51 protein-coding genes and 2 tRNA genes (2 of these 53 running past the window's edge) are annotated in these 56,717 nt (G+C 64.9%); 30 read left to right on the forward strand and 23 right to left on the reverse strand.

Going from position 1 to position 56,717, the window contains the following annotated elements; translation table 11 throughout:
* A protein-coding gene (gene argA / locus AC1Q5W_RS05680; protein WP_492643170.1) for an amino-acid N-acetyltransferase crosses the window boundary here: on the forward strand, positions 1 to 694 show its 3' portion. Its footprint begins 656 nt before the window's first position; the window shows 694 of its 1,350 coding nt (coding positions 657-1,350); its start codon lies off the left edge, out of view; it ends in the stop codon at positions 692 to 694.
* Between the two features lie 6 nt (positions 695 to 700).
* On the opposite strand, the gene AC1Q5W_RS05685 is transcribed toward argA, so the two are convergent.
* Positions 701 to 1,201 (reverse strand): disulfide bond formation protein B, encoded by a 501-nt coding sequence (locus tag AC1Q5W_RS05685; protein WP_492643171.1) that lies wholly within the window; start codon positions 1,199 to 1,201, stop codon positions 701 to 703.
* A 192-nt stretch (positions 1,202 to 1,393) separates the two neighbouring features.
* Here AC1Q5W_RS05685 and AC1Q5W_RS05690 point away from each other — a divergent pair, with 192 nt between their 5' ends.
* Positions 1,394 to 1,666, forward strand: a complete 273-nt coding sequence (locus AC1Q5W_RS05690; protein WP_492643172.1) for an oxidative damage protection protein — start codon at positions 1,394 to 1,396, stop codon at positions 1,664 to 1,666.
* A 19-nt stretch (positions 1,667 to 1,685) separates the two neighbouring features.
* Complete coding sequence (locus AC1Q5W_RS05695; RefSeq protein ID WP_492643173.1) at positions 1,686 to 3,443, forward strand: FAD-dependent oxidoreductase; 1,758 nt, start codon at positions 1,686 to 1,688, stop codon at positions 3,441 to 3,443.
* Here AC1Q5W_RS05695 and AC1Q5W_RS05700 read toward each other — a convergent pair.
* Both AC1Q5W_RS05700 and AC1Q5W_RS05705 read right to left on the reverse strand, forming a co-directional pair.
* The gene (locus AC1Q5W_RS05700) at positions 3,403 to 4,140 is read right to left on the reverse strand and encodes an ANTAR domain-containing protein (protein WP_492643174.1); all 738 of its coding nucleotides are present in this window, start codon (positions 4,138 to 4,140) and stop codon (positions 3,403 to 3,405) included. The genes AC1Q5W_RS05695 and AC1Q5W_RS05700 overlap by 41 nt on opposite strands.
* A gap of 15 nt (positions 4,141 to 4,155) precedes the next feature.
* On the reverse strand, positions 4,156 to 5,352 hold the full coding sequence (locus AC1Q5W_RS05705) for an ABC transporter substrate-binding protein (protein WP_492643175.1): 1,197 nt from the start codon (positions 5,350 to 5,352) through the stop codon (positions 4,156 to 4,158).
* 109 nt (positions 5,353 to 5,461) lie between these two features.
* Here AC1Q5W_RS05705 and AC1Q5W_RS05710 point away from each other — a divergent pair, with 109 nt between their 5' ends.
* A complete protein-coding gene (locus AC1Q5W_RS05710; RefSeq protein WP_492643176.1) occupies positions 5,462 to 6,412 on the forward strand; it encodes a ribokinase in 951 nt (316 codons plus the stop codon).
* Between the two features lie 14 nt (positions 6,413 to 6,426).
* Positions 6,427 to 7,422, forward strand: a complete 996-nt coding sequence (locus tag AC1Q5W_RS05715) for a nucleoside hydrolase (RefSeq protein WP_492643177.1) — start codon at positions 6,427 to 6,429, stop codon at positions 7,420 to 7,422.
* A gap of 18 nt (positions 7,423 to 7,440) precedes the next feature.
* Here AC1Q5W_RS05715 and AC1Q5W_RS05720 read toward each other — a convergent pair whose 3' ends face one another.
* Positions 7,441 to 8,130, reverse strand: coding sequence for a VIT1/CCC1 transporter family protein (locus tag AC1Q5W_RS05720; protein ID WP_492643178.1), 690 nt, complete (start codon positions 8,128 to 8,130; stop codon positions 7,441 to 7,443).
* 177 nt (positions 8,131 to 8,307) lie between these two features.
* Here AC1Q5W_RS05720 and AC1Q5W_RS05725 point away from each other — a divergent pair, with 177 nt between their 5' ends.
* The 14 genes from AC1Q5W_RS05725 (at position 8,308) to AC1Q5W_RS05790 (ending at position 19,767) form a co-directional block, all read left to right on the forward strand.
* On the forward strand, positions 8,308 to 9,099 hold the full coding sequence (locus AC1Q5W_RS05725; protein WP_492643179.1) for a sulfite exporter TauE/SafE family protein: 792 nt from the start codon (positions 8,308 to 8,310) through the stop codon (positions 9,097 to 9,099).
* A gap of 3 nt (positions 9,100 to 9,102) precedes the next feature.
* Positions 9,103 to 10,920: a nitrite/sulfite reductase gene (locus tag AC1Q5W_RS05730; protein WP_492643180.1), complete on the forward strand. Its 1,818-nt coding sequence runs from the start codon at positions 9,103 to 9,105 to the stop codon at positions 10,918 to 10,920.
* 22 nt (positions 10,921 to 10,942) lie between these two features.
* Positions 10,943 to 11,329 (forward strand): DUF934 domain-containing protein, encoded by a 387-nt coding sequence (locus AC1Q5W_RS05735; RefSeq protein WP_492643181.1) that lies wholly within the window; start codon positions 10,943 to 10,945, stop codon positions 11,327 to 11,329.
* Positions 11,326 to 12,114, forward strand: a complete 789-nt coding sequence (locus tag AC1Q5W_RS05740) for a phosphoadenylyl-sulfate reductase (RefSeq protein ID WP_492643182.1) — start codon at positions 11,326 to 11,328, stop codon at positions 12,112 to 12,114. The genes AC1Q5W_RS05735 and AC1Q5W_RS05740 overlap by 4 nt, the downstream gene beginning before the upstream one ends.
* Positions 12,111 to 13,043 (forward strand): sulfate adenylyltransferase subunit CysD, encoded by a 933-nt coding sequence (gene cysD / locus AC1Q5W_RS05745; protein WP_492643183.1) that lies wholly within the window; start codon positions 12,111 to 12,113, stop codon positions 13,041 to 13,043. Before AC1Q5W_RS05740 ends, cysD begins: the two co-directional genes overlap by 4 nt.
* Before the next feature lies 1 nt (position 13,044).
* Positions 13,045 to 14,379 (forward strand): sulfate adenylyltransferase subunit 1, encoded by a 1,335-nt coding sequence (locus AC1Q5W_RS05750; protein ID WP_492643184.1) that lies wholly within the window; start codon positions 13,045 to 13,047, stop codon positions 14,377 to 14,379.
* A gap of 114 nt (positions 14,380 to 14,493) precedes the next feature.
* Positions 14,494 to 14,823, forward strand: a complete 330-nt coding sequence (gene fdxA, locus AC1Q5W_RS05755) for a ferredoxin FdxA (RefSeq protein ID WP_492643185.1) — start codon at positions 14,494 to 14,496, stop codon at positions 14,821 to 14,823.
* A 10-nt stretch (positions 14,824 to 14,833) separates the two neighbouring features.
* Positions 14,834 to 15,931 (forward strand): NAD(P)/FAD-dependent oxidoreductase, encoded by a 1,098-nt coding sequence (locus AC1Q5W_RS05760; protein WP_492643186.1) that lies wholly within the window; start codon positions 14,834 to 14,836, stop codon positions 15,929 to 15,931.
* A 75-nt stretch (positions 15,932 to 16,006) separates the two neighbouring features.
* Positions 16,007 to 16,082, forward strand: a tRNA-Asn gene (locus tag AC1Q5W_RS05765).
* Positions 16,083 to 16,163: 81 nt separating this feature from the next.
* Positions 16,164 to 16,439 carry a DnaJ domain-containing protein gene (locus tag AC1Q5W_RS05770; protein WP_492643187.1) on the forward strand — a complete coding sequence of 92 codons (276 nt, stop codon included), beginning with the start codon at positions 16,164 to 16,166 and terminating at the stop codon, positions 16,437 to 16,439.
* Positions 16,440 to 16,450: 11 nt separating this feature from the next.
* Positions 16,451 to 17,020 carry a hypothetical protein gene (locus AC1Q5W_RS05775; protein ID WP_492643188.1) on the forward strand — a complete coding sequence of 190 codons (570 nt, stop codon included), beginning with the start codon at positions 16,451 to 16,453 and terminating at the stop codon, positions 17,018 to 17,020.
* 21 nt (positions 17,021 to 17,041) lie between these two features.
* Positions 17,042 to 17,803, forward strand: a complete 762-nt coding sequence (locus AC1Q5W_RS05780) for a hypothetical protein (RefSeq protein WP_492643189.1) — start codon at positions 17,042 to 17,044, stop codon at positions 17,801 to 17,803.
* A 33-nt stretch (positions 17,804 to 17,836) separates the two neighbouring features.
* Positions 17,837 to 19,078 (forward strand): hypothetical protein, encoded by a 1,242-nt coding sequence (locus AC1Q5W_RS05785; protein WP_492643190.1) that lies wholly within the window; start codon positions 17,837 to 17,839, stop codon positions 19,076 to 19,078.
* A 98-nt stretch (positions 19,079 to 19,176) separates the two neighbouring features.
* The gene (locus AC1Q5W_RS05790; protein WP_492643191.1) at positions 19,177 to 19,767 is read left to right on the forward strand and encodes a DsbC family protein; all 591 of its coding nucleotides are present in this window, start codon (positions 19,177 to 19,179) and stop codon (positions 19,765 to 19,767) included.
* 6 nt (positions 19,768 to 19,773) lie between these two features.
* On the opposite strand, the gene AC1Q5W_RS05795 is transcribed toward AC1Q5W_RS05790, so the two are convergent.
* Positions 19,774 to 20,082, reverse strand: coding sequence for an SHOCT domain-containing protein (locus AC1Q5W_RS05795; RefSeq protein WP_492643192.1), 309 nt, complete (start codon positions 20,080 to 20,082; stop codon positions 19,774 to 19,776).
* Between the two features lie 189 nt (positions 20,083 to 20,271).
* Here AC1Q5W_RS05795 and AC1Q5W_RS05800 point away from each other — a divergent pair, with 189 nt between their 5' ends.
* The gene (locus tag AC1Q5W_RS05800) at positions 20,272 to 21,834 is read left to right on the forward strand and encodes a methyl-accepting chemotaxis protein (RefSeq protein ID WP_492643193.1); all 1,563 of its coding nucleotides are present in this window, start codon (positions 20,272 to 20,274) and stop codon (positions 21,832 to 21,834) included.
* Here AC1Q5W_RS05800 and purL read toward each other — a convergent pair whose 3' ends face one another.
* The gene (gene purL, locus AC1Q5W_RS05805) at positions 21,835 to 25,860 is read right to left on the reverse strand and encodes a phosphoribosylformylglycinamidine synthase (protein WP_492643194.1); all 4,026 of its coding nucleotides are present in this window, start codon (positions 25,858 to 25,860) and stop codon (positions 21,835 to 21,837) included.
* Between the two features lie 175 nt (positions 25,861 to 26,035).
* On the opposite strand from purL, the gene map reads away from it, so the two are divergent.
* Positions 26,036 to 26,857 (forward strand): type I methionyl aminopeptidase, encoded by an 822-nt coding sequence (gene map, locus AC1Q5W_RS05810; RefSeq protein ID WP_492643195.1) that lies wholly within the window; start codon positions 26,036 to 26,038, stop codon positions 26,855 to 26,857.
* Between the two features lie 29 nt (positions 26,858 to 26,886).
* Positions 26,887 to 29,481, forward strand: a complete 2,595-nt coding sequence (locus AC1Q5W_RS05815) for a [protein-PII] uridylyltransferase (RefSeq protein ID WP_492643196.1) — start codon at positions 26,887 to 26,889, stop codon at positions 29,479 to 29,481.
* Positions 29,482 to 29,503: 22 nt separating this feature from the next.
* Here the strand turns inward: AC1Q5W_RS05815 and AC1Q5W_RS05820 are convergent, their stop codons facing one another.
* From AC1Q5W_RS05820 to smc, 5 genes are all read right to left on the reverse strand, one after another.
* On the reverse strand, positions 29,504 to 30,346 hold the full coding sequence (locus AC1Q5W_RS05820; RefSeq protein WP_492643197.1) for an HDOD domain-containing protein: 843 nt from the start codon (positions 30,344 to 30,346) through the stop codon (positions 29,504 to 29,506).
* A 105-nt stretch (positions 30,347 to 30,451) separates the two neighbouring features.
* A complete protein-coding gene (locus AC1Q5W_RS05825; protein WP_492643198.1) occupies positions 30,452 to 30,997 on the reverse strand; it encodes a peptide deformylase in 546 nt (181 codons plus the stop codon).
* A complete protein-coding gene (gene ligA, locus AC1Q5W_RS05830) occupies positions 30,997 to 33,078 on the reverse strand; it encodes an NAD-dependent DNA ligase LigA (RefSeq protein ID WP_492643199.1) in 2,082 nt (693 codons plus the stop codon). Before ligA ends, AC1Q5W_RS05825 begins: the two co-directional genes overlap by 1 nt.
* A 20-nt stretch (positions 33,079 to 33,098) precedes the next feature.
* A complete protein-coding gene (locus tag AC1Q5W_RS05835) occupies positions 33,099 to 34,139 on the reverse strand; it encodes a cell division protein ZipA C-terminal FtsZ-binding domain-containing protein (RefSeq protein ID WP_492643200.1) in 1,041 nt (346 codons plus the stop codon).
* Between the two features lie 7 nt (positions 34,140 to 34,146).
* On the reverse strand, positions 34,147 to 37,662 hold the full coding sequence (smc, locus tag AC1Q5W_RS05840) for a chromosome segregation protein SMC (protein WP_492643201.1): 3,516 nt from the start codon (positions 37,660 to 37,662) through the stop codon (positions 34,147 to 34,149).
* A 140-nt stretch (positions 37,663 to 37,802) separates the two neighbouring features.
* Between smc and dapC the strand changes: the two genes are divergently transcribed.
* Genes dapC through AC1Q5W_RS05875 form a run of 7 tightly spaced genes read left to right on the forward strand, consistent with a single transcriptional unit; the run spans position 37,803 to position 45,201 of the window.
* Positions 37,803 to 39,020, forward strand: coding sequence for a succinyldiaminopimelate transaminase (gene dapC / locus AC1Q5W_RS05845; RefSeq protein WP_492643202.1), 1,218 nt, complete (start codon positions 37,803 to 37,805; stop codon positions 39,018 to 39,020).
* A 22-nt stretch (positions 39,021 to 39,042) separates the two neighbouring features.
* The gene (gene dapD, locus AC1Q5W_RS05850; protein ID WP_492643203.1) at positions 39,043 to 39,867 is read left to right on the forward strand and encodes a 2,3,4,5-tetrahydropyridine-2,6-dicarboxylate N-succinyltransferase; all 825 of its coding nucleotides are present in this window, start codon (positions 39,043 to 39,045) and stop codon (positions 39,865 to 39,867) included.
* Between the two features lie 28 nt (positions 39,868 to 39,895).
* Entirely contained in the window at positions 39,896 to 41,059 is a 1,164-nt protein-coding gene (locus AC1Q5W_RS05855; RefSeq protein ID WP_492643204.1) for a PilT/PilU family type 4a pilus ATPase, read from the forward strand.
* Positions 41,059 to 42,252, forward strand: a complete 1,194-nt coding sequence (gene dapE / locus AC1Q5W_RS05860; RefSeq protein ID WP_492643205.1) for a succinyl-diaminopimelate desuccinylase — start codon at positions 41,059 to 41,061, stop codon at positions 42,250 to 42,252. Before AC1Q5W_RS05855 ends, dapE begins: the two co-directional genes overlap by 1 nt.
* Positions 42,249 to 43,136, forward strand: a complete 888-nt coding sequence (gene prmB / locus AC1Q5W_RS05865; protein ID WP_492643206.1) for a 50S ribosomal protein L3 N(5)-glutamine methyltransferase — start codon at positions 42,249 to 42,251, stop codon at positions 43,134 to 43,136. The genes dapE and prmB overlap by 4 nt, the downstream gene beginning before the upstream one ends.
* Positions 43,133 to 45,076, forward strand: a complete 1,944-nt coding sequence (locus AC1Q5W_RS05870) for an ABC-F family ATP-binding cassette domain-containing protein (protein ID WP_492643207.1) — start codon at positions 43,133 to 43,135, stop codon at positions 45,074 to 45,076. Before prmB ends, AC1Q5W_RS05870 begins: the two co-directional genes overlap by 4 nt.
* Positions 45,073 to 45,201, forward strand: coding sequence for a hypothetical protein (locus tag AC1Q5W_RS05875; protein ID WP_492643208.1), 129 nt, complete (start codon positions 45,073 to 45,075; stop codon positions 45,199 to 45,201). The genes AC1Q5W_RS05870 and AC1Q5W_RS05875 overlap by 4 nt, the downstream gene beginning before the upstream one ends.
* Position 45,202: 1 nt before the next feature.
* Here AC1Q5W_RS05875 and AC1Q5W_RS05880 read toward each other — a convergent pair whose 3' ends face one another.
* A complete protein-coding gene (locus AC1Q5W_RS05880) occupies positions 45,203 to 45,592 on the reverse strand; it encodes a nuclear transport factor 2 family protein (RefSeq protein WP_492643209.1) in 390 nt (129 codons plus the stop codon).
* Positions 45,593 to 45,756: 164 nt separating this feature from the next.
* Between AC1Q5W_RS05880 and AC1Q5W_RS05885 the strand changes: the two genes are divergently transcribed.
* Positions 45,757 to 46,392, forward strand: coding sequence for a hypothetical protein (locus AC1Q5W_RS05885; protein ID WP_492643210.1), 636 nt, complete (start codon positions 45,757 to 45,759; stop codon positions 46,390 to 46,392).
* A gap of 137 nt (positions 46,393 to 46,529) precedes the next feature.
* Here the strand turns inward: AC1Q5W_RS05885 and AC1Q5W_RS05890 are convergent.
* From AC1Q5W_RS05890 to AC1Q5W_RS05940, 11 genes are all read right to left on the reverse strand, one after another.
* Positions 46,530 to 46,606: transfer RNA gene (locus AC1Q5W_RS05890), tRNA-Pro, on the reverse strand.
* 39 nt (positions 46,607 to 46,645) lie between these two features.
* Positions 46,646 to 47,095: a MerR family transcriptional regulator gene (locus tag AC1Q5W_RS05895; protein ID WP_492643211.1), complete on the reverse strand. Its 450-nt coding sequence runs from the start codon at positions 47,093 to 47,095 to the stop codon at positions 46,646 to 46,648.
* A gap of 122 nt (positions 47,096 to 47,217) precedes the next feature.
* Positions 47,218 to 47,535, reverse strand: a complete 318-nt coding sequence (locus tag AC1Q5W_RS05900) for an integration host factor subunit alpha (RefSeq protein ID WP_492643212.1) — start codon at positions 47,533 to 47,535, stop codon at positions 47,218 to 47,220.
* 35 nt (positions 47,536 to 47,570) lie between these two features.
* On the reverse strand, positions 47,571 to 50,006 hold the full coding sequence (pheT, locus tag AC1Q5W_RS05905; RefSeq protein WP_492643213.1) for a phenylalanine--tRNA ligase subunit beta: 2,436 nt from the start codon (positions 50,004 to 50,006) through the stop codon (positions 47,571 to 47,573).
* Between the two features lie 70 nt (positions 50,007 to 50,076).
* Positions 50,077 to 51,129, reverse strand: coding sequence for a phenylalanine--tRNA ligase subunit alpha (pheS, locus tag AC1Q5W_RS05910; RefSeq protein WP_492643214.1), 1,053 nt, complete (start codon positions 51,127 to 51,129; stop codon positions 50,077 to 50,079).
* Positions 51,130 to 51,280: 151 nt separating this feature from the next.
* Entirely contained in the window at positions 51,281 to 51,640 is a 360-nt protein-coding gene (gene rplT, locus AC1Q5W_RS05915) for a 50S ribosomal protein L20 (RefSeq protein ID WP_296494992.1), read from the reverse strand.
* A gap of 25 nt (positions 51,641 to 51,665) precedes the next feature.
* Positions 51,666 to 51,869 carry a 50S ribosomal protein L35 gene (gene rpmI / locus AC1Q5W_RS05920; RefSeq protein ID WP_142814204.1) on the reverse strand — a complete coding sequence of 68 codons (204 nt, stop codon included), beginning with the start codon at positions 51,867 to 51,869 and terminating at the stop codon, positions 51,666 to 51,668.
* A gap of 166 nt (positions 51,870 to 52,035) precedes the next feature.
* Complete coding sequence (gene infC, locus AC1Q5W_RS05925) at positions 52,036 to 52,635, reverse strand: translation initiation factor IF-3 (protein WP_492646107.1); 600 nt, start codon at positions 52,633 to 52,635, stop codon at positions 52,036 to 52,038.
* A gap of 87 nt (positions 52,636 to 52,722) precedes the next feature.
* Entirely contained in the window at positions 52,723 to 54,636 is a 1,914-nt protein-coding gene (thrS, locus tag AC1Q5W_RS05930; protein WP_492643215.1) for a threonine--tRNA ligase, read from the reverse strand.
* Between the two features lie 96 nt (positions 54,637 to 54,732).
* Entirely contained in the window at positions 54,733 to 56,049 is a 1,317-nt protein-coding gene (aceA, locus tag AC1Q5W_RS05935; protein ID WP_492643216.1) for an isocitrate lyase, read from the reverse strand.
* A 347-nt stretch (positions 56,050 to 56,396) separates the two neighbouring features.
* Positions 56,397 to 56,717: the final stretch of an aldehyde dehydrogenase gene (locus AC1Q5W_RS05940; RefSeq protein WP_492643217.1), read on the reverse strand. Its footprint extends 1,149 nt past the window's final position; the window shows 321 of its 1,470 coding nt (coding positions 1,150-1,470); the start codon falls outside the window, past its right edge — the gene reads right to left on this strand; the stop codon is at positions 56,397 to 56,399.

Here is a 56,717-nt window from a genome sequence, read left to right on the forward strand (position 1 = left end):
GGAAGCAGCTTCGGACGACAACCCCATCGACACCGAGCTGCCGCTGGCCGCCGCCGAAAAGTTGCTGACCCAGCTGCCGGCAGCCAACCAGCCCACCGACACAGCGTTTTACCTGCAGCATTGCGTCAAGGCCTGCAAGAACGGCGTGGAACGCAGCCACATCATTCCCTTTTCCGTGGACGGCTCCATCCTGCTGGAGGTGTACGTGCACGACGGCATTGGCACCATGGTGGTGGACGAAAAGCTGGAGAGCCTGCGCGAGGCCTCGGTGGACGACGTGGGCGGCATCCTGCAGCTGATTGAGCCGTTCGAGAAAGACGGCACCCTGGTCAAGCGCAGCCGCACCGAAATCGAGCGCGACGTGGGCAACTACACCGTGATCGAGCACGACGGCGTGATCTTTGCCTGCGCGGCGCTCTACCCCTACCCGGAAGCCAAGACCGCCGAGATGGCGGCCCTGACGGTGTCACCCCAGGTACAGGGCCAGGGCGACGGCGAACGCGTTCTAAAGCGCATCGAGCAGCGTGCGCGCCAAGCCGGGCTGGACAGCATTTTTGTGCTGACCACCCGTACCGCGCACTGGTTCCTCAAGCGGGGTTTCGTACAGACCGACCCCGAGAAACTGCCGGAAGCCCGCCGGCGCCTCTACAACTGGGACCGCAAGAGCCAGGTGCTGTTCAAGAAACTGGGCTGAGCCCGCTCAAGCCTGGCGCGCACGGCGCCACACCAGCAGGGAACCCACCAGGGCCATGGCGCAGAACCACAGGAACGACCAGTTGGCGATGGAGCCGCCCAGGAAAGTCCAGTCCACCTGCGTGCAGTCGCCGCCGCCACGAAAGATCATGGGAATGGCGCGCTGCAGCGGAAAGGTCTCGATCATGCCGTACAGGTCGCGCCCGCAGGACACCACTTCCGGCGGGTACCACTGCAACCAGCTCTGGCGGGCTGCCACGTAGGCGCCGGCCACGGCCAGCACCACCAGCACGGCACTGCCGCCAATTTGCACGCCTTTTCGGCCGCTAGCAGCCGTCAATGCTGCGCAGATAGCTATCAAAACCATAGCGTAACGCTGCACGATGCACATCGGGCACGGCACCAGACCCACCACGTGCTGCAGATACAGGCCAAACGCCAGCAGGGCGACACAGGCCGCGCTCACCAACACCAGCACGCGCCGGGGCGCATGGTCCAACTGATCCATCACGAAGTTCAAAATAAGCATCCTTGTCAGCAATCGGCGCCGCACACCTGCGTGGCGCCCCATGGTCAGGGTCCATTTTGCCTGCGAAGTTCCCCCAGGAAACGCCCGGTTGCTCGGGATGGACACTGCAAACCGAATAAGATTCGGCATCCGGTGTTCACCGACACCTATTCTTTCACGCAGAGGTTATCCATGGCACGCACCGTCAACTGTATCAAGCTGGGCAAAGAGGCCGAAGGCCTGGACTTTCCCCCCTATCCCGGCGAACTGGGCAAACGCATCTGGCAAAACGTCAGCAAGGAAGCCTGGGCGGGCTGGCTCAAGCACCAGACCATGCTGGTCAATGAAAACCGCCTGAACCTGGCCGACGCCCGCGCCCGCCAGTACCTGGCGCGGCAGATGGAAAACCATTTCTTCGGCGACGGCGCCGACGCTGCCCAGGGCTACGTGCCACCGTCGGCCTGATTTTTTCGTCCGCCGCCCCGTGGCTGACCACCTGGCGACGCACAGCCTGGCGTCCTGCGGCCTGCCCGGCGCATGGGCCAGGCACCCGGCCTGGACCGTACTCGACACCGATTTCCAGGACGGCCGCCGCTTTCTGAGCACCTGGCTGGCGTGGCGGCACGACCCGCAACGCCCTCGCCTGCTGCATTACGTGGGCATCGCACCAGCCGCCACCGCGGCCCCTGCCGACGTGCACCCCGATGACGAATGGGGCACGCTGGCGCACGCCCTGGCAGCCCAGTGCACCGGACTGGGGCCCGGTTTTCACCGCATCCAGCTGGACGGCGGCCACGTGTCGCTGACGCTGTGCCACGGCGACACGCAGGCCATGCTGGGCGAGCAGGTGTTCCAGGCCGACACCGTGTGGGGCGGCACGCCGCAGGACAAATGGGCGGCCCAGTTGCTGGCCAGGCGCTGCAAGCGCGGCACCCGGTTCGCCTTGCACCCCACGGCACCGGCGGCGCCCACGGCGGCACACCGTGCCCCCCTGGCGGCGCTGCTGCAGGGCGCCGGCTTTCAAACCGATCCTCCGAGCCCTGACGCGGACGGCATGGCAGACGCCTTCACCGGCACGTTCGAACCGCGCTGGGACATCCCGAACCGCCGCACCCCCCGCGCCCACGCCGTGCAGCCCCCGACCCGCTGCGCCGTCATAGGCGCCGGCATGGCCGGCGCCAGCGTGGCCCAGGCACTGGCCCTGCGCGGCTGGCAGGTTACCGTGTTCGACCAGGATGCCGCACCCGCCAGCGGGGCATCGGGCGTACCCGTCGGCCTGGCGGTACCCCATGTCTCCGCCGACGACAACCCGCGCTCACGCCTCTCCCGCAGCGGCACCCGCCTGCTGCTGCAACACGCCCGGAACCTGCTGGTACGTGGACAGGACTGGGACCCCAGCGGCGTCCTGGAGCGCCGGAGAAACGCCGCCCCCCACTGGCACCCGCAAGCCGCCTGGATCAAGCCGGCCACGCTGGTGCAAGCCTGGCTGGCACAGCCTGGCATCACCTTCGTCGGCAATGCCAAGGTGGCTGGCCTGCACCGCGCCGACGACACCCTCTGGCTGCTGCAGGACCCACAGGGCCAGGAACTGGGCCGTTTTGCCGTGGTGGTGCTGGCCAACGCCCTGGGCTGCGCCGCCCTGCTGAAAAACGGGGCACCAGCCAACGCGCTGCCAGGCCCCGAACTGCAGGACAAACTGGCAACCTTGCAGGCAGTGCATGGCACCCTGAGCCATGGAACCTACGCCGAGGACATTCCCGGCCTGCCAGCCACGCCGGTCAACGGCCACGGCTGTTTCATCCCCCATGTTCCCGGCGCCAGGGGCGAGCAATGGGTGGCCGGCTCCACCTTTGAAACCGACGCCCTGGCCGCCGCGGATCTGTGGGCGCAGCACGCCGCCAACATGGCGCGTCTGCAGCACCTGTTGCCCGAAGGTGGCGCCGAACTGGCCGAAACGCTGGACCGCGGGCCAGTGGCGCAGTGGTCGGCCACCCGCTGCGTCACGCATGACCGGCTGCCCCTGGTCGGCCCCATCGACACGCCCACGGGCTCCGGGCTGTGGCTGTGCGTGGGCATGGGTTCGCGGGGCCTGAGCTTTACGGCCCTGTGTGCCGAACTGCTGGCGGCCCGCCTGGGCGCCGAGCCCCTGCCGGTGGAGCACAGCCTGTCGCGCAGCCTGGACGCCAACCGCGTGCGCCGCCTCAGACCTGCTGCAGCAAAGCCAGCACCTGCGGCGGATTGAACGGCACTTCCAGCAGCCCTTTGCATCCCAGCGCTTCGGCACGCTCCATGGCCTGCCAGGAGGGCGCTGCCGTGGCCACCACCACCGCATGGGGCGGCGCCAGCAGGTCGGCAAACGATTGCACCAGCGCCCACGGGTCGGCGTCGGCCAGTTCCAGGCTCACCACCACCAGGTCGTAACGGCGCTCCGCAAGGCAGTTGCCGGCGTGCACCGCGCTGTCGGCGTCGTCCACATCCGTCAGGCCCGCCAGGGCCAGGCGGGCGCGCAAATACAGCGCTTCCTCGCGGGCCAGCCCCACCAGCAGCGACGCCTTGATCCCGGGCGGAACGGTCGGGTCCACCGGGTCATCCAGTCCCAGGTCAATGTCCACTTCGGCCTGCGAGGCAAACAGGCTGTCGAGCGCCTGCAGCAGGGCGGGCCAGTCCACCGGTCGCGGAAAGGTCCGCCATGCCGCCTCCGACACCCGGCTCCCCACACAGAGGCGCTTGAGGTTGGTGTTGAAACCGGGGGATGCCTGGTCCAGCCCGGACTCGTATGAATCCACGTCGATCAGGGCCACCTGCGGTGGCGCCGCCTGCTCGGGGGTCCACAGCGCGTAGGCCGGGGTCTGGCCTGCCGAGAGCCGGAACAGGGTGTTGAGCGTGTGCCGCTCCACATCGCTGAACCCCACTACCTTGACCCACACCGTAGCCGTCATGCGTGTGCAGCCGCCTTACTGGTTGGCCGCCGCCGGGCGGTGGCTGCGCACATAGCTGTCTGCCGGCTGGTAGTTCCTGCCGTCGGCATAGCGCCACTGCACCATGGTGCCCTTCTGGCCGCGCAGATCCAGCTTGCCCACATAGGCACCCATGGTGGACTGCTGGTCCAGGGCGCGGAACTCCGCCGGACCGAACGGCGTGGTAAAGGTCAGGCCACGCATGGCGGTGACCAGCTTCTCGTTGTCGGTGCTTTTGGCCTTGCGGATGGCGGCAAAGATGGCCTGCATGGTGGCGTAGCCCACCACCGAGCCCACCTTGGGGTTTTCGTTGAACTTCTTGTAGTAGTTGGCGGCAAACGCGCTGTGCTCCTTGGTGTCAATCTGGTCCCAGGGGTAACCGGTCACGATCCAGCCCCGGGGGGTTTCGTCCTTGAGCACGTCCAGGTACTCGGGTTCGCCCGAGAGCATGGACACCACCGGCGTTTTGGGGAACACATTGCGCTGGTTGCCTTCACGCACCAACTTGGCCAGATCGGCGCCAAAGGTCACGTTGAAAATGGCATCGGGGTGCGCCTGCATCACCGCCTGCAGGGTGGTGCCTGCGTCCAGCTTGCCCTGGGCCGGCCACTGCTCGGCCACGAACTCCACGTCGGGGCGGCGCGCCTTGAGCAAGGCCTTGAAGCTGGCGACCGCACTTTGCCCGTACTCGTAGTTGGGCGCGATGGTGGCCCAGCGCTTGGCCGGCAGCTTGGCGGCCTCTTCCACCAGCATGGCCGCCTGCATGTAGGTACTGGGGCGCAGGCGGAAGGTGTAGCGGTTGCCCTTCTCCCACACCATGGCGTCGGTCAGCGGCTCGCTGGCCACGAACAGGCGTTTGTTCTTGAGCGCGTGGTCGGCCAGCGCCAGGCCCACATTGGACAGAAAGCCCCCCGCCAGCACGTCCACCTGCTCCTTGGACGTGAGCTCGATGGCGTGGCGCAGGGCCTCTTCAGGCTTGCCAGCGTCGTCCCGCGCCACCACCTGCACCGGGCGGCCGAGCAGCCCGCCAGCGGCGTTGATTTCGTCCACCGCCAGCTGCCAGCCCTGGCGGTAGGGCGTGGTGAACTGCGGCATGCTGGAATAGCTGTTGATTTCACCAATCTTGATTGGCTTGCCCTGGGCAAACACCCCGGCGGACAACACCGCCACCAACGCGGTCAACACATGTTTCATACATTCTCCCGAGTCTTTGACTCTAGCAGCGAATCGCACCGTGGCGCACGCAAGACACCGCTGTTTTACGCGACACAATAGACCCCCAGACCCGCGGATGGAGAATTTCATGATACTTGTGGCCGGCTCAGCCAACCTGGACTTCGTGGTCCGGGCGGCGCACATCCCCAGCCCGGGCGAAACGGTGCTGGGTCGCGACTTCAAGACCTACCCGGGCGGCAAGGGCGCCAACCAGGCGGTGGCCGCCGCGCGCGCTGGCGGCGTGCCCACGCACATGCTGCTGGCCCTGGGTGCCGACGCCCACGCCGAGCCACTGGAGGCCTCGCTGCGCGAGGCCCTGGTGAAACTGCACCTGGTGCGGGTGCCCGATCAGGCCACGGGCTGCGCCTTCATCTGCGTGTCCGACGACGCCGAAAACGCCATCACCGTGGCCCCCGGCGCCAACCTGAGCCTGCAGCCCCGGCACCTGCCGCCACTGGTGGGTTTCAGCCACCTGATGCTGCAGCTGGAGACCCCGCTGGCCACCGTCACGGCCTACGCCCAGGCCGCCCGCCGCCAGGGCGTGACCGTGGTGCTCAACCCCGCCCCGGCGCAGGCCCTGCCGGCGCCGCTGCTGGAAGCGGTCGACATCCTGATCGTCAACGAAGGCGAACTGGCCGCCCTGGCCGGCCACCAGGGCAGCATTGCGCAATGCCTGGAACGCATCCACGTTCCCACCGTGGTGGTGACCCTGGGCCACCACGGCTGCTGTGCGCGCAGCCACGGGGTGTTTTTCCTGCAGGAAGCGTTTGACGTGACGCCGGTCGACACCACCGGCGCCGGCGACACCTTCTGCGGCAGCCTGGTTGCAGCCCTGCACCTGGGCGCAGACGTTCCGCTGGCCCTGCGCATGGCCAGCGCCGCCGGCGCCCTGGCCTGCACGCGCCCGGGCGCGCAATCCAGCATTCCGCAGGCGGCCGAAGTGACCACCTTCCTGGCGCAACAACCCCCACCCAACCCCGCCCGGCTCACCGCGTTGCGCTACCTGTGTGGGCTGACCGGGCCCGCCAGCCCCCGCTGACCGATATCTTGCCCATGCACACCATCGCACCCCGCAAAGTCATTTTTGATACCGACCCCGGCGTGGACGACGCCATGGCGCTGTATTTCGCGCTGGCCCACCCCGGCATCGAAGTGGTGGGCATCACCACCACCTTTGGCAACGTCTCGGTGGAGCAGGCCGCGGCCAACGCGCTGTACCTGACGGCCATCGCCAACCGGTCCGTACCGGTAACGCAGGGCGTCAGCACCCCCTGGTGCAAGCCGGGGGAGGCGCCACCCGACTACATCCACGGCGCCGACGGCCTGGGCAACCTGCCCTCCCGCGTCGCCACGACCAACCGGCTGGACCCGCGGGCTTCGGCCCAGTTCATCGTGGACATGGCGCGGGCGCAGCCCGGCGCCATCACGCTGGTGGCCGTGGGCCCGCTGGGCAACCTGAGCCTGGCACTCAAACTGGAGCCTGCCCTGCCGCGCCTGCTGCGCGAAGTCATCCTCATGGGTGGCACCATCACCGAGCCGGGCAACGTGTCGCCGGTGGCCGAATCCAACATCTGGAACGACCCGCACGCCGCCGAGCAGGTGTTTGGCGCCGGCTGGCCACTCACCATGGTGGGGCTGGACGTGACCCACCGGGTGGTGACACCGCTCACCCTGTTCCGGCGCATTGCCGAACACCACCGCCACCCGGCAACCGACACCCTGCACCATGCCGTGGGCTTCTATTCCCGCTTCTACAGTGCGCAGCACCCCCGCCTGGCGGCCGACCCCGGTTGCTTTGCCCACGATGTGCTGGCCTTCATCTACCTGGTGAGCCCCGCGCTCTTCACGCGGGAGCGCGGCTGCATCCGCGTGGCCACCGACGGGCTGGCCCAGGGGCAGACCATGCTCAAGCGGCTGGCGCACCTGAACTACCCGCAGCCCGGCTGGGAGGCCCACCGGCCACTGGCCGACGTGTGCATGCAGGTGGACGCCGCCGGCTGTCTGGCGCTGTTTGAACAGACGCTGATGGCGGACTGGCTGACGCGGTAATCGATCGGGGCAGGCGCCTCAGGCAGCCACCCCGAACAGCGCGCCCACCCCGGCCGTCAGCGCCATGGCCATGGCGCCCCAGAAGCAGACCCGCACCGCTGCCGCGGTGACACCGGCGCCGCCCGCGCGGGCCCCAACCGCCCCCAGCAAGGCCAGAAACACCAGCGAACTGCCCGCCACACCCCACATGAGCGCCGCCACCGGCAACAGCCAGACAACCAGCAAAGGCAGGACGGCACCCAGGGCGAACATGGCCGCCGAAGCCAGCGCGGCCTGCACCGGCCGCGCGGCCAGGGCTTCGGTAATGCCCAGTTCGTCGCGCCCGTGGGCGCCCAGGGCGTCGTGCTGCATCAGCTGGGTAGCCACCTGCGTGGCCAACGCCACGTCCAGCCCCCGCTGCACGTAGATGTCCCGCAACTCGGCGTGCTCATGCACGGGATCGGCGGCCAGTTCCTTGCGCTCGCGCTCCAGGTCGGCGTGCTCGGTATCCGCCTGGGAGCTGACCGACACGTACTCGCCCGCCGCCATGGACATGGCCCCGGCCACCAGCCCGGCAACGCCCGCCACCAGAATGCCCGGGCGACCGGTGCCGGAAGCGGCCACGCCCAGAATCAGGCTGGCCGTGGACACAATGCCGTCGTTGGCGCCCAGCACCGCCGCGCGCAGCCAGCCAATGCGGTGGGTCTTGTGTCGTTCGGTATGTCGCATGGTGTGGGTTCTCCGGGTGCGCAGGCAGGACAAAGGGTTCTGTGGCCCCCAGCGTACCCGAAAGCACGCTGCCCGACCCGGTCCTGCACCGTGCTCACCTCCTATATTCACCCAAAGAATATCAACATAGCGAAAATGTAGTTTTCAATCTAAAGCATGCCCTCTACAGTCGGGGCCATGCATGAATTGGCATTTGTTTTTGCGGGGTTTTTTGTGGGCCTGGTGGTCGGCCTCACCGGCGTGGGTGGTGGCTCGCTGATGACGCCCATCCTGATTTTCTTCTTCGGCGTCAAGCCGCACCTGGCCGTGGGTACCGACCTGCTGTTTGCCGCCTTCACCAAAATGGGCGGCACGCTCAAGCTGGCCCGTGCCCGGGTCATCGACTGGCCGGTGGTGCTCAACCTTTCCGCCGGCAGCATTCCGGCCGCGCTGATCACGCTCTACATCCTGCACGTGGTGGGTCCGGCCAGCGCCGCCATGCAAACCGTCATGACCAACACCCTGGGTGGCGCCCTGCTGCTCACGGCTGCCGCCACGCTGTACAAGGTGGTGCGGGGCAAGGCCGCGCCGATCAAACTGGCCCACGGGCAGGAAGCCGTCGCCGCCCGTCCGCGCCACTGGGGCCTGCCCCTGCTGTTCGGGGCGGTCATTGGCACGCTGGTGACGCTGACCTCCGTGGGCGCGGGCGCCATTGGCGTCACGGTGCTGATGATTCTGTACCCCCTGTTGCCCCTACCGCGCATCGTGGCTGCCGACATCGCCTACGCCGTGCCGCTGACCCTGGTGGCCGGCGCCGGGCACGCCTCGCTGGGTTCGGTGGACTGGACCATGCTGCTGAGCCTGCTGGCGGGCTCGCTGCCCGGCATCTGGGTGGGCTCGCACCTGATGGGCAAGACCCCCGAACGCGTCATCCGCTCCCTGCTCTCCTTCCTGCTGGCCTATGCCGGACTCAAGCTTATAGCCCTGTAAACCATGTACCAATACACCGACTTTGACCGCCAGTTCGTAAAAAACCGCGCCGCCCAGTACCGCGACCAGCTCGAGCGCAACCTGGCCGGCACGCTGGGTGACGCCGAGTTCCGCCCGCTGCGCCTGCAAAACGGCTGGTACATCCAGCGTTATGCGCCCATGCTGCGGGTGTCCGTTCCGTACGGCGAGCTGTCGAGCCCACAACTGCGCGTGCTGGCCAAAATCGCCCGCGAGTACGACCAGCCCGCCGCCGAGCTGTTCGAACAGGCACAGCACACCCAGGACCAACTGGGCGCCCTCAAGGCACCCCGCCTCAAGCACGGCTACGGGCACTTCACTACCCGCCTCAACGTGCAGTACAACTGGATTCCATTGACCAAGTCGGCCGACGTGATGGACCTGCTCGCCAGCGCCAACATGCACGGCATCCAGACCAGCGGCAACTGCATCCGCAACATTGCCAGCGACGCACTGGCCGGCATTGCCGTGGACGAAGTGGCCGACCCGCGTCCGTTCTGCGAAATCATCCGTCAGTGGGGCACCCTGCACCCCGAATTTGCCTTCCTGCCACGCAAGTTCAAGATTTCCGTGACCGGCGGCGCAGAAGACCGCGCCGCCATTGCCTGGTACGACGTGGGCCTGCAGCTGGTGCGCTCGGCACAGGGCGAGCTGGGCTTTCGGGTGCGCGTGGGCGGCGGCATGGGTCGCACACCGCTCATCAGCACCGTGGTGCGCGAGTTCCTGCCCTGGAACCAGATCCTGAACTACCTGGAGGCGGTGATTCGCGTCTACAACGGCTACGGCCGGCGCGACAACGTCTGGAAAGCCCGCATCAAGATCCTGGTGAAGGCCGAAGGCCAGCGCTACATCGACCAGGTGGAAGCCGAATACCAGCAGATCCTGGAGCTCGACGGCGCGCCGCACACCATCACCCAGGCCGAGTTCGACCGCGTCAACGCCTGCTTCGTGCCTCCGGTGCTGAACGCCCCGGCCGCCGCGGTGGAACCCATCTCCGCCGCCGAGGAGCCCGAATACGCCCGCTGGCTGGTGCGCAACGTGACGGCGCACCGCAACCCCGCCCTGCGCGCCGTGACCCTGTCATTCAAACGCCTGGGCTATGCGCCTGGCGATGCCACCGACGACCAGTTGGACGCCGCCGCCGACCTGGCCGACCGCTTTTCCGCCAGCGAAGCCCGCGTGACGCACGAGCAGAACCTGCTGCTGCCCTGGGTGCGTGCCGAACAGCTACCCGCCCTGTGGCGCGCGGCCAAAGCACTGGGCCTGGCCCGCGCCAACATCGGCCTGCTGACGGACATGATTTCCTGCCCCGGCGGCGACTTCTGCTCGCTGGCCAACGCACGGTCCATCCCGATTGCCGCCGCCATCACCGAGCGCTACCAGGACATGGACGAGCTGTTTGACCTGGGCGACATCGACCTGCACATCAGCGGCTGCATCAACTCCTGCGGCCACCACCACAGCGGCCACATCGGCATCCTGGGCGTGGACAAGGACGGCCGCGAGTGGTACCAGGTGTCGCTGGGCGGCTCCGACGGCACCAATCTGAGCGGCCCGGCCACGCCCGGCAAGGTGGTGGGCCCCTCGTTTGGCGCCGCCGAAATTCCGGGGGTGGTGGAGGCAATCCTGAACACCTACCGGGCCCAGCGCATCGGCCAGGAATACTTCATCGACACCCTCAAGCGGGTCGGCCACGAGCCCTTCAAGGCCGCGGCCAATGCCGCGCGCGTTCCCGACCTGCCGCCAGGCGAAGACGTGCTGCACAACCCGCCCGGCTATGCCCGCGATACCCAGGAAGCCTGAGCCCCCTCACGGAACTTTTACTATGAAATTGATAGCTACTTCCGCACATTCCACGGTGGCTGACAGCCCAAAAGTCATTGCTTTGGCGAACGATGCCGACCCCCGCGCGCTGGCGCTCGACGGCGTGGAGCGCATCGACCTGAACTTTCCCAAGTTCACCGATGGCCGCGCCTACAGCCAGGCCTTCCTGCTGCGCCGCCGCCTGGGCTTCAAGGGTGAACTGCGCGCCACCGGCGACGTGCTCATCGACCAGCTGGTGCACATGCAGCGCACCGGCTTTGATGCCGCCGTGCTGCGCGAAGACCAGAACCTGGCCTATGCGCAGGCGCAGTTCGAGCGCTTCAGCCGCTTCTACCAGGGCGACGCCGTGACGGTGCCGCCCGCCTTTGCCCAGACGGAGGTCGCATGAGCGCCATTGACCTGCACGCCCGCCCCTCCAGCGACTACGTGATCAAACTGGCGGAAGCCCGTGCCGTCCTGTCCCAGGCGGCAGCACAGTTCGTTGCCCCGGCCGAAGGTGGCGCGTCCGAAGTCACCCAGGCCTCCAGCCTGGGAGCGGAAGACGTGGTCATCAGCCACCTCATCAACAGCATGGAACTGGACATCGGCATCTTCGTGCTGGAAACCGGCCGCCTGCACCAGGAGACGCTGACCCTGCTGGAGCAGTTCAAGGCCAGTTCGCGCGCGCCCGTTACGGTGTACCACCCCGTGCAGGAGTCGGTGGTGCAATTCGTTGCCCGCGAAGGCAAGGACGCCATGTACAAGAGCATCGCCCTGCGCAAGGAGTGCTGCGGCATCCGCAAGATGGAACCCCTGGCGCGTGCGCTGGCGGGCAAGAAGGCCTGGATCACCGGCTTGCGCCGCGAACAGAGCGGCGCCCGCGCCGAGGTGCCGCTGGTCGACACCTCGGAGGCCCGCACCAAGCTCAACCCGCTGGCCAACTGGACCTGGGGCGACGTGTGGCACTACATCCGCGAAAACCAGGTGGCCTACAACCCGCTGCACGACGCCTTCTTTCCCAGCATCGGCTGCGAGCCCTGCACCCGCGCCATCAGCCTGGGTGAGGACTTCCGCTCCGGCCGCTGGTGGTGGGAAGACGAAACCGCCAAGGAATGCGGCCTGCACGTCAAGGCCGCCGACGCCACGGACACCGCCACTGTATCTTCTCTGCTCCCGAATCGAGCCTCCGCATGAACGCCATGACCGAACCTACCCATTTCGAACGCCTCTCCAACCAGCACCTGGATGCGCTGGAAGAGGAAACCATCTTCATCCTGCGCGAAGTCGCCGCCGCCTTCGAGCGCCCGGCCCTGCTGTTCTCCGGCGGCAAGGACTCGCTGGTCATGCTGAAATGCGCCGAAAAAGCCTTTGGCGCCGGCCGCATTCCCTACCCGCTATTGATGATCGACACCGGCCACAACTTCCATGAGGTGACTGATTTCCGCGATTTGCGCGCCAAGGAACTGGGCGCCGAGCTCATAGTGCGCAGCGTGGAAGACTCCATGAAGCGCGGTACCGTGCGCCTGGCGCACCCGGGCGAGAGCCGCAACGTGCACCAGTCGGTCACGCTGCTGGAGGCCATCGAGGAATTCCGCTTTGACGCCTTGATCGGCGGCGCCCGCCGCGACGAGGAAAAGGCCCGCGCCAAGGAACGCATCTTCTCCCACCGCGACAGCTTCGGTCAATGGCAGCCCAAGGCCCAGCGCCCCGAGCTGTGGACGCTGTTCAACACCCGCCTGCAGCCCGGCGAGCACTTCCGCGTCTTCCCCATTTCCAACTGGACCGAGCTGGACGTGTGGCAGTACATCGAACGCGAGCACATTGCCCTGCCCTCGCTCTACTACACGCACAAGCGCGACGTGGTGGAACGCAAGGGCCTGCTGGTGCCGGTGACCGACCTGACACCCGCCAAGCCCGGCGAAACCATCGAGAGCCGCGACGTGCGCTTTCGCACCGTGGGCGACATCACCTGCACCTGCCCGGTGGAGAGCACGGCCGCCAGCGCGGCCGACATCGTGATTGAGACGCTGGCCGCCGACGTATCCGAGCGTGGCGCCACACGCATGGACGACAAAACCTCCGAAGCTTCCATGGAGAAGCGCAAGAAAGACGGGTATTTCTAACATGACAACCGCTACAACTTTCATAGCTACGCACGCACATTCCACGGCGCCTGGCAGCCAAATTGATACCCAATCGGCGCTGCGCTTCATCACCTGCGGCAGCGTGGACGACGGCAAGAGCACGCTGATTGGCCGCCTGCTGGTGGACAGCCGCTCGGTGCTGCAGGACCAGCTGGCCAACGTCTCCAAGAGCGGCGAGGCCGACCTGGCGCTGTTCACCGACGGCCTCTCGGCCGAACGCGAGCAGGGCATCACCATCGACGTGGCCTACCGCTACTTCGCCACCCCCGCGCGCAAGTTCATCATCGGCGACGCGCCCGGCCACGTGCAGTACACCCGCAACATGGTCACTGCGGCCAGCAGTGCCCACGCCGCCGTGGTGCTGGTGGACGCCACCAAGCTCAAATGGCAGGAAGCTGGTCCGCTGGAACTGCTGGCGCAAACCCGCCGCCACGCGCTGCTGGTGAACCTGCTGCGCGTTCCCGGCATCGTGTTTGCCGTCAACAAGCTCGACGCCCTGGGCGACGACGCGGCAGCGGCCTTTGCCAAGATCCGCGAAGCCCTGCTGGCCTTTGCCGGCCACGCCGGCATTGCGGTCACCGCCATCGTGCCGATCTCGGCGCTCAAGGGCAACAACGTGGTGCAGGCCACCCCCGACTGGTGCGGCTACACCGGCCCGAGCCTGCTCGCCCTGCTCGAGCAGCTGCCCGTGACGGCCGCCGAGACCGATGTGCCCTTTGCCTTCCCGGTGCAGTGGGTGGAAAAGTTCTCCTCCTCGTCCGACACCTCGCAGGGCCGTCGCGTGTTCTGGGGCCGCGTGGCCACGGGCAGCGTGCAGCCGGGGCAGACCATCTCCATCCTGCCCAGCGGCCAGACCGCCACCGTGGCGCAGGTGCTCAACCACATCCGCGTGCCGGGTACCGTGGGTGCCGGACACAGCGCCGGCATCGTGCTGGACCGGGAGGTGGACGTCTCGCGCGGCGACTGGCTGCTGGCCTCCAACGACGCGCCCAGCCACTTCGACACCACGCGTGAAATCAAGGCCACGGTCGCCTGGATGGACGACGAACCCCTGGTGGCCGGACGCGTCTACTGGGCACTGCACGGCCACCGCTGGATCAAGGCCAAGGTCAAGCGCATCGTGCACAGCCTGGACATCAACACGCTGGAAGAGCACGATGCCACCCAGATCGAGCCCAACGCCATTGGCCATATCGAGCTGGCCCTGCAGGAACCCATTGCCGCGCTGCCGTACAGCCGCTCGCGGGTCTTGGGTTCGCTGATCCTGGTGGACACGGCCAGCCACAAGACCTCCGGGGCGCTGTTGCTGAACTGATAAAGGGCCGCCCAGGCCCCCAATTCCCTACCCCACGCATCTATATTGGAAGGCGTGGGGCCAAATGCCAATAAAATCAAGGGTGAATTTCCCTATATCGCCCAAGAAACCAAAATGACCCATACCGTCACCGAAGCCTGTATCAAGTGCAAGTACACCGATTGCGTCGACGTCTGCCCCGTGGACTGCTTCCGCGAAGGCCCCAATTTCCTGACCATCGACCCGGACGAGTGCATTGACTGCGCGGTGTGCATTCCCGAATGCCCGGTCAACGCCATCTACGCCGAGGAAGATGTGCCCGCCGACCAGCAGCACATGACGGCCCTCAACGCCGAACTGGCCAAGTTGCCCGGCTGGAAGAGCATCACCAAGCGCAAGGCCGAACTGCCTGAAGCCGAAGAGTGGAAAGACAAGACCGGCAAGCTGCAGTACCTGATCCGCTGAGTCGCGCTAGATGCCGCACGCCCACCCTGCTGCGCAGGTGCATGAAGGCGCCATCGAGACCGATGCCGTCATCGTGGGCGCGGGGCCCATCGGGCTGTTCCAGGTCTTTGAACTCGGCCTGCTGGAAGTCAGGGCCCATGTCATCGACGCGCTGGACCACCCCGGTGGCCAGTGTGTGGAGCTGTACGCTGACAAGCCCATCTACGACATTCCTGCCGTGCCGGTGTGCACCGGACGGGAGCTGACCGAGCGGCTGCTTCAGCAGATTGCCCCCTTTGGCGCCACCTTCCATTACGGGCAGATGGTTTCCACCGTCGAAAAACAGGCCGATGGCCGTTTCTTCGTGGCAACCAACACGGGCACCCGCTTTCTCACCAAGACCCTGTTCATCGCCGCCGGTGTGGGCGCCTTTTTGCCGCGCACCCTCCAGGTGGCGGGACTGGAGGCCTTCGAAGGCCGCCAGCTGGCCTACCGGGTCCGCGACCCGGCCGAATACGCGGACAAAAACCTGGTGATCGTTGGCGACGGCGATGACGCCATCGACTGGGCCCTGCGCTTGTGCACCGCCCATGCCGACGGCCACCCGCACAAGGCCCGCAGCGTCATCCTCATCCACCGGCGCGACAGCTTCACGGCCAACCCCGCCCGGGTGCGCACGATGCGGGCGCTGTGCGAAACCCTGGACATGCAGTTCATGGCCGGCCAGATCACGGATTTTGAAGCCAGCCAGGGCCGCCTCACGGCCCTCAAGGTCACCGGCGCCGACGGCATTACCCGCCAGGTGCCGCTGGACGCGCTACTGGTGCTCCTGGGCCTGTCACCCAAGCTGGGGCCCATTGCCCAGTGGGGGCTGGACATTGCGCGCAAGCAACTCGTGGTGGATACCGAAAAGTTCTCCACCAGCGAGCCCGGCATTTTTGCCGTGGGCGACATCAACGCGTACCCCGGCAAGAAGAAGCTGATCGTCAGTGGTTTTCACGAATGCACGCTGGCGGCCTACGGCGCCATGCCCTTCATTTTTCCCGAGAAGAACGTGCTGCTGCAGTACACCACCACCAGCCCCAAACTGCACAGGGTACTGGGTGTGGCGCCGACCGTTCTGGATTGAAGGTGCAAACTTTTTCAAAAATCCGCGTCCGATGTCAAAAATCCCAAATTTCGACGCTATAATTTGAGGCTTCATTCCTCAATAGCTCAGTTGGTAGAGCGCCGGACTGTTAATCCGTAGGTCCCTGGTTCGAGCCCAGGTTGAGGAGCCAAACAAAGCCGCAAGGCTGCAAAAAACCCCGCTATTTTCTGTAGTGGGGTTTTTTTCTTTTCCGGCAGGGATATCGCACTGCATGAAAGACCTTTACGCAACCCTTGGCGTCAGCAGCGCAGCAACGCTGGCAGACATCAAAAAGGCGTTTCGCCAGCTGGCGTCGCAGCACCATCCGGACCGAAACACCGATGCGAACGCACCCGCGCGCTTTCGCGCCGTGCAGGAGGCCTACGCGGTGCTGTCCGACGCCGACAAGCGCCAGGCCTACGACGACAACCGCCGGCGCAACCTGCTGGACAGCCCGATCGATACGGCACGCGAGATCTGGCAAAACTACTTCAACCGTCTACTGTGAGAGCGTCTGGAATGCACATTTCCCCCTACTTCCGCAACCTGCGCAGCGCCTACTTTGCCGAGCTCGATGACCTGAGCCAGGACTCCGAAGGCCTGTACGTCCTGAACCAGCGCCTGGCACAGCGGCGCAAGGAAATCGAGTTTCTGGTCCACATGCTGGAGCTCAGCCCCGAAATGGTGGCCGTGGTATTCCACAAGGCCTTCCGTTTCACCTCGCTGGCCGCCATGGACCACCTGCTGACCCATGAGGCCGAAGAACTGCCCGAGTGGGACAGCGTGGCCGACACCATCGAACTGGCGCCCTGGGCCCACAGCCTGGTCCAGACCGTGCGCAAGCAGCCCATGGGCGACTGGTTCCTGAGTGTGGCCGCAGCCCTGGAATACCTGTACACCAAACCCGAGCACCCGCAGGCCGCCGCAGCCGATGACGGGGCGTCGGACGACGCGCAGCACGACACGGAACGCGAAGGGCGCGCCCCGTTGGAAGGCGCTGACGATGAAGACGACGAGGACAGCGCCCGCGCCCGCGACGAAGCCGGCGCCGACTGGATGGTCGAACAGGGTTTTGACCGCAAAGACTGACCGCACCGCACTGGAGAACCCATGAGCACGCACCTTGCCCTGATCCAAAAAACCCAAAGCCTCATTGCCGCCGGCGACATCGTGGGCGCAGAGTCGGCGCTGACGGAACTGGCCGATACCGAAGGCGACGGCGCCCTGATGGTGGTGCTGGAGCAGTTGCCCCCCAAGGACGTGCTGGCCGTGATCCGCGAGTACGACAACTCCCGCGAATCCGTCATCAACCTGCTGGTGACGCCGGAGATGTTTGCCCGCGCCGTCGTCATCGAAAAGCAGTACAAAGACCTCACCCGCACCCATCTGCGCGGCATGATGAACTCCGTCATCTTCCGGGAAGACGCCGACCCGGTGGAATTCCTGAACGCCATTGGCGACCTGGAAGGCGGCAGCGAGGCGCTGGCCGACTACTTCTCCGAGAAATGGAGCCGCATCGAGGCTTTTGCCCGCACTGGCACCTTTGACGCAGTGGAAGACGACGGCGAGATGCTGTCCGAATCCGCCCTGCTGGCCAGCGCCTACGTGCCGCCCAAGCTGGAGCTCGACGAGGTCGCCGACCAGGACTGGATGCAGATGGCCTGGCTGCTGCGCTACGAGTGCCCGGATCTGTTCATGGAAATGGTCATGGTGCTGCGCGCCAAGGCCCGCGCCCACGATCTGGGCCTGGATGAAGACGATGACGAGGCGGTGCAAGCAGAGGAAGACGATGGCCGCATCGAAACCGGGGACACCGACCGCGGCAAGGCCACGCCGGCAGCGCGCGACGACGACGAGGAATCCGCCATCTGAACCCGGCGCCCGCACCCGCCTCCCACCTGCACGATGACGATGCCCCACACTGCCCCGCTCCACGCCGTATCGACCTATGACGCGCGCCCCTTCTTTGAGAAGGCGCTGGTCTACGGTGTGCAGCACGGCATCCTCAACCAGGCCCGGCTGGATGCCATCTGCGCCGACGCGCCCAAGGGCATGGTGCAGATTGCGCGCTACTTCGGCAACGAATTCCTGCGCCCGGAACTGGAGAAGGCCCGCGAGCGCATGGTCAACCTGGTGAGCCTGTACCTGGAGAGCAGCACCGCTGGCGACCTGCGCCAGGCCGCCGAGTCGCTGCGCGACCACTCCTTCCTGTCGCGCTCCAAAGGCGGCTCGGACATGCTCAAGGCCCTGATCGCCATGCCCCAAAACAGCCATTTCGGCATGAACGAGCACACTGGCTTCACCGACGCGCACATTCCGCTGCTGGCCAAATGGTCGCTGCGCAGCCTGCCGGAGTACCAGCAGGAGCTGGCCCTGCGCAGCCAGGTGGCGCAGGTGGTGGACGCCGCAGTCTGGCTGGCCGAGCAGATGGGGCTGGACGTGGAGGCACTGGAAGAAGCCGGCAAGGATGCCGAAGCCGTGATCCGCACCGCCCTGCTGGCACGGGCCTGCAAACGCACCGAGATGCCGGACTGGGTGGCCTTTGAGAAGATGGTGGGCGCACTGCGCAAGAAGCACGCGGCCAGCGCCAAGGCAGCGGCATCGCTCCCGGCGTTGACCCTGCCCAAGGACCTGCCGCCGGCGTTCCTGCCGGCCGTGGAGGCCGTGCGCCAGTCTGTGCTGGCCGACCTACCCAGAATGCTGGACGCCGCCGTGCCGGTGCGCAAGCTGTTCGACCAGACACCGGCCTTCATGGGCCGCTATTTCTGGCTGGAAGACGGCCTGAACGCGGTCGACCACTTTGACCGCACCATTTCTGCACAGTGGGACAAGGCCACCAGCGGGCATAGCGACGACGGCTCGCTGCTCACCCTGTTCGTGTGCGTGGCCGCCGGCAGCGCCCCCAAGACCGTGCTGAGCGAAAAATCGGCAGCCACCTTGGTGCGCCGCATCCGCAAAAGCGGCTTCCAGCCGGAGCTGGCACGCCAGTTCATCCTGCACCACGCCCCCGCGCCGCACCAGCACGACTACCTGCAGCTCTGGAACAGCTTCGTAGAAGAGGCGCAACCCACCCTGCTGAGCGACTTCGACTATGCGCTCAAGGACGCCCTGGCACTGCTGCGGCGGGAATGCAGCGTCGGCCCCTGAGCGCCCCCGACGGATCGCCCCGGACGCGGGCCGGTTCGGCGGGTATATTGGCAGGTAGTCCGATCCTTGTGCACCTGTTTGTTATTGTTGTGAACACCATGAACCTGACCCGTCTTTTCTCCTCCCTGGCCCTGGTGGCCCTGCTGCTGGCCGGCTGCTCGCCCCAGGAGTCCGCGACCGGCACCGCCAGCTCCAGCAGCTCCGTCAAGCGGGAGGTGTCGCTGGCTACCGTGGCCGCGCAGGCCAAAGGGTTCACCGCCGGCCCCCTGATGGCTGCCAACCCCGTGTATGTGTTCTTCGACCCCCAATGCCCGCACTGTGGCCGCCTGTGGGAGGCCTCCCTGCCGCTGCAGAAGAAGATCAAGTTTGTCTGGATTCCGGTGGGCATCATCAACCCCAGCAGCTCGGCGCAGGGCGCAGCCCTGTTGTCGGCGGTCAACCCGGTGGAGCGGATGTCCGAACATGAGGCGTCGCTCTTGGCCGGCACGGGCGGCATTTCCGCATCCGCAAGCGTCTCTGCGGACATGGAACAAGCCATCAAGGCCAACACCCAGCTGCTCAACAGCATGGGCGCCGAATCGGTGCCGTTCATCGTGGCCCAGAACCCGGCCAACGGCCAGACCGTGAGCCGCGAGGGCTCCATGAGCACCGCCGCACTGGCCGAGTTTCTGGGTACCACGGTACCCTGACGCCCCTCAGCCCTTGAGGTCGCGCTTGCGGTCCTCGAACTCGGCCTTGTCGATTTCGCCGCGCGCATAGCGCTCGCGCAGGATGGCCAGCGCACGGTCTTCCCCTCCGTGGTGGTAGTGGCGCGGGCCCGTCCAGCGCACCAGCGCCACAACCCCCACGACCAGGAACACCCACCACAGGACGTGCATCAGTCCGAAACCCCAGCCCCAGCCACCGCCGTCCCAGCCCATCATGCCCGGGCCGTACGGTTGGGACCACGCCGGTGCTGAAAGTACGCTCGCAGCCACCCATAACGCAGCACTTTTGGCTTTCATATCCGCCTCCACTGTTCAGCCGAAGGGCCGAAACCTGTGGTGCATGCTGAACCGCTTGTTGCGTCACGTCAAGCCGGGGCCACGTAAAGGTCGTATGGCAACGTCTTGACACATTTCCCCCGTTCAGGGGATGGACAAGACCGACGATCCCTCTAGCATTACGCCAACAAAAACGAGGAGTGTCACCGCATGAAACTCAGTCAGAAACTGCCCTTGGCCTTTGCCCTGGCCCTCAGCCTGATGCTGATGGGAGCCCTGTTCGGCATCTTCAAACTGATGGGCGCGGTCGACACCTACCAGACCGACGTCATGGAAACGGTGCGCTTCAACCGCGCAGTCGGTGCCATCAACCGGCACTTCGCCACCGCCATCCAGGAATGGAAGAACGTGCTGTTGCGCGGCAAGAATCCCGAGCAACTCACCAAATACTGGGCCTCCCATGAAGCAGAGATGCAGCAGGTACTGCGGGGCACGAGCGCCCTGGAAGCGGCCCTGCCGCCCAGCGTGGCCAAGGACGTGGCCCGCAAACTGGGCCCCCAGATGAGCACCGCGGCCGACGGCTACCGGAAGGGACTGGAGGCCTACAAGGCCGCCGACATGGATTTTGCCGCCGGCGACCACGCCGTCAAAGGCATCGACCGGGAAGCAACGAAGACCCTGGAAGAGCTGATGGCCACCCTGGCCCAGGAAGAACAGCAGGAATCACAGGCTGCCAGCGCCACCGGCAAGTTCAGCGGCACCCTCTCACTGGCCGTGTTGCTCGTGGCCACGGTAGCCGTCATGGGTGCCAGTCTGTGGTTCAGCCGCAGCATCACCGGCGGCGTGAACCATGCCGCCGAAGTGGCCGACCAGGTCGCCCAGGGCCATCTGAACGCGTCCATCACTGTCCGCGGCCGCGACGAGATTGGCCAGTTGCTGACCTCCCTGCAGACCATGCAGCACAGCCTGGCCGAAGTGGTCTCGCGCGTGCGCCACGGCTCCGAATCAGTGGCCACGGCCAGCGCGGAAATTGCCCACGGCAACCACGACCTGTCGGCCCGCACCGAAACCCAGGCCAGTGCGCTGCAGCAGACCGCCGCGTCCATGGAACAGCTCGGCGGCAACGTGCGGCAGAACGCCGACAACGCCCAGCAGGCCAACCGGCTGGCACGCGATGCCTCCGAGGTAGCCACCCGTGGCGGCGAGGTGGTCACCCAGGTCATCGACACCATGCGGGGCATCAACGACAGTTCCCGGCGCATCGTCGACATCATCGGTGTGATTGACGGCATTGCCTTCCAGACCAACATCCTGGCGCTCAACGCCGCAGTGGAAGCCGCACGGGCCGGCGAACAGGGTCGCGGCTTTGCCGTGGTGGCATCCGAGGTGCGCAGCCTGGCGAGCCGTTCGGCCGATGCCGCCCGGGAGATCAAGACCCTGATCAACGACAGCGTGGCACGTGTGGAGCAGGGCTCTGCCCTGGTGGACCATGCCGGCACGACCATGGCGGAGGTGGTCGGCGCCATCCACCGGGTCACCCAGATCATGGGCGACATCAGCGCCGCCAGCGCCGAGCAGAGCGCGGGTGTACAGCAGGTGGGCGAAGCCGTGCAGCAGATGGACCACGCCACCCAGCAGAACGCCGCGCTGGTGGAGGAAATCGCTGCCGCTGCGTCCGCCCTGCAGACCCAGGCACGCGAACTGGTTCAGGCTGTCAGCGTGTTCAACCTGGGGCCGGCACCGGGCGGCCAGCCCCTGCTGCTGACGACCTGATCAGCCCACCCACCGGCGGGCGTTGTGCCACAGCTGCATCCACGGGCTGTGGGCGTTGGCGTCCAGTCCGTTCCAGCTCATCTGGATGTTGCGGAACACCCGCTCGGGGTGCGGCATCATGGCCGTGAAGCGGCCGTCCGCCGTGGTCACCGCCGTCAGTCCACCCGGGCTGCCGTTGGGGTTGAACGGATAGGCTTCGGTGGCCGCCCCCGTGTTATCCACGTAGCGCATGGCGGCAATAGCCTTGGCCGCGTTGCCGCGGTACTTGAAGTTGGCAAAACCCTCGCCGTGCGCCACGGCAATGGGCAGGCGCATGCCGGCCAGGTCCTTGAAGAACAGGGATGGCGACTCCAGCACTTCCACCATGGACAGGCGCGCCTCGAAGCGCTCGCTCTGGTTGGTGGTGAAACGCGGCCAGTCCTGCGCCCCGGGGATGATATCGGCCAGCTCGGCAAACATCTGGCAGCCGTTGCACACGCCCAAGCCGAAAGTGTCGGTGCGGCTAAAGAAGGCTTTGAACTGCTCCGCCAGCGCGGCGTTGAAGGTGATGGAGCGTGCCCAGCCAATGCCGGCGCCCAGGGTGTCACCGTAGCTGAAGCCACCGCAGGCCACCACGCCCTTGAAGTCGGCCAGCTTGGCGCGGCCGCTTTGCAGGTCGGTCATGTGCACGTCGAAGGCCTCAAAGCCCGCTTCGGTGAAGGCGTAGGCCATTTCCACATGGGAGTTGACGCCCTGCTCGCGCAGCACGGCCACCTTGGGGCGGGCCGTCAGCACCGCAGGCGCTCCTTTTTTGGTAGCTGCCTGCGCAGATTCCACGCAGCTTAGAGCCGCATCTGGCACATAAACATGGAGCCCCGGGTCGCCCGCAGCGCCCGCGGCGGCATGCTCGGCGTCGGCGCAGGCGGGGTTGTCGCGCTGCTGGCAGATCTTCCAGCTCACGCTGTCCCAGACCTGGTGCAGGTCGGACAGCGAGGCCTTGAAGATGGACTTGGCGTCGCGCCAGATCTGCAGTTCGCCCTTGCCGGCGTCGATCTTGGAGGACTCGGGCCGCGTCTTGCCGATGTAGTGGCTGTGCTGGGACAGGCCATGCGCGCGCAGCACCTGCATCACGTCGCCACGCTCCATGGTGCGCACCTGCAGCACCACGCCCAGCTCTTCGCTGAACAGGGCCTTGAGCGTGAGTTCGTCGCGCCGGCCGCTGATCTGGCCGGCCCAATTCTTGGCATCGCCCGCGTCCATGCGGCTGTCGGAAATGCCATCGCCCTCGGTGACCAGCATGTCCACGTTCAGCGCCACTCCGACGCGGCCGGCAAAGGCCATCTCGGCCACGGTGGCCAGCAGGCCGCCGTCGCTGCGGTCGTGGTAGGCCAGGATCATGCCCTTGGCACGCAGGTAGTTCACCGCCGCAACCAAGTTGACCAGGTCTTCGGCGGCGTCCAGATCGGGCACCGCGTCGCCCACCTGGTCCAGCGTCTGCGCCAGGATGCTGGTGGCCATGCGGTTCTGGCCATGGCCCAGGTCGACCAGCACCAGGGTGGTGTCTTCCGTGGCGTTGAGTTGCGGCGTCAGGGTGCCGCGCACGTCGGCCAGCGTGGCGAAAGCGCTGACGATCAGGGATACGGGAGAGGTGACCTTCTTGTCGCCCTGCGCGTCCTGCCACTGGGTGCGCATGGACAGCGAATCCTTGCCGACCGGGATGGAAATGCCCAGCGCCGGGCACAGCTCCAGACCCACGGCCTTGACGGTGGCGTAGAGCGCGGCGTCTTCGCCGGGTTCGCCGCAGGCGGCCATCCAGTTGGCGGAGAGCTTCACGCGGCTCAGCTCCATGGGGGCGGCCAGCAGGTTGGTGATGGCCTCGGCCACCGCCATGCGGCCGGATGCGGGCGCGTCCAGCGCGGCCAGCGGCGTGCGCTCGCCCATGGCCATGGCCTCGCCGGCAAAGCCCTTGAAGTCGGCCAGGGTCACGGCGCAGTCGGCCACCGGTACCTGCCAAGGGCCCACCATCTGGTCGCGGTGCGTCAGCCCGCCCACGGCGCGGTCGCCAATGGTGATGAGAAAACGCTTGGAGGCGACGGTGGGATGGGCCAGCACGTCGATCACGGCTTTTTGCAGCTCCACGCCGGTCAGGTCCAAGGGCTTGAACGTGCGCGTCACGGTCTTGACGTCGCGGTGCATCTTGGGCGGCTTGCCCAGCAGCACGTTCATGGGCATGTCGACAGGACTTTCCTTGCCCTCGTCCACCAGTTGCAACTGGCGCTCCTCGGTGGCGACGCCAATCACGGCAAAAGGGCAGCGCTCGCGCTCGCACAGAGCCTGGAACTGCGCCAGCGACTCCGGTGCGATGGCCAGCACGTAGCGCTCCTGGCTCTCGTTGCACCAGATTTCCTTGGGCGCCATGCCGGACTCTTCCAGCTTGACGGCGCGCAGATCAAAGCGGGCGCCGCGGCCAGCGTCGTTGGTCAGCTCGGGGAAGGCGTTGCTCAAGCCGCCGGCACCCACGTCGTGGATTGCCAGGATGGGGTTCTTGTCGCCCTGCACCCAGCACTGGTTGATGACCTCCTGCGCGCGACGCTCGATTTCGGGGTTGCCGCGCTGCACCGAGTCAAAGTCCAGGTGGGCCGCGTTGGCGCCCGTGGCCATGGAGCTGGCCGCACTGCCGCCCATGCCGATGCGCATGCCGGGGCCGCCGAGCTGGATCAGCAGGCTGCCGGCGGGGAACTCGATCTTGTGGGTTTGCGTGGAATCGATGACGCCCAGACCGCCGGCGATCATGATGGGCTTGTGGTAGCCGCGCTGCACGGTGTCCACGTTGCTGGCCACGCTCTGCTCGTACTCGCGGAAATAGCCCAGCAGGTTGGGCCGGCCGAATTCGTTGTTGAAGGCCGCGCCGCCCAGCGGGCCTTCGATCATGATCTGCAGCGGGCTGGCAATGTGCTCGGGCTTGCCGAAATCACTGCCCCACAGCTTGGAAACCGTGAAACCGGTCAGGCCGGCCTTGGGTTTGGAGCCACGGCCAGTGGCCCCTTCGTCGCGGATCTCGCCGCCGGCCCCGGTGGACGCACCGGGGAAGGGGGATATGGCGGTAGGGTGGTTGTGGGTTTCCACCTTCATCAGGATGTGGTTGATCTTGCTATGTTTTTCATAGCTAGGCGCGCAGATTCCACCTTGATCATGGGCCGATGTGGCCACAAAACGCTCGACCTGCACGCCTTCCATGACGGAGGCGTTGTCCGAATACGCCACCAGCATGTGCTGCGGATGGGTCTGGTGCGTGTGGCGGATCATGCCGAACATACTCTGGTCCTGCGCCACGCCGTCGATGGTGAACTGGGCGTTGAAGATCTTGTGGCGGCAGTGCTCGCTGTTGGCCTGGGCAAACATCATCAGCTCCACATCCGTGGGGTTGCGCTGGAGCTGGGTGAAAGCGTTGACCAGGTAGTCGATCTCGTCGGCCGCCAGGGCCAGGCCCCAATCGCGATTGGCGCTTTCCAGGGCCGCCTTGCCGCCGCCCAGCACATCCACATGGTTCATGGGCGCAGCCTGCAGGGCGCTGAACAGGCCCAGGGCCTGGGCGCGTTCCAGCATGGCGCTCTCGGTCATGCGGTCGTGCAGCATGGCAGCGATGCACTCAAGCTGCTCCGCGGAGAGCGCCGCCTTGGCCAGCAGGCCGCTCTTGAGGGTCAGCCGGTATTCCACCAGCCGCTCGATGCGTTTGACGGCGAAACCGCAGTTGTGGGCGATGTCGGTGGCCTTGGACGCCCAGGGCGACACGGTGCCCAGGCGGGGTGACACCACGATCAGCGGGCCCTCCACCGGGCCAGCATACGGGTCACCATAGGTCAGCAGGGCTGCCAACTGGGCGGTCAGGGCGGCGTCGGGCGCGCCATCGGACGCCACCAGGTGCACAAAACGCGCCGAAATACCGGTGATCTTGTCGTGAATGGCCGTCAGGCCTGGCAGAAGTTGCTGGACGCGAAAGCTGCTCAGGGCGTTGCTGCCCTCGAATTGGGTGATGTGCAGGGTCACTGTGGTGGCCTTGAAAATGGGCGGATGGCGTTGAGGAAACAGTCACGCAACAAGCGCTGACTGGGCCTGCATGCGAAGACTGCTGATTTTACCCGCCGGACCCGCCCGTTTGCCGGGCACCGGCGCAAAAGCGCCGGCACCAGCAGGAAAGCATCCCCTCGGGGATAATTGGGGCATGACAATTACCTACAAAGACGCCCAGGGCATCGAAGGCATGCGCCTGGCCGGCCGGCTGACGGCGGAAGTGCTGGATTACCTGACCCCCTTCGTCAAGCCCGGTGTGACCACCAACGAAATCGACAAGCTGGCCCACGACTACATCACCCAGGTGCAGCACGCCATTCCCGCGCCGCTGAACTACATGGGCGGCGGCAGCACGCCCTACCCCAAGTCGGTCTGCACCTCGATCAACCACCAGGTCTGCCACGGCATTCCCAACGACAAGCCGCTCAAGAAAGGCGACATCGTCAACGTGGACGTCACCGTCATCAAGGACGGCTGGCATGGCGACTCCAGCCGCATGTTCATGGTGGGCGATGTCTCTATTGCCGCCAAGCGCCTGTGCACCATCACCTACGAGGCCATGTGGCACGGCATCATGCTGGTCAAGCCCGGCATCCACCTGGGCGACATCGGCCACGCGATCCAGAAATTCACCGAGGCCCACGGTTTCAGCGTGGTGCGCGAGTTCTGCGGCCACGGCATCGGCCAGGGCTTCCATGAGGAGCCCCAGGTGCTGCACTACGGCCGCCCGGGTACGCTGGAACGGCTGGAAGCGGGCATGACCTTCACCATCGAGCCCATGATCAACGCCGGCGGCAAGGACATCAAGGAAGGCCCCGAGAAAGACGGCTGGAGCATCGTCACCAAGGACCGCTCGCTGTCGGCCCAGTGGGAGCACACCATTCTGGTCACCCCGACCGGTTACGAAGTGCTGACCCTCTCCGCCGGCAGCCCGCCCATCCCGGCGTTTGTCCCGGCGCAGCCCGCCGCCTGACCCCACGGCACGGCGGCACGCAACGTCCCATGGCTGACCTGCAGGCGCTGCGCGCCGACTACCGTGCCCAGAAAACCCTGCTGCTGCAGGCGATTGGCGCGCGCGGCGCCAGCGCGCGGGACGTGCGCAAGGCCCTGCACCGCCTGTCGCAGCTGGCCGATGGCCTTCTCATCCAGTTGTGGGAGCACGCCGGCCTGCAGTCGCCCCAGGCCCTGCTGGCCGTCGGCGGCTACGGGCGCGGCGAGCTGTTTCCCCACTCCGACGTGGACGTGCTGCTGCTGCTGCCGGATGGCGCTGCCCCCGAAGAAGACGCCGCGCTGAAAGGCCGGATTGAGGCCTTCATCGGCAGCTGCTGGGATTCCGGGCTGGAGATCGGCTCCAGCGTGCGCACCCTGAGCAACTGCCTGGCCGAAGCCGAAAAAGACGTGACCGTGCAAACCGCCTTGCTGGAATGCCGCCTCGTGACCGGCAACGCCGCGCTGGTGGCGCAGTTCCAGAAGGCCTTCTTTGCGGCCCTGGACCCCCAGGCCTTCTTCGTCGCCAAGACGCTGGAAATGCACCAGCGCCACACCAAGTACGAAAACACGCCCTACGCGCTGGAACCCAATTGCAAGGAGTCGCCCGGGGGGCTGCGCGACCTGCAGGTCGTCCTGTGGGTGGCCAAGGCGGCGGGCTACGGCACCAACTGGAACGCCCTGGCCACCAGCGGCCTGGCCACGCCGTTTGAAGTGCGGCAGATCCAGCGCAACGAGTCCTTGCTGCTGCTCATCCGCGCCCGCCTGCACCTGATCGCCGGCCGCCGCGAAGACCGCCTGGTCTTCGACATGCAAAACGCCGTGGCCGAATCATTTGGCTACGCCTCCTCGGCCCAGGGCACGAACCGGAAATCGTTCATACGCGCCAGCGAAACGCTGATGAAGCGCTACTACTGGGCGGCCAAGGCCGTCGCCCAGCTCAACCAGATCCTGCTGCTCAACATCGAGGAACGGCTCAACCCCTCCACCCACGCGCCGCAGCGCATCAACGCCCATTTCAACGACAAGGCCGGCATGCTCGACGTGGTCAGCGACGACCTCTACGTGCGCGAGCCGCACGCCATTCTGGAAACCTTCCTGGTCTACCAACAGACCGTCGGCATCAAGGGCCTGTCGGCGCGCACCCTGCGCGCCCTGTACAACACGCGCGACCTGATGGGCGCGCGCTTTCGCAGCGACCCGGTGAACCGCGAGACATTCCGCCAGATCCTCATGCAGCCCCAGGGCATCACGCACGCCATGCGGCTGATGAACCAGACCTCGATCCTGGGCCGCTACCTGTGGGTATTCCGCAAGATCGTGGGGCAGATGCAGCACGACCTGTTCCATGTGTACACGGTGGACCAGCACATCCTGATGGTGCTGCGCAACGTGCGCCGTTTTTTCATCGTGGAGCACGCGCACGAATACCCTTTTTGTTCGCAGCTGGCCGCCGGCTGGGACAAGCCCTGGCTGCTGTACGTGGCCGCCCTGTTCCACGACATTGCCAAAGGCCGCGGCGGCGACCACTCGGAGCTGGGCGCGGCAGAGGTGCGGCGCTTCTGCAAACAGCACGGATTTGCCCGCGAAGACGCACAGCTGATCGAGTTTGCGGTGCGCGAGCACCTGGCCATGAGCCAGATCGCGCAGAAGTCCGACCTGAGCGACCCCCAGGTGATTGCCGACTTTGCCAAGCGGGTCGGCAACGAGCGCCAGCTCACCGCGCTGTACCTGCTCACCGTGGCCGACATCCGCGGCACCTCGCCCAAGGTATGGAATGCCTGGAAGGGCAAGCTGCTGGAAGACCTGTACCGCTACACCGCGCGGGCGCTGGGCGGGCGCGCCCCCGATCCCGACGCCGAGGTGGAGGCCCGCAAGCGCGAGGCCCTGATCCTGGTGGCCATGCACTCCCTGCCCTTTGAAGCCCACAAACACCTGTGGGATGCACTGGACGTGGGGTATTTCATGCGCCACGACGCCGGCGACATCGCCTGGCACACCCGCCAGCTGTCGCGCCTGGTGGACTCAAAACAGGCCATCGTGCGGGCGCGCCGCTCGCCCGCCGGCGAGGGCCTGCAGGTGCTGGTCTACGCCCCCGACCAGCCGGACCTGTTTGCCCGCATCTGTGGCTACTTCGACCAGGGCGGCTTCAGCATCCTGGACGCGCGCATCCACACCGCCAAGAACGGGCACGCGCTGGACACCTTCCAGATCACCACCTCGGCTCCGCCGGAGGAGTACCGAGAAGTCAGCAGCCTGCTGGAAAGCGGCCTGTCCAAGGCCATTGCCGACGCCGGCCCCCTGCCCGCGCCCAGCCGGGGTCGCGTGTCGCGGCGGGTGAAGAGTTTTCCGGTGACCCCGCGTGTGACCCTGAGCCCGGACGAAAAGGCACAACGCTGGTTGCTGAACATTTCAGCCAGCGACCGCATGGGCCTGCTCTACAGCGTAGCCCGGGTGCTGGCCAAACACCGTATCAACCTGCAGCTGGCCAAGGTGGCCACGCTAGGCGAACGGGTGGAAGACACGTTCCTGATCGACGGCCCCGAACTGCAGCACAACAAGGCACAGATCGAGATCGAGACCGAGCTGCTGCAGGCGCTGTCGGCTTGAGCACGCGGCGGCGCAGTGCCGCTCAGATCTTGGAAAAAATCAGGGCTTCCTCGAAGACCGGGGTCAAGTCGCCCAGCGACGCAATCACCGTGTCCAGCGAGCCGCCCAGGCGCTGGGCAATGGCGGGTGGCAGCTCTTCGATGCACGCGTTGCCGCCAAAACCGAACTTGAGCTTCTTGCTGATCTGGTTGGCGGCAAAGACGCAGGCAATCATGTCGGTGTCAGCCAGGTCGTGCCCGTACTGGTTGCGGATGGTTTCCACCAGAGGGGGCGCAAAGCGCCATTTCTCTACCAGCATGGCGCCCACCACCGCATGGTCCGCGCCAATGACTTCGCGCAGGGCCAGATGCAAGGAGGTGCCCTGGCGCTTGCTGATCTCCAGTGCGGTGCGGAATTCTTCCGGCATGTACTGGGCCAGCACCACCTTGCCAAAGTCGTGCAGCAAGCCGGCAATGAAGCAATCCATGGGATCGGCGTTCTGCACGCGCTGCGCCAGCTGCTTGGCAATGCCGGCCGTGGCCAGCGAATGCAGCAGGTACTGCTGGCCGTCGAAACCGGCCTCGTTTTCCTTGGGCAGCATGCCGATGGCCGCGATGCACAGCGCCAGGTTCTTGATGGTGTTGAACCCCAGGAACACCACCGAGTGGCCAATGGAGGTGACCTGCTTGGGCAGGCTGTAGTACGCGGAATTGACGACCTTGAGGATCTTGACCGTGACCACCGGATCCTTGTCGATCACTTCAACCAGGTCCTTGGGCGTGCAGTTGGCGTCGCGCGTCAACTCGATGATTTTCTGCACGCTCTTGGGGAATGCCGGCATGTTTTCAACGGCAGCGGTCAGCTTCTTGCTGAGTTCGGCACTCATCATGGCGCGCGCACCCCGGAAAATGGCATGGAAATGGACGTCAACACGGCGAAAAAATTACTTCAATGGAAAAAAGTACGACTGTGCGACAGCATACATGAACCATCAATCGTCCTCGGCCGCTGCGACTCCGGGAAACAACACATCCGTATAGCCGAACTGGGTGAAGTCGCGCATCCGCATGGGGTAGAGCTTGCCGATCAGGTGGTCGCACTCATGCTGCACCACCCGCGCATGGAAGCCATCCACCGTGCGGTCAATCGGGTCGCCATACTGGTCAAACCCGGTGTACCGGATGCGCGACCAGCGCGGCACCACACCCCGCATCCCGGGCAGCGACAGACACCCTTCCCAGTCCCACTCCTCGGCCTCCACCAGCGGCGTAATCACCGGGTTGAGCAGCACCGTGGGCGGCACCTGCGGGCGGTCCGGATAGCGGGGGTTGGCATCGCGCGAGCCAAAGACCACCACCTGCAGGTCGACCCCGATTTGCGGTGCCGCCAGGCCGGCACCATTGACGGCGCGCATGGTGTCGAGCAGATCGCTGACAAGCAGGTGCAGGGCGTCCGAATCGAAGGCATCGGCGGACAACGGCGGCGCCACGCGCAGCAGGCGCGGATCGCCCATTTTGAGGATTTCACGCACGGCCATCAGTTGCTCTCCTGCAGCAGGGCCAGCATGGCCGCTTCGTCGATCACAGCCACGCCCAGTTCCAGCGCCTTGGCCAGTTTGCTGCCGGCCTCCGTACCGGCCAGCACGTAATCCGTCTTCTTGCTCACCGAGCCGGCCACCTTGGCGCCGGCGGCTTCCAGCAGGTCCTTGGCGGCATCGCGGCCCAGGGTGGGCAGCGTGCCGGTGATGACAAAGGTCTTGCCCGCCAGCGGCTTGGGGGTCTGCGCAGCCGGTTCTCCCTCGGCCCAGGTCACGCCGCAGGCGCGCAACTGCTCCACCACCTCACGGTTGTGCGGCTGGTCGAAGAAGGTGCGAATGCTCTCGGCCACGATGGGGCCCACGTCGGCGACTTCGAGCAACTGCTCGGCGGTGGCATCCATGATGGCGTCCAGCGAACCGAAATGCCGCGCCAGCGCCTTGGCCGTGGCCTCGCCCACATGGCGGATGCCCAGACCAAACAGGAAACGCGGCAGCGTCGTCTGCTTGGATTGCTCCAGCGCCTGCAGCAGGTTCTGCGCGGACTTGTCGGCCATGCGGTCCAGCGCCGCCAGCGCGGTCAAGCCCAGGCGATAGAGATCGGGCAGGGTATTGACGACACCGCCGTCCACCAGCTGGTCCACCAGTTTGTCGCCCAGGCCCTCCACCTCCACGGCGCGGCGCTGGGCGAAGTGCAGGATGGCCTGCTTGCGCTGGGCACTGCAGAACAGGCCGCCGGTGCAGCGGTGGTTGACTTCGGCTTTTTCGCGCACCACGGCGCTGCCACACACCGGGCAGGTGCGGGGCATGCGGAAGTTTGGCACGTAGGAAGCCCGGGGGCCGCTGTTGACGACGCCAACCACCTCGGGAATCACGTCGCCCGCGCGGCGGACGATGGCCATGTCGCCCACCCGAACGCCTTTTCGGCGCAGTTCAAACAGGTTGTGCAGCGTGGCGTTGGACACGGTGGTCCCGCCCACAAACACCGGATCCAGCCGTGCCACCGGCGTGAGCTTGCCGGTGCGCCCCACCTGCACGTCAATGCCCAAAACCCGGGTCACCTGCTCCTGCGCCGGGTATTTGTGGGCCACGGCCCAGCGTGGCTCGCGGGTCACAAAGCCCAGCTGCTGCTGCAGCGCCAGGCTGTTGACCTTGTAGACCACGCCATCGATGTCGTAGGGCAGCTGGTCCCGGCTGGCACCGATGCGCTGGTGATACGCTATCAATTCAGGAGCACCCTGCGCAGTAGTTACCTGCTCCGCGACCGGAAAACCCCATGATTTCAGGGTCTGCAGCAGACCAAAATGGGTGCTGAAGACCGGACCGCCCTGCTCCGCTGGCGTCACCTCGCCCACGCCGTAGGCAAAGAAACTCAGCGGCCGCTGGGCAGCGATGCCGGAGTCGAGCTGGCGCACGGCGCCGGCGGCGGCGTTGCGCGGATTGACAAAGGTCTTCTCGCCCTTCTCACGCTGCTTTTCGTTGAGGGCCTCGAAATCGTCACGGCGCATGTAGACCTCGCCACGCACTTCCAGCACAGACGGAATCTGGCCCGTGATGCGCAGCGGCACCTGCCCGATCGTGCGGATGTTCTGCGTCACGTCCTCACCGGTTTCGCCGTCACCGCGGGTGGCGGCCTGCACCAGAACCCCCTGCTCGTACCGCAGGTTCATCGCCAGTCCGTCGAACTTGAGTTCGGCCACGTACTCCACGGGTGGATCGGTCTCCGCCAGGCCCAGCTCCTTGCGCACCCGGGCGTCGAAGGCCTGGGCGCCACTGGCCTCGGTATCGGTTTCGGTGCGGATGCTCAGCATGGGCACGGCGTGGCGCACCGCGGCAAACTGCTCCAGCGGCTTGCCGCCTATGCGCTGCGTCGGCGAGTCGGCCGTGACCCACTCGGGGTGCGCCGACTCCAGGGCCTGCAACTCCTGGAACAGGCGGTCGTATTCGGCGTCGGGAACGCTGGGGGCGTCCAGCACGTAATACTGGTGGGCATATTGGTGCAACAGCCCGTGCAGGACCAGCATGCGTGCGTGCCCCGCTCCGTCCGCGGGCGCAGGTTCTGCAAACAGATCGAGGTTGGTCATGCCGTGACCCCGCAGCACACTCAGGAAAACAGACGGCGAGCCAGCATGGAGCCGGCAGCCAGGTCGCGCTGCTCCAGCGTGTCATACAGGGTTTGCAACTCGGTGCCGATCACGTCCATGGTCTGCGCCGTCAGCAGTTGGCCGTTGTCGTCGGTAACCACGCCTTCCATGGTCTGGGCCAGGGCGGTGGCCACTTCGCGCATGCGCTCGAACGGGCGCTCGGCACGGTCCACCTGGGCCACGTCCAGGTGCAGGGTGATGTCGCGTATGGCCGACTGGGCGGGGTCCTCCGCCAGGGCGGCCTGGGAGTCATAGCCGAGCACGAGCACGGGCGCCAGGCCCTCCTCGGCGGCCGGCAGCACCATGCGCCCGGGCAGGACGCCCGGCACAAAGCCCAGCCGTGCAGCGCTCTGCTGGATGTAGCCGGGGCTCCAGGAGGCGTTGCGGGCCCGGATGGTGAAGCCCAGCTGCGCGTCATGCGCGCTGGCGAACTGGTCGAGCTCGCGGGCGCGGGCCACTTCGTCACGCATTTCCGGGAATTCGGGCGTGCCGTTGATCGCGTCGGCAAAGGCCTGGGTCTTGACGACGAACTCGGAGTATTCGATTTCGTTGAGCGCGCCCGAGCGGTTGGCCAGCTGCACCCCGGTCTGGAACCCGCCATAGCGCTGGCCGGGTGCCGGGGGCTCCCACACCAGCGACTGCAGGTTGTAGCCCTCCACGGCAAAAGGCTTGCTGCCAACCCGGCGGGTTGCGGGCAGCGCCGCCAGCGCGGCCTCGCCCGACACCGCGGTGGCCGGGCCGTCCAGGGCAATGGTGGCGATGACGTCGATCAGCGAGTCCATGACCGGGCGGCGGGCCACCTGGGGCAGGGTAAAGGGCGGCGGGTCCATGGTGTCCCCGGTGAGCGTGGGCTCGCGCAGGGCTTCGGCCGGGGAACCGGCGGACTCCTCGGGTGAGGCCTGGCGCGGCGCGTTGCGACGCGAACTCCAGGCGCCATGGGCCACCACGGCAGCCAGCACTACGCCGCCTGCGATTGCCAATCCAATCTGTAAATTGCTCATGTTTGTATTACGCCAGCTCGGCCAGCGTGATGGCTGATTCCATGTCCACCGCCACGATACGCGACACGCCCTGCTCCTGCATGGTCACGCCGATCAGTTGCTCGGCCATTTCCATGGCGATCTTGTTGTGGCTGATGAACAGGAACTGGGTTTCCTTGCTCATGCTGCGCACCAGCTTGGCATAGCGTTCCGTGTTGGCGTCGTCCAGCGGCGCGTCCACCTCGTCGAGCAGGCAAAACGGCGCCGGGTTGAGTTGAAAAATGGCGAACACCAGCGCAATGGCCGTCAGGGCTTTCTCTCCGCCCGACAGCAAATGGATGGTCTGGTTCTTCTTGCCCGGCGGCTGCGCAATGACCTGTACGCCGGAATCCAGGATTTCATCGCCGGTGATGACCAGGCGCGCATTGCCGCCACCAAACAGCTCGGGGAACATGCGCCCGAAGTGCTGGTTGACCTGGTCGAAGGTGCCCGAGAGCATTTCGCGGGTTTCGCCGTCGATCTTGCGGATGGCGTCTTCCAGCGTCTGCATGGCCTGCGACAGGTCCACGTTCTGAGCATCCAGGAACTGCTTGCGCTCGCGGGCAGCGGCCAACTCGTCCAGCGCAGCCAGGTTGACGGCTCCCAACGCGGCTATTTCGCGGTGCAGGCGGTCGATTTCGCTCTGCATGCCGGTGAGCCGCACATTACCTTCCTGGATGGAACGCTCCACGGCCTCCAGGTCGGCCTGGGCGTCCAGCAGCTGCTGCTCGTACTGCTCAAAGCCCAGCCGTGCGGCCTGCTCCTTGAGCTGAAATTCGGTGATGCGCTGGCGCAGCGGCTCCAACTCGCGCTCGAGCTGCATGCGCCGCTCGTCACTGGCGCGCAGCTTGGCGGTAAGGTCGTCGTATTCGCTGCGTTTGGCGCCCAGGGCCTGCTCGCGCTCCAGCTTGAGCGCCAGGGCGTTTTGCAGCCCGGCCTGGGCGGCAGCGTCGGTCAGGCGCGTCAGTTCATCGCGGGCGCGCTGCGCCTCGGCGTGGACGGCGTCGGTTTGCTGGGTGGCGGTGTCAATGGTGCGGGCCAGCTCGGCATTGCGCGCCTGCAGGCTGCGCTGCGCAAACGCGGCTTCCTGCGCCTGGCGCTCCAGGCCGCGTTGCTGCTCGCGGCACTGGGCCAGCTTGCGCTGGGCTTCGATCACCCGCTCTTCCAGCTGCGCATGGCGTTCCTGGCTATCGGCCAGCTGCATGTCCAGCGACTCGAAACGCCCCTCGGCGGTGACACGCCGCTCCTGCAGGTCGTCCAGCTGGGCCTGCACTTCGGCCAGGTCGGCATCGATCTGCGCGCTGCGCGCACGCGCCTGCTCGGCCTGCTGTGACAGGCGTAAGGTCTCGACCTGCAGGGTGTGGGCCTGGGTCTGCGCGTCGGCGGCTTCGCGCCGCACGCCTGCCAGGCGCTGCGAGGCATCGGCATAGGCGGCTTCGGCGCGCACCAGCGCGGCGTGGGCCTCCTCGGCAATCAGTGCCTGGCCGCGCAGCTGCTTCTCCAGGTTCTCGATTTCCTGCGCGCGGGCCAGCAAGCCGGCCTGTTCGGAATCCTGCGCATAAAAGCTCACGCTGTGGGGCGACACCACATGGCCCGACTGCACGTAGATGCGCTCGCCGGGTTGCAGCTTGTCGCGCTGGGCCAGCGCGTCTTCAAAACTGGCGGCGGTGTAGCAGCCCTGCAGCCAGTCGGCCAACACGGCTTTCTGTCCGGCATCGTTAACGCGCAGCAGGTCAGCCAGACGCGGCAATGCGGCTGCGCGTTCGGGCACTGCCGCCTGCGGCGGGCTGAAAAACGCCAGCTTGGCGGGCGGTGCATCACTGGCAAAGGCGCGCACCATCTCCAGACGCGATACCTCCAGGGCACCCAGCTGTTCGCGCAAGGCGCCTTCCAGCGCGTTTTCCCAGCCCTGCTCGATGTGGATGCGGCTCCACAGACCCTGCAGGTTGTCCAGCCCATGCTTTGCCAGCCAGGGCTGCAGCTTGCCGTCGGTCTTGACTTTTTCCTGCAGTGCCTTGAGGGCTTCCAGGCGGGCCGACAGATCGGCCTGACGGGCCGACTCGGTGTTGACGATCTGCTGCTGGGTGCGCCGCGCCTCGTCGCGCTGGGGCAGCAGCTCGGACAGCTCCTGCAAGCGGGCATCGGCCACGGCGCTGGCTTCCTGCGCCTCTTCCAGCTGCAGCTGCAGGCTTTGCAAGCGGTCTTCGTCCGGGGCGGCCAGCGCGTTGCGGTCGGCGCTCAGACGTTCGTGCCGGTTGGAGACCTGGCGGAACTGTTCCTCGATGCTGCGCTGCTCGGCCGCCAGCACCTGGATTTGCTGCTGCACCTGCATGACGCCGCCGCGCTGGTCGTTGGCGGCGGTCTGTGCCGCACCCAGGGCGTCTTCTAGCTCGGGCAATTGTTGCGCCTGCTCTTCCACCTGGGCGGCCAGCAGTTCGGTTTGCTCGTCGCCCAGCAAGGCCAGTTCGGCCAGGCGCTCGATTTCGGCCAGTGCATCGTCCTTGCGGGTGGCCCATTGGTCCACCTGTTCCTGCAGCGTCTGCAGGCGCTGCTCGGCGCGCTGGCGGCCCTCCACCACGAAGCGAATTTCGGCTTCCAGGCGCCCGACATCGGTGCTGGCCTCGTACAGAAGGCCCTGCGCCTGGTTGACCTGGTCGCCTGCCGCGTAGTGGGCCTGGCGCACGGTCTCCAGATCGGCTTCGATGTGGCGCAGATCGGCCATGCGGCTTTCCAGCGCGTTGACGGCCCCCAGGCCGTCGGCCTGCACCTTGGCCTGGTCCGCCAGTGCCTCGGCCCGTTTCAAGAACCACTGCTGGTGCTGCTTGAGAGTGACATCGCTTTGCAGGGCGTTGTATTTCTGGGCCACCTCGGCCTGCTTTTCCAGCCGTTCGAGGTTGGTGCCGAGTTCCCGCAGGATGTCTTCGACGCGGGTCAGGTTCTCGCGGGTGTCGGCGAGGCGGTTCTCGGTCTCTCGGCGGCGTTCCTTGTATTTGGAGACGCCCGCGGCTTCCTCCAGAAACAGGCGCAGCTCCTCGGGCTTGGACTCGATGATGCGGGCGATGGTCCCCTGGCCAATGATGGCGTAGGCGCGTGGCCCCAGGCCGGTGCCCAGGAACACGTCCTGCACATCGCGCCGGCGCACCGGCTGGTTGTTGATGAAATAGCTGGAGGTGCCATCGCGCGTCAGCACGCGCTTGACGGCAATCTCGCCAAACTGGCCCCACTGGCCGCCGGCACGGTGGTCGGAATTGTCGAACACCAGTTCCACGCTGGAGCGGCTGGCCGGCTTGCGGCTGGTGGTGCCGTTGAAAATCACGTCCTGCATGGACTCGCCACGCAACTCGCTGGCCTTGCTCTCACCCAGCACCCAGCGCACGGCATCCATAATGTTGGATTTGCCGCAACCGTTCGGCCCGACCACCCCTACCAATTGACCCGGCAAAAGGAAGTTGGTGGGTTCCGCAAACGATTTGAACCCGGATAACTTGATGGAATTGAGACGCACGTAAGTAAGGAACTTAAGCTAAGCAGTTGATTTCATTGATCTTTATGGACTTCCACCGGGAGCTCCACCCTGCGATGATACCGTGGGAAACCCGCCCGCCCCGCCCCCTGCCCGCGACCGCTCAGGGATAATGCCACCCCATGAATCCGAATTTGTCGCGCCTGCAGGCCTACCCCTTTGAGCGCCTGCGCCAGTTATTTGCCACGGTCACCCCCAATCCCGCCTTTCGCCCCATCAGTCTGGGCATTGGCGAACCCCGGCACGCCACCCCACAGCTGATCAAGCAGGCCTACTGCGACGCCATCATGGACCCGCAGGGCGGGCTCTCCGTCTACCCGGCCACGGCCGGCGACGTGGCGCTGCGCCAGTCCATCGTGCAATGGCTGCACCACCGCTACGGGCTGAACCTGGACGTGGCCACCCAGGTGCTGCCGGTCAACGGCTCGCGCGAGGCGCTGTTCGCCTTTGCCCAGACCGTGGTCGACCCCGCGCGGCAGACCCGGGCCGACGAGCCGGTGCTGGTGGTCAGCCCCAACCCGTTCTACCAGATCTATGAAGGCGCCGCCCTGCTCGCCGGCGCGCAGCCGTATTTCGTGCCCTCGGACCCGGCGCGCAATTTCGCCCAGGACTGGGACAGCGTGCCCGACGCCGTGTGGGCCCGCACGCAGCTGCTGTTCGTCTGCTCGCCCGGCAACCCGACCGGTGCCGTCATGCCACTGGAAGAATGGCAGAAGCTGTTTGCCCTGAGCGACCGCCACGGCTTCGTGATTGCCTCCGACGAGTGCTACAGCGAAATCTACTTTCGCGACGAGCCGCCACTGGGCGGCCTGGAAGCCGCCGCCCGCCTGGGCCGCACCGACTTCAAGAACCTGCTGGCCTTCACCAGCCTGTCCAAGCGCAGCAACGTGCCAGGCATGCGCAGCGGGTTTGTGGCCGGTGATGCGGCCTTGGTCAAACAGTTCCTGCTGTACCGCACCTACCACGGCAGCGCCATGAGCACCGTGGTGCAGAAAGCCAGCATTGCCGCATGGGATGACGAACAGCACGTGCAGGACAACCGCGACCAGTACCGGGCCAAGTTTGCGCAGGTGACCCCCATGCTGGCCGGCGTGCTGGACGTGGCCCTGCCCGATGCCGGTTTCTACCTGTGGGCCAAGGTTCCGGGCAGCGACACCGACTTTGCCCGCGACCTGCTGGCTCTTTACAATGTGACTGTTTTGCCAGGCAGTTTCCTGGCCCGCGAGGCGCGGGGGTTCAACCCCGGTGCCAACCGCATTCGCATGGCCCTGGTCGCCGAAACCGCCGAGTGCGTGGAAGCGGCCCAGCGCATCGTCCAGTTTGTGCAATCCCGAACCTGAATTTCAACGTAGAACCGACACCATGAGCCAACAACTCCAGCAAATCATCGACGCCGCGTGGGAAGACCGCGCCAATATCTCCCTGCAGACCGCGTCCAAGGAAGTCAGCGATGCCGTGGAACACGTCATCCAGGGCCTCGATAGCGGCAGCCTGCGGGTTGCCACGCGCGATGGCGTGGGCCAGTGGACCACCCACCAGTGGATCAAGAAGGCGGTGCTGCTGAGCTTCCGCCTCAAGGACAACGCCATCATCCAGGCCGGCCAGCTGGGCTTCTACGACAAAGTGCCCACCAAGTTTGCCGACCTGTCGCCCGAAGAAATGCGCGCCACCGGCGTGCGCGTGGTGCCGCCAGCCGTGGCGCGGCGCGGCAGCTATGTGGCCAAGGGTGCCATCCTGATGCCCAGCTTCGTGAACATCGGCGCCTACGTGGACGAAGGCACCATGGTCGACACCTGGGCGGCTGTGGGTTCCTGCGCCCAGATCGGCAAGAACGTGCACCTCTCCGGCGGCGTCGGCATTGGCGGCGTGCTCGAACCCATGCAGGCCAACCCCACCATCATTGAAGACAACTGCTTCATCGGTGCGCGCTCCGAGGTGGTCGAAGGCGTGATCGTGGAAGAAAACTCGGTCATCTCCATGGGCGTGTACATCGGCCAGAGCACCCCCATCTACGACCGCGAAGCCGACACCGTGACCTACGGCCGCATTCCCGCCGGTTCGGTGGTGGTGTCGGGCAACCTGCCCAAGGCCGGCGGCAAGTACAGCCTGTACTGCGTGGTGATCGTCAAACGCGTGGACGCCAAGACCCGCGCCACCACCAGCTTGAACGACCTGCTGCGCGACTGAGTTTTCCGACTTCCACGAAGGCTGACCTATGGCAACGACCAACGCATCCGGCACGATGGAGCGCATTCTCCGTCTGATGAGCGAAAAGAAGGCTTCGGACATCTACCTGTCCGCGCATTCGCCCGCCCTCATCAAGATCAACGGTCAGTGCGTGCCCATCAACAACCAGTCGTTGCCGGCGGACGCCCCGCGCAACCTGCTGGCCGAGGTGCTGCCGCCCGAGCGCATGGCCGAACTCGATGCCGAGGGCGAGCTCAACATGGGCTTCCCGTTGGACGGCGTGGGGCGTTTCCGGGTCAGCGCCATGCGCCAGCGCGGCACCATTGCCGCCGTCATCCGCTACATTTCGGTCGACATTCCGCCACTGGCCAACCTCTCGCTGCCGCCGGTGCTGGGTGAGCTGATCATGGAAAAACGCGGCCTGATCCTGATGGTGGGCGCCACCGGTGCCGGCAAGAGCACCACGCTGGCGTCCATGATCGACTACCGCAATGAAAGTGTTTCCGGCCACATCCTGACGATCGAGGACCCGGTCGAATTTCTGTTCAAGAACAAGCGCTCCGTGATCAACCAGCGCGAGATCGGCTCGGACACCCAGTCGCTGCAGGTGGCCCTGAAGAACGCGCTGCGCCAGGCGCCCGACGTGATCCTGATCGGCGAAATCCGCGACCGCGAGACCATGTCGGCGGCCATTGCCTATGCCCAGTCGGGCCACCTGTGCCTGGCCACCATGCACGCCAACAACAGCTACCAGGCCCTCAACCGGATCCTGAGCTTCTACCCGGTGGAAGTGCGCCAGACCATGCTGGGCGATCTGGCAGCGGCCCTGAAGGCCGTGGTTTCGCAGCGCCTGCTGCGCACCACCTCGGGCGCCCGCGTGCCCGCCATCGAAGTGCTGCTCAACTCCAAGCTGGTGGCCGAGCTGATTGAAAAAGGCGACTTCTCCGGCGTCAAGGAAGCCATGGAAAAGTCCATGGCCGAAGGCTCGCAGTCGTTCGAACACGACATCGCCCGCCTGATCGTGGACGGCGTGGTCGACCGCAAGGAAGGCCTGGCCCACGCCGACTCCCCCACCAACCTGATGTGGCGCCTGCAAAACGACTTCACCAAGGCCGCCCAGCCGGCGGCAACCACGCACGAGGAAGACGACGAAGCGTCCTTCACCGAAATCACCCTGGACGTAACCCATTGATGTCAAAAACACTGCAACTGGCCGAGCAACTGATTGCGCGGGCCTCGGTCACCCCTGCCGACGTGGGCTGCCAGGAACTCATCGCACAGCGGCTGGCCAAGCTGGGTTTTGCCTGCGAGACCATCACCAGCGGCCCGGCCGAGTTCTCGGTCACCAATTTGTGGGCAAAACGGGCCGGAACGCCCGCCAATATTGCGCAGACAGCTAGCAAATCCATAGCGCCCAGCAAAACCCTGGTATTCGCCGGCCACACCGACGTGGTTCCTACCGGCCCCGTGACCGAGTGGGACAGCGCCCCGTTTACCCCCAGCGTGCGCGACGGCAAGCTGTACGGCCGCGGCGCCGCCGACATGAAGACCTCACTGGCCGCCTTCGTGGTGGCCATCGAAGAATTCCTGCTCGCCAACCCCCAGCCCGCCCTGGGCATGGCCCTGCTGCTCACCAGCGACGAAGAGGGCCCGGCCAACGACGGCACGGTGGTGGTCTGCAACGCCCTGAAGGCGCGGGGCGAAACGCTGGACTACTGCATCGTGGGCGAGCCCACGGCGGTGGAGCGCACCGGCGACATGATCAAGAACGGCCGGCGCGGCACCATGAGCGGCAAGCTCACGGTCAAGGGCGTGCAGGGCCACATTGCCTACCCGCACCTGGCCAAGAACCCCATCCACCTGCTGGCGCCCGCGCTGGCGGAGCTGGTCACCATCGAGTGGGACCGGGGCAACGACTTTTTCCCGCCCACCACCTGGCAGGTCAGCAACGTCCACGGCGGCACGGGAGCCAGCAACATCATTCCCGGCGCGGTGGTGGTCGACTTCAATTTCCGCTTTTCCACCGAATCCACGCCCGAGTCCCTGCAGACCCGCCTGACCCGCGTGCTGGAGAAATACGAGCTGGAATACGACCTGACCTGGACCGTAGGCGGCCTGCCCTTTCTGACCACCCCTGGCACGCTGGTGGACGCCGCGCGCGACGCCATCCTGGCGGAAACCGGGCTGCAGACCCAGCTCTCCACCACCGGCGGCACCAGCGACGGGCGTTTCATCGCCCAGATCTGCCCGCAGGTGATCGAGATGGGCCCACCCAACGGAACCATCCACAAGATCAACGAGTATGTGGCCGTGGCCGACATCGAACCGCTGAAAAACATCTACCGGCGCGTGCTGGAGAATCTGGAACGCCAGGCCCGCGCATGACCCTGCTTGAACTGATTGAATCCGGTGCGCAACAGCTCACGCAGGCCCACGTTTCGTTTGGCCACGGCACCACCAACGCACGTGATGAAGCCGCCTGGCTGGTGCTGTGGTGCCTGGGCCTGCCGCTGGACGCCGCGCTGGAGGGCGAAGATTCCATAGCCAATCAGGCTGTAGCGCCCGCAGATGCTGCGCGGGTAGCTACACTTTTGGAAGCACGCATTGCCACCCGCAAACCCGCCGCCTACCTCACGCGTGAGGCCTGGCTGCAGGGTGTGGCGTTTTATGTGGACGAGCGTGCCATCGTGCCCCGCTCGCTGATTGCCGAGCTGCTGGTGGACGGCAGCATCGACTACTGGCTGAAGGAAACCACGCACAACGTGCTGGACCTGTGCACCGGCAACGGCAGCTTGGCCATTCTGGCGGCCATGGTCTACCCCGATGTGGCGGTGACCGCCTCCGACCTGTCGCCAGACGCCCTGGCCGTGGCCCGCATCAATGTGGACAAGCACAGCCTGCAAGACCGCATTGCCCTGCTGGAGTCCGACGGTCTCGGCGCGCCCGCCCTGCAGGCGCGCGGCCCGTTTGACCTGATCCTGTGCAACCCGCCCTACGTCAACGCCCAGAGCATGGCCGAGCTGCCCGCGGAATACCGGGCCGAGCCCGCCCTGGCCCTGGCCGGCGGCGGCGACGGCATGGACTTTGTCCGCACCCTACTGAAAAGCGCCCCGCAGCACATGGCTCCCGACGCCGTGCTGGTGCTCGAAATCGGCCATGAACGCCACCACTTTGAAGCCGCATTTCCCCAACTGGAAGTGGTCTGGCTCGAAACCAGCGCTGGTGAAGACCAGGTCCTGCTCCTCACGCGCGAAGCGCTTTTGAAATGATCACTCTGAAAAATGTCACCTTGCGCCGCGGCGCCAAGGTGTTGCTCGATGGCGCGTCCGTCACCCTCAACCCGGGCGAAAAAGTCGGCCTGGTGGGACGCAACGGCGCCGGCAAGTCCTCGCTGTTTGCCCTGTTCAACGGCAACCTGCATGAGGACGCCGGCGAATACTTCATTCCGCCCCAGTGGCGCATGGGCCAGGTCGCACAGGACATGCCCGAAACCGAGCAAAGCGCCACCGAATTTGTGGTCGAGGGCGACACCGTGCTGCTGGCCGCGCGCCAGGAAGTGGCCGCAGCCGAGGCCACCGACGACTACAACCGCATGGCCCACGCCTACACGGAGCTGGGCGACGCCGGCGAGCACGACGCCGCCGCACGCGCCCAGGCGCTGATCCTGGGCCTGGGCTTCAAGACCACCGAGCTAAACAACCCGGTCAACAGCTTCTCCGGCGGCTGGCGCATGCGCCTGCAGCTGGCGCGCGCGCTGATGTGCCCGTCGGACCTGCTGCTGCTGGACGAACCCACCAACCACCTGGACCTGGACGCCCTGGTCTGGCTGGAAGCCTGGCTCAAGAAGTACGAAGGCACCATGATCGTCATCAGCCACGACCGCGAATTCCTGGACGCGGTGACCAACGTCACCCTGCACATCGACGCGGCCAAACTGGTGCGCTACGGCGGCAACTACAGTAAGTTCGAGGACATGCGCGCCGAGCAGATGGAGCTGCAGCAAAACGCCTATTCCAAGCAGCAGGACAAGATTGCCCACCTGCAGAAATTCATCGCCCGCTTCAAGGCCAAGGCCAGCAAGGCCAAGCAGGCGCAAAGCCGGGTCAAGGCGCTGGACCGCATGGAAAAGATTGCGCCGCTGCTCAGCGAGGCGGACTTCACCTTCGAGTTCAAGGAACCGGCCAACCTGCCCAACCCCATGCTGTCCATGAGCGACATCAGCGTGGGCTACCCGCCGCCCGAAGGCGCGCCCGAGGGCACGCCGCCCACCACCATCGTGCGCCACATCAACCGCTCGGTGCTGGCCGGCCAGCGCATCGGCATCCTGGGCGCCAACGGCCAAGGCAAGTCAACGCTGGTGAAGACCATTGCGCGCGACCTGAAGGTCCTGAGCGGTGAAATCACCGAAGGCAAGGGCTTGAACATCGGCTACTTTGCCCAGCAGGAACTCGACGTGCTGCGCCCGGCGGACAACCCGCTGGAGCACATGATCCGCCTGGTCAAGGACCTGACGGCCGCGGGCAAGATCGCTGGCCAGCAGACCCGCGAGCAGGATTTGCGCAGCTTCCTGGGCACCTTCAATTTCGGCGGCGACATGGTCAAGCAGGCCGTGGGCAGCATGAGCGGCGGCGAGAAGGCCCGCCTGGTGCTGTGCATGCTGGTGTGGCAGCGCCCCAACCTCTTGCTGATGGACGAGCCCACCAACCACCTGGATCTGGCCACACGCGAGGCGCTGTCCATGGCGCTCAACGAGTTCGAAGGCACGGTGATGCTGGTCAGCCACGACCGCGCCCTGCTGCGCGCCGTGTGCGACGAGTTCTGGATGGTGTCGCGTGGCGGTGTGGAGCCTTTCGACGGCGACCTGGACGACTACCAGCGCTACCTGCTGGACGAGGCCAAGCGCCAGCGCGAGGAAGCCAAGGAGGCCGCCAAGGCGCCAGCCAAAACCGCTGCAGCACCGGTGGCCGCCAAGCCCAAGGCCAAGGGCGACACCTCGCCCAAGGTCCGGAAAGAGTTGCAAGATGTGGAAGCCCGCATGGCCGTGCTCAACGGGGAAGGCGCGGCGCTGGAAAACCGCCTCTCCACCAACCCGCACCCGACAGAGATCGCCGAGATTGGCCGCAGCCTGAAGGTGGTGAACGACGAACTGGCGCAGCTGGAAGACCGATGGCTGGAGCTGTCCAGCAAGCTGGAGTCGGCCGGAACGTGAACGCCCCGCTGCTGAACGCCGAGTACTTGGTCGAACAGGCCGTTGCCCTGGCCTACCGGCTGGCGGGCTACGCCCTGCTCAACTGGGCCGACGACGCCGCCCTGCTGGCGCTGATGTTCTGCTGAACTAAGGCTTGGCCTGCAGCAGGGCCGCCATTTTCTGGTGGATCAGGTTCATGGCCTGCAAGGGACGCAGCATCACCTTGAACTCCACAATCTGCCCGGCGTCGTTCCACTTGAGCATGTCCACGCCGTTCACGGCAATGCCCTCGATCTCCACCTGAAACTCCAGCACTGCGTCGTGGCTGCCCACCACCTCGCGCACATAGCGGAAGGTCGGGTTCACAAACACATGCAGGGCCGCTGCGAGATACTGTTTGGTGACCGCCTTGCCCACTTGCGGCGTGTGCACCACCGGGGAGTAAAAAACGGCGTCATCTGCCAGCAGGGCGTCGAGCCCGTTGGCGTTGCGGCTCTCCACCAAGTGGTGCCAGCGGGTCAGTGCATTGATCGTCATGGGTCGCCTTGGTGGTTCAGGAATGGCGCAAGCATAGCGCCAACGGGCCGTCAGCCCCCTGCAACAACCCCAACACCTGGTAACAAATCGACACCGCTTCCAACAGGGACGCTACCTAGAATGCATGTGTATTTTTCCCATAAACCGATTGGAAGGTGGTTTTCATGCGATTCGACAAACTCCCCCTCGCACGGGCCCTCAGCGCAGCGGCCCTGCTGGCCGGCGTGACGGCCTTTGCCCAGACCGTGACGCCCCCACCCGCACCGGCCCCCGCGCCTGCGCCAACCCCCAAGACCGCCCCCACGCAGAGCACCGAGGGCGTCAACGACCTGTCCACTTCGCTGGCCCGCGCCAGCCTGACCAAGCAGGGCATTACCAACCCGACATCCGCGCAACTGGCCACGGCCCGCCAGGGCGTGCTGTCACAGCGTGCCCAGGGCATGGGTTGGGGACAAATCGCCAACTCCCTGGGCGTGCGGCTGGGTGACGTGGTGAGCGCCGCACGGCGTGCGGATCAGGCCAAAGAGGCAAAAGAAGCCAAAACCAGCAAGCGCTCTGACGCCGACAAAGACGGTGCCAGCAAGAAAAGTACCGGCAAAAAGTCGGGTACCCAGCACGCCAGCCGCTCCACCAGCAGCGGCAAGCACAGCGGCCGTAGCAGTACGGGTACGGGCACCAACCATGCGGGCTACTCCAGTGGCGGCAGCCGCGGAGGTAGCGGTGGCGGCCATGGTGGAGGTGGCGGCGGGGGTGGCGGTGGCGGTGGCGGTGGCGGTGGCGGTGGCCACGGCGGTAAATAATCGCCCCATCGGCAATCGAACCCAGCCTTGCGCTGGGTTTTTTATGTCCTGACCACAAACAAATGCGGCAGACGGCAATCCAGGGGCCAGAAAGAAGAAAGGACCTAGCTCCTTGCGAAGCTAGGTCCTTGATTCGTTGGTCGGTGTGAAAGGATTCGAACCTTCGACCCCTTGCACCCCATGCAAGTGCGCTACCAGGCTGCGCCACACACCGATCTAGCCTTGAATTATACCCCGGACTGAGGGCGAATTTTCAAACTTCGGGGGTCAGCAGCTCGCGAATTTCAAACAATTCTCGCCGGAAGTGCATGAGTTGGGCTGAACCGGGTTCGGGCAGCTCAAAAGCATGGGTGTCTTCGAAGTCGTCCAGGTCCGTATCATCGACCTCCAGAACGTCAACACCGTCCAGCATGACCTCGCCGTTGCGCTTTTTGTCACGCTCGCTTTGCAGCAACTCCTGCATCTTGTTGCGCGCGCCGCTGATGGTGAAGCCCTGGTCGTACAGCAGATCGCGAATGCGACGGATCATCAGCACTTCGTGGTGCTGGTAGTAGCGGCGATTGCCACGCCGCTTCATGGGGCGCAGCTGCGTGAATTCCTGCTCCCAATACCGTAGCACGTGGGGCTTGACGCCACACAAATCGCCCACCTCACCGATGGTGAAGTAGCGTTTGGCGGGAATGGGGGGAAGGGTTTTCTCCATTGAAATCAATGCAGTACGAAGCAAACCGTAGAGGTTACTCTAACTTTCGTCGCAACGCAAAGACTGATTGAGAAGACCAGCAGAATCCCGGGGCGCCGTTGCTAAAACAACGGCATGCCGGCTCAGGTCACGTCCTGGATCTGCTCTTTGAGCTTGTGGCTGGCGTGGAAGGTGACCACCCGGCGAGCCTGGATGGGGATGGCCTCGCCCGTGCGCGGGTTGCGCCCCGGCCGCGGGGCCTTGGTACGGATCTGGAAGTTGCCGAAGCCGGAAATCTTGACGTCGGTTCCATCCACCAGGCTGGCAGCGATGAGGTCAAAAAAAGCGTCGATCATGTCCTTGGACTCGCGCTTGTTGAGGCCAATCTGCTCAAACAGCAGATCCGCCAGTTGCGCCTTGGTCAATGCCGGGGTTTCCAGACTTTCAACAGAAAAATCCATGTTTCCTCGATTCTTTTTTTGACGGTTCGGCCGGATCAGACCCGCTGACGGGCACCCAGGCTGGTGGTGAGCTGGTCGACCACCGCTTTCACGGCGGATTCGATCTGCTCTTCGGTCAGCGTGGCGTCGTCGCTGTTGAGCGTCAACCGTACAGCCAGACTGCGGTCGGTGCTGGCGTCGCTCGCGGGTGCGTCCTTGGCGGCTTTGGGGCGGTAGATGTCAAACAGCTGGGCGTCGCGCAGCAAACCGGCCGTGGGCGCAGCCCAGATAGCGGCCATGAGTGCGGCATGGGTAACCTGATCACCCACCACCACGGCAATGTCGCGCTGCACCGGCTGGAACTTGGCCACCGGCTTGAACGCCGGCACGTTGCGCTGCAGGACCGGGTCCAGCTCCAGCTCAAACAGCACCGGTGCCTGGACCAGGTCGAACTCCTGGCGCCACTTGGGGTGCAGCTCGCCCACGAAGCCGATCACCTGGTCATGCAGCAAGACCTGCGCGCAACGGCCGGGGTGCATGGCCGGGTGGTCGCCGGGGGCAAACGCAACGGGCAAGGGAGCCAGCAGGGCCTGGACATCGCCTTTGACGTCAAAGAAGTCCACAGCCTGCTCCTTGCGGCCCCACTGCAGGGCGTCGGCCGTGCCGCTGGCCAGACCGGCAATGCGCATGGGTTGGCGGAAACCTTCCACCGTGCTGTGGGTGCTGGTGACGGACGCATCACGCAGGAACACGCGGCCGAGTTCGAACACGCGCACGCGCTGGGCCTTGCGGGCCTGATTGAACTTGAGCACCTGCAACAGCGAACCCAGCAGCGAGGAGCGCATGACGCTCATCTGGCTGGCAATGGGGTTGAGCAGCTTGATGGGGTTGGGGTTGCCCGCCAGCCCGTGTTCCCAACTTTCTTCGACAAAGCTGAAATTGATGGTTTCCTGGTAGCCCAGGGCGGCCAGCGAGCGGCGCACGGCAAAGGGACTGCGCTGGGACTCGGTACGGACCTTGGCAGTGACAGGCGCCAATGGCGGCGTGTGCGGCAGGTGGTTGTAGCCCACCATGCGGATCACTTCTTCGATCAGGTCCTCTTCAATCTGCAGGTCGAAGCGGTAGGACGGCGGTGTGACCGTGACCACGCCTTCGGTTTGGGTAACGGCAAGGCCCAGACCCGCCAGGGCATTCACGCACTGCGCCTGGGTGATCGGCATGCCGATGACCTTGGCTGCACGGGCCACGCGCAGGCTGACCGGTGCCGCCACCGGCATCTTGACCTGCTGGTCATCCACCGGGCCGCAGCTGGTGCCAGGAGTGCCACAAATGTCGATGATGAGCCGGGTGATGTACTCAATGTGCTCGACCGTCAGGCTGGGGTCCACGCCCCGCTCAAAGCGGTGCCCGGCATCGGTGGAGAAATTGAAGCGGCGCGAGCGTCCGGCAATCGCCTTGGGCCACCAGAATGCGGCTTCCACATAGACGTTCTGGGTGTCGTCGGAGACGGCCGTGGCGTCACCGCCCATGATGCCCGCCAGGGATTCCACCTGGGCGTCATCGGCAATCACACCCACTTTTTCGTCCACGGTGACGGTATTGCCGTTGAGCAGCTTGAGCTGTTCACCGGCTTTGCCCCAGCGCACATCCAGCCCGCCGGCAATCTTGTCCAGATCGAAAATGTGGGATGGACGTCCCAGCTCGAACATGACGTAGTTGGAAATATCGACCAAGGCGGTGACACTGCGCTGGCCGCAACGCGCCAGCCGGTCCACCATCCACTGGGGTGTGGCGGCCTTGGTGTTGAGGTTGCGCACTACGCGGCCCGAGAAACGCCCGCACAGGTCGGGCGCGCTGATCTTGACAGCAAGCGTGTCGCCGTTGGTCACCGGAACGGCCGGAAAGGTAGGCGCCTGCAAGGGCGCGCCGGTCAGGGCCGCCACTTCGCGCGCCACACCATAAACGCTCAGGCAGTGCGCCAGATTGGGCGTGAGCTTGAGAGTGAACAGGGTGTCGTCCAGGTTGAGGTGCTGGCGAATGTCCTGGCCCAGAGGCGCGTCCGGCGCCAGCTCCAGCAGGCCACCGTGGTCGTCGGCCAGTTGCAGCTCTTTGGCCGAGCACAACATGCCTTCGCTTTCCACACCGCGCAACTTGCCCACCTTGATGACAAAGGGCTTGCCATCTTCGCCCGGGGGCAATTCGGCGCCCACCATGGCGCAGGGCACGCGAATGCCCACGCGGGCATTGGGGGCACCACACACAATGTTCAGCAACGCGGTCTGTCCGACGTCGACCTTGCACACGCGCAGACGGTCGGCATTCGGGTGCTGGACCGCTTCCTTGATTTCACCCACCACGATCTTGGTGAAGGGAGGGGCAACGGGCTTGAGCTCCTCCACTTCGAGGCCCGCCATGGTCAGCGTGTCGGCCAGTTGCGTGGTGGAGAGGGGTGGGTTGCAGAAGGCGCGCAACCAGGATTCAGGAAATTGCATGGTGCTCAATCAGTTGGGGGCAGAACGGATGCAGTAGCACAGTGCCCTGCCCCACAAAGTTATTCATCGGTTATTGGAACTGCGCCAGGAAGCGGATATCGCCATCGAAGAACAGGCGCAGATCGTTCACCCCGTAGCGCAGCATGGTGAAACGGTCCAGCCCCATGCCGAAGGCAAAGCCAATGTACTTCTCCGGGTCCAGCCCCATGTTGCGCACCACGTTCGGGTGCACCTGACCAGAGCCCGCCACCTCCAGCCAGCGCCCGGCCAGGGGGCCGCTCTGGAACTGGATGTCGATCTCGGCGCTGGGCTCGGTAAAGGGGAAGAAGCTGGGACGGAAACGCAGCACCAGATCGTCGCGCTCGAAGAACGTGCGACACAGGTCGGTAAAGACGAATTTGAGGTCCTTGAAGCTCACGTTCTCACCAATCCACAGGCCTTCGCACTGGTGGAACATGGGCGAATGGGTCGCGTCGCTGTCCACCCGGTAGGTGCGGCCAGGGCAGATCACGCGAATCTCGGGCATGGGCTGCCCGGCCTCGATCAGGGCGCGATGCTGCTCCACATGCTGCAGCGCGTGGCGCACCTGCACCGGGCTGGTGTGGGTGCGCAGCAAGTTGGGGGCGGTCTCGGAACCGCCCTCCACATAAAAGGTGTCGTGCATGGAACGCGCGGGGTGGTCTTCCGGCGTATTGAGCGCGGTGAAGTTGAACCAGTCGGCCTCGATCTCCGGACCTTGCGCCACTTCAAAACCCATGGAGCCGAAAATGGCCTCAATGCGTTCCTGCGTCAGGGAAACAGGGTGCAAACCACCCTGCCCGCGCTGGCGACCTGGCAGCGTCACATCGAGCGCCTCGGCCTGGAGCTGGGCCTGCAGTTCGGCATCGGCCAGGGCCTGGCGGCGCGCGGTCAGGGCCGCCTCGATGGCCTGTTTGGCCAGGTTGATCGCCGCACCGCGGGATTTTTTCTCGTCCACGGACAGGGCCGCCATGCCCTTCATCAGCTCGGTGATGCGGCCCGACTTGCCCAAAAACAGTGCCTTGGCGTTTTCCAGGTCAGCGGGGGTCAGCGCTTCGGAAAAGGCCGTCTTGGCGGTGTCAACGATGGCGTTCAACTCGTTCATACATTCTCTTGGTGTTGCGACATGACCGGCATGGCAGTCCGTCTGCTGTGGAACCGCGTTTCAATGAAAAAGGGCCAGTGCTCTTTCAAGCTCCAGCCCTTGTTCTATTTGCACTGGCAGCTATCACGGAGATAGCGGACCATAGCGAAAATCAAGCAGCCAGTTTGGCCTTGACTTGCTCCACGATGCCAGCAAAAGCAGCCATGTCGTGAATGGCGATATCGGACAGAACCTTGCGGTCGATCTCAATGTTCGCTTTCTTCAGACCGTTGGCGAATTGGCTGTATGTCATGCCGCACTGACGCGCAGCCGCATTGATACGGGCAATCCACAACTGACGGAAGACACGCTTCTTGGTACGACGGTCACGGTAGGCATATTGCCCAGCCTTCATGACCGCTTCTTTGGCGATCCGGAAGACATTACCGCGGCGACCGCGGAAACCTTTTGCAAGGGCTAAGACTTTTTTATGGCGGGCGCGAGCCGTTACACCACGTTTGACGCGAGGCATGTGATTACTCCTTGTTCGTCGTTAATTAAATACCACGGCCTGGCAACATCTGCGCCATGTGACCCATGTTGGTCTCATGAACTGCAGTGGAGCCGCGCAAATGGCGTTTATTTTTGGTGGTCTTCTTGGTCAGAATGTGACGTTTGAAGGCTTGGCCGCGCTTGACGGTGCCACCTGGACGGACGCGGAAGCGTTTCTTCGCCGCGCTCTTGGTCTTCATTTTGGGCATTTGAATGCTCCTTTTACTTTGTGCTCGTGAGGCGTCTGGAAACGGTTTCCAGCCTTGTTGGCCCCGAGTCACTTCTCAGGCAACACCTTTCGGCATTGCCTAGTCAGAAGGCTTTCGCCCTCCGATCCTGCGGCTGGCCGGAAAAACCGACCAACACCCCAATTCTTTACGACGCTGCAGCGGCCGGAGCCACGGCATCGGCGACAGGCTTGCCCGCTGCCTTTTTCTTGCCCGGCGCGATCATCATGATCATCTGGCGCCCTTCGAGCTTGGGAAACTGCTCAACCAAGATCAAATCGCCCAACTCATTGCGAATCCGGTTCAAGAGCGCCATGCCCAGCTCCTGGTGCGTGATTTCACGCCCCCGAAAACGCAAAGTGATTTTGCACTTGTCGCCATCGGCCAGGAAGCGCTTGATATTGCGCATCTTGATGTTGTAGTCACCGTCATCGGTACCGGGGCGGAATTTGATTTCCTTGATTTCGATAACCGTCTGCTTGGCTTTCGCTTCAGCCGCCTTTTTCTGTTCCTGGTATTTGAACTTGCCATAGTCCATCAACCGGCACACGGGCGGGTTGGCGGTTGCGGCGATTTCAACCAGGTCCACATCCAACTCACCGGCCATGCGCAGAGCTTCCATCAGGCTCACGACGCCCAAAGGCTCGTTGTCCTGCCCGGAAAGGCGAACTTCCGGGGCCATGATTTCCCGGTTCAGGCGGTGTTTGCGTTCTTCGCGGTGACGACGGTCACGAAATTCAGTAGCGATGGCTCAATCCTTCACAATATTTGCTACAAAAACAGTAGCTACAGCCGCAGGATACACGCGACAAACCAGCATCTTTGGACACAAACCTCAGACAATGGACTTGTGGGCAATGTCACCTGTGATCTTCTGCACGAGTGCATCAAGGGACATCACGCCGAGGTCTTGACCACCCCGGGCACGCACCGCAACGGCGCCTGCCGCCATCTCCTTGTCGCCCACGACAACCAGATACGGCAGCTTCTGCATCGAATGCTCCCGTATTTTATACGTAATTTTCTCGTTGCGCAGGTCTAACTCGACCCTAAGCCCTTGATTCTGCAGCGTTTTGGCCACGGAACGGGCATATTCGGCCTGTGCGTCGGTGATATTGAGCACCACAACCTGCACTGGCGCCAGCCAGGCAGGCAGCGCGCCAGCGCTTTCCTCGATCAGAATGCCGATGAAGCGTTCCAGACTGCCGACGATGGCCCGGTGCAACATGACCGGGCGATGGCGGGCGCCATCTTCACCCACGTATTCGGCATCCAGGCGCTCGGGCATGGAGAAATCCACCTGGATGGTGCCGCACTGCCAGTGGCGCCCGATGGCGTCCTTCAGCGTGTATTCGATCTTGGGGCCATAGAAAGCGCCCTCTCCCGGGGAAATTTCAAATTCGCACCCCGAAGCCTTCAGGCTCTCGATCAAGGCGGCCTCGGCCTTGTCCCAGATGGCGTCGGAACCGATGCGCTGCTCGGGACGGGTCGCCACCTTGTAAATGATGTTCTTGAAGCCGAAGTCGGTATAGACCTTCTGCAGCAAGGCGGTGTAGTCGACGCACTCCTTCAGGATCTGGTCTTCGGTACAGAAGATGTGGCCATCGTCCTGCGTGAAGCCGCGCACGCGCATGATGCCGTGCAAACCGCCCGAGGGCTCGTTGCGGTGGCACTGGCCAAACTCGCCGTAGCGCAGGGGCAGATCGCGGTAGCTCTTGATGCCTTGCTTGAAGATGAGGATGTGGCCCGGGCAGTTCATCGGCTTCAGGGCATATTCACGCTTCTCCGACTCCGTGACAAACATGTTTTCGCGGTACTTGTCCCAGTGGCCCGTCTTCTCCCACAGGCCCTTGTCGATGATCTGGGGGCCTTTGACTTCCCGGTAGCCGTTGTCCTGGTACACCTTGCGCATGTACTGCTCCACACCCTGCCACAGGGTCCAGCCCTTGGGGTGCCAGAACACCAGGCCTGGGGCATGGTCGTCAATATGGAACAGGTCCAGCTCGCGACCGAGCTTGCGGTGGTCGCGCTTTTCAGCCTCTTCCAGCATGGTCAGGTGCTGCTGCAACTCGTCCTTGGTGGCCCAGGCGGTACCGTAGACACGCTGCAGCATCTCGTTCTTGTGGTCGCCACGCCAGTAGGCTCCCGCCAGCTTCATCAGCTTGAAGTGCTTGAGCTTGCCGGTGCTGGGCACGTGCGGGCCGCGGCACAGGTCCTCGAACTTGCCTTCGCGGTACAGCGACACATCCTGGTCAGCCGGAATGCTCTCGATGATTTCGGCCTTGTAGTGTTCGCCCAGGCTCTTGAAATACGCCACCGCCTCATCACGCGGCAGCACACGACGCGTCACCGGCTCGTCCAGCGCGGCCAGGGCCACCATCTTCTTCTCGATGGCCACCAGGTCGTCGGGCGTGAAGGGGCGCTTGTAGGAGAAGTCGTAGAAGAAACCATGCTCGATCACCGGGCCGATGGTGACCTGCGCGTCCGGGAACAGCTCCTTGACGGCATAGGCCAGCAAGTGGGCTGTGGAGTGGCGGATGACTTCCAGGCCGTCGGCATCCTTGGCCGTGATGATGGACAGCGCGCAATTGGCCGTCATCTGGAAACTGGTATCCACGACTTTGCCATCCACCTTGCCCGCCAGGGCCGCCTTGGCCAGGCCGGCGCCGATGGAGGCTGCCACTTCGGCCACGGTGACCGGGCCAGGAAATTCGCGTTGGGAACCGTCGGGAAGCGTAATCTGGATCATGGTTTGCACGGAAAATAAAAAAGCGCGGACAAGCCGCGCTTTGAAACGGGACGCCGAAAGAGCGTAATTTTACGCCCTGTCGGCCTCGCAAGCAGCTTAGTGGAACTGCTCTTCTTCGGTAGAACCGGTCAGGGCCTTCACGGAAGAAGTGCCGCCCTGGATCACGGTGGTGACGTCGTCGAAGTAGCCAACGCCCACTTCCTGCTGGTGCGACACGAAGGTGTAACCCTTGTCGCGGGCAGCGAATTCGGGTTCTTGCACCATTTCGGTGTAGTGCTTCATGCCTTCGCCCTGGGCGTAAGCGTGAGCGAACTGGAACGTGTTGAACCAGTTGATGTGGATACCGGCCAGCGTGATGAACTGGTACTTGTAACCCAGTGCCGACAGGTCTTCCTGGAAGGAAGCGATCTGCTTCTCGCTGAGGTTCTTCTTCCAGTTGAAGGAAGGCGAGCAGTTGTACGACAACAGCTTGCCGGGGCAAGCAGCGTGCACGGCCTGGGCGAACTCACGGGCAAAGCCGATGTCTGGCACACCAGTTTCGCACCACACCAGGTCGGCGTAAGGAGCGTAAGCCACGCCACGGCTGATGGATTGCTCCAGACCGTTCTTGACGCGGTAGAAACCTTCTTGCGTGCGCTCGCCGGTGATGAAGGGCTTGTCGTTGGCGTCGTAGTCGCTGGTGATCAGGTTTGCAGCTTCTGCGTCGGTACGGGCCAGAATGATGGTGGGCACGCCCATGGTGTCAGCAGCGAAACGTGCGGAGATCAGCTTCTCGATCGCTTCGCGGGTGGGAACCAGAACCTTGCCGCCCATGTGGCCGCACTTCTTCACGGCAGCCAGCTGGTCTTCGAAGTGAACGCCGGCAGCGCCGTTGGCGATCATGTTCTTCATCAGTTCGAATGCGTTCAACACGCCACCGAAACCGGCTTCTGCGTCAGCCACGATAGGCAGGAAGAAGTCGATGAATTCCTTGTCACCGGGGTTGATGCCACGGCCCCACTGGATTTCGTCCGCGCGCTTGAACGTGTTGTTGATGCGGCGCACCATGGTGGGCACGGAGTCGTAGGCGTACAGCGACTGGTCGGGGTACATGGTTTCCGACGTATTGCCGTCAGCGGCGACCTGCCAGCCCGACAGGTACACAGCCTCTAGGCCTGCCTTGGCTTGCTGCATGGCTTGGCCAGCAGAGATCGCGCCGAAAGCGTTGACGTAACCCTTCTTGGCGCCGCCGTTCACTTTTTCCCACAGCTTTTCAGCGCCGCGCTTGGCCAGCGTGTACTCGGGCTGCAGGCTGCCGCGCAGACGCACGACGTCAGCTGCGGAATAGCCGCGCTTGACACCTTTCCAGCGGGGGTTGGTGGCCCAGTCTTTTTCGAGGGCGGCGATTTGTTGTTCGCGGGTTTGAGTCGTCATGAAAACACTCCGTAGTTAAAAAAGTTGATGCCTGGACGGTTGCGGCGTCACGCGGCAGGCAGGGTTATTCTAGTCTTATATAAGACACAAATTGCATCTTATGTCTTATATAAGACATAAATATTTTTTCATGCAAATCAACTACTTAAGAAGCCGTATTCGCCATGTGAAATCATTATTTTCTTGATGGGAAGCAATTCACCGACGCCGGTTGCCTTGATTTTTATATTGTGAAATATAAAAACGCATCATAAAAAAAATGCATTTGGCCCTGAACGACACCCGCCGGTAATGCGGGTGTCAGTACGCCGGTGTGAGGCTGGTCGTGCGGTGCAGGCAGCCAACGCTCACAGCGGGCTGTCAATGCGAATCCAGGTCGTCTTGGTCTCGGTGTATTTGTCGAACGCGTGCAGGGATTTGTCGCGCCCTACCCCGCTTTGCCGGAAACCGCCAAAGGGCACAGTCATGTCGTCTTCGTCGTACTGGTTGACGTGCACGGTGCCGGCTCGCAAGGCCCGCGCCACGCCATGGGCCTTGTTCAGGTCACGGGTCCAGACCGCAGCCTGCAGGCCGTAGACGCTGGCATTGGCTTCACGCACCACCTCCGCCGTATCGGTGAATGCCAGGACGGACAGCACCGGGCCAAAGATTTCCTCCCGGGCAATTGC

This window comes from Rhodoferax sp. MLSD5-FHT05B10 (assembly GCF_058793415.1).

Coding starts and splice junctions, on each gene's coding strand:
- AC1Q5W_RS05685 (WP_492643171.1), bottom strand. CDS start 1,201: ATGGATCAGTTGGACCATGCGCCCCGGCGCGTGCTGGTGTTGGTGAGC.
- AC1Q5W_RS05690 (WP_492643172.1), top strand. CDS start 1,394: ATGGCACGCACCGTCAACTGTATCAAGCTGGGCAAAGAGGCCGAAGGC.
- AC1Q5W_RS05700 (WP_492643174.1), bottom strand. CDS start 4,140: ATGACGGCTACGGTGTGGGTCAAGGTAGTGGGGTTCAGCGATGTGGAG.
- AC1Q5W_RS05705 (WP_492643175.1), bottom strand. CDS start 5,352: ATGAAACATGTGTTGACCGCGTTGGTGGCGGTGTTGTCCGCCGGGGTG.
- AC1Q5W_RS05710 (WP_492643176.1), top strand. CDS start 5,462: ATGATACTTGTGGCCGGCTCAGCCAACCTGGACTTCGTGGTCCGGGCG.
- AC1Q5W_RS05715 (WP_492643177.1), top strand. CDS start 6,427: ATGCACACCATCGCACCCCGCAAAGTCATTTTTGATACCGACCCCGGC.
- AC1Q5W_RS05720 (WP_492643178.1), bottom strand. CDS start 8,130: ATGCGACATACCGAACGACACAAGACCCACCGCATTGGCTGGCTGCGC.
- AC1Q5W_RS05725 (WP_492643179.1), top strand. CDS start 8,308: ATGCATGAATTGGCATTTGTTTTTGCGGGGTTTTTTGTGGGCCTGGTG.
- AC1Q5W_RS05730 (WP_492643180.1), top strand. CDS start 9,103: ATGTACCAATACACCGACTTTGACCGCCAGTTCGTAAAAAACCGCGCC.
- AC1Q5W_RS05735 (WP_492643181.1), top strand. CDS start 10,943: ATGAAATTGATAGCTACTTCCGCACATTCCACGGTGGCTGACAGCCCA.
- AC1Q5W_RS05740 (WP_492643182.1), top strand. CDS start 11,326: ATGAGCGCCATTGACCTGCACGCCCGCCCCTCCAGCGACTACGTGATC.
- cysD (WP_492643183.1), top strand. CDS start 12,111: ATGAACGCCATGACCGAACCTACCCATTTCGAACGCCTCTCCAACCAG.
- AC1Q5W_RS05750 (WP_492643184.1), top strand. CDS start 13,045: ATGACAACCGCTACAACTTTCATAGCTACGCACGCACATTCCACGGCG.
- fdxA (WP_492643185.1), top strand. CDS start 14,494: ATGACCCATACCGTCACCGAAGCCTGTATCAAGTGCAAGTACACCGAT.
- AC1Q5W_RS05760 (WP_492643186.1), top strand. CDS start 14,834: ATGCCGCACGCCCACCCTGCTGCGCAGGTGCATGAAGGCGCCATCGAG.
- AC1Q5W_RS05770 (WP_492643187.1), top strand. CDS start 16,164: ATGAAAGACCTTTACGCAACCCTTGGCGTCAGCAGCGCAGCAACGCTG.
- AC1Q5W_RS05775 (WP_492643188.1), top strand. CDS start 16,451: ATGCACATTTCCCCCTACTTCCGCAACCTGCGCAGCGCCTACTTTGCC.
- AC1Q5W_RS05780 (WP_492643189.1), top strand. CDS start 17,042: ATGAGCACGCACCTTGCCCTGATCCAAAAAACCCAAAGCCTCATTGCC.
- AC1Q5W_RS05785 (WP_492643190.1), top strand. CDS start 17,837: ATGACGATGCCCCACACTGCCCCGCTCCACGCCGTATCGACCTATGAC.
- AC1Q5W_RS05790 (WP_492643191.1), top strand. CDS start 19,177: ATGAACCTGACCCGTCTTTTCTCCTCCCTGGCCCTGGTGGCCCTGCTG.
- AC1Q5W_RS05795 (WP_492643192.1), bottom strand. CDS start 20,082: ATGAAAGCCAAAAGTGCTGCGTTATGGGTGGCTGCGAGCGTACTTTCA.
- AC1Q5W_RS05800 (WP_492643193.1), top strand. CDS start 20,272: ATGAAACTCAGTCAGAAACTGCCCTTGGCCTTTGCCCTGGCCCTCAGC.
- map (WP_492643195.1), top strand. CDS start 26,036: ATGACAATTACCTACAAAGACGCCCAGGGCATCGAAGGCATGCGCCTG.
- AC1Q5W_RS05815 (WP_492643196.1), top strand. CDS start 26,887: ATGGCTGACCTGCAGGCGCTGCGCGCCGACTACCGTGCCCAGAAAACC.
- AC1Q5W_RS05820 (WP_492643197.1), bottom strand. CDS start 30,346: ATGAGTGCCGAACTCAGCAAGAAGCTGACCGCTGCCGTTGAAAACATG.
- AC1Q5W_RS05825 (WP_492643198.1), bottom strand. CDS start 30,997: ATGGCCGTGCGTGAAATCCTCAAAATGGGCGATCCGCGCCTGCTGCGC.
- ligA (WP_492643199.1), bottom strand. CDS start 33,078: ATGACCAACCTCGATCTGTTTGCAGAACCTGCGCCCGCGGACGGAGCG.
- AC1Q5W_RS05835 (WP_492643200.1), bottom strand. CDS start 34,139: ATGAGCAATTTACAGATTGGATTGGCAATCGCAGGCGGCGTAGTGCTG.
- dapC (WP_492643202.1), top strand. CDS start 37,803: ATGAATCCGAATTTGTCGCGCCTGCAGGCCTACCCCTTTGAGCGCCTG.
- dapD (WP_492643203.1), top strand. CDS start 39,043: ATGAGCCAACAACTCCAGCAAATCATCGACGCCGCGTGGGAAGACCGC.
- AC1Q5W_RS05855 (WP_492643204.1), top strand. CDS start 39,896: ATGGCAACGACCAACGCATCCGGCACGATGGAGCGCATTCTCCGTCTG.
- dapE (WP_492643205.1), top strand. CDS start 41,059: ATGTCAAAAACACTGCAACTGGCCGAGCAACTGATTGCGCGGGCCTCG.
- prmB (WP_492643206.1), top strand. CDS start 42,249: ATGACCCTGCTTGAACTGATTGAATCCGGTGCGCAACAGCTCACGCAG.
- AC1Q5W_RS05870 (WP_492643207.1), top strand. CDS start 43,133: ATGATCACTCTGAAAAATGTCACCTTGCGCCGCGGCGCCAAGGTGTTG.
- AC1Q5W_RS05880 (WP_492643209.1), bottom strand. CDS start 45,592: ATGACGATCAATGCACTGACCCGCTGGCACCACTTGGTGGAGAGCCGC.
- AC1Q5W_RS05885 (WP_492643210.1), top strand. CDS start 45,757: ATGCGATTCGACAAACTCCCCCTCGCACGGGCCCTCAGCGCAGCGGCC.
- AC1Q5W_RS05895 (WP_492643211.1), bottom strand. CDS start 47,095: ATGGAGAAAACCCTTCCCCCCATTCCCGCCAAACGCTACTTCACCATC.
- AC1Q5W_RS05900 (WP_492643212.1), bottom strand. CDS start 47,535: ATGGATTTTTCTGTTGAAAGTCTGGAAACCCCGGCATTGACCAAGGCG.
- pheT (WP_492643213.1), bottom strand. CDS start 50,006: ATGCAATTTCCTGAATCCTGGTTGCGCGCCTTCTGCAACCCACCCCTC.
- pheS (WP_492643214.1), bottom strand. CDS start 51,129: ATGAACGAGTTGAACGCCATCGTTGACACCGCCAAGACGGCCTTTTCC.
- rplT (WP_296494992.1), bottom strand. CDS start 51,640: ATGCCTCGCGTCAAACGTGGTGTAACGGCTCGCGCCCGCCATAAAAAA.
- rpmI (WP_142814204.1), bottom strand. CDS start 51,869: ATGCCCAAAATGAAGACCAAGAGCGCGGCGAAGAAACGCTTCCGCGTC.
- thrS (WP_492643215.1), bottom strand. CDS start 54,636: ATGATCCAGATTACGCTTCCCGACGGTTCCCAACGCGAATTTCCTGGC.
- aceA (WP_492643216.1), bottom strand. CDS start 56,049: ATGACGACTCAAACCCGCGAACAACAAATCGCCGCCCTCGAAAAAGAC.